The 57671-nt window shown below is 44.0% G+C and carries 39 protein-coding genes (1 of these 39 only partly in view); 27 read left to right on the top strand and 12 right to left on the bottom strand.

Features of this window, described 5'->3' with window-relative positions; genetic code table 11:
• The 4 genes from DSL64_RS13675 to DSL64_RS13660 form a co-directional block, all read left to right on the top strand.
• Positions 1-2588, top strand: partial view of a SusC/RagA family TonB-linked outer membrane protein gene (locus DSL64_RS13675; protein WP_115831463.1) — the 3' portion only. 547 nt of this gene lie to the left of the window's left edge; 2588 of the gene's 3135 nt are visible here — the last part of the coding sequence; the start codon falls outside the window, past its left edge; its stop codon occupies positions 2586-2588.
• A gap of 12 nt (positions 2589-2600) precedes the next feature.
• On the top strand, positions 2601-3971 hold the full coding sequence (locus DSL64_RS13670; RefSeq protein ID WP_115831462.1) for a RagB/SusD family nutrient uptake outer membrane protein: 1371 nt from the start codon (positions 2601-2603) through the stop codon (positions 3969-3971).
• Between the two features lie 100 nt (positions 3972-4071).
• On the top strand, positions 4072-6822 hold the full coding sequence (locus DSL64_RS13665; protein WP_115831461.1) for a M14 family metallopeptidase: 2751 nt from the start codon (positions 4072-4074) through the stop codon (positions 6820-6822).
• A 211-nt stretch (positions 6823-7033) separates the two neighbouring features.
• Entirely contained in the window at positions 7034-8161 is a 1128-nt protein-coding gene (locus DSL64_RS13660; protein ID WP_158547922.1) for an NHL repeat-containing protein, read from the top strand.
• Between the two features lie 69 nt (positions 8162-8230).
• On the opposite strand, the gene DSL64_RS13655 is transcribed toward DSL64_RS13660, so the two are convergent.
• The 8 genes from DSL64_RS13655 to DSL64_RS13620 all read right to left on the bottom strand — a co-directional run bounded on the left by DSL64_RS13655 (position 8231) and on the right by DSL64_RS13620 (position 14121).
• Positions 8231-9073: a hypothetical protein gene (locus DSL64_RS13655; RefSeq protein WP_229217081.1), complete on the bottom strand. Its 843-nt coding sequence runs from the start codon at positions 9071-9073 to the stop codon at positions 8231-8233.
• Between the two features lie 158 nt (positions 9074-9231).
• The gene (locus tag DSL64_RS29280; RefSeq protein WP_310587846.1) at positions 9232-9510 is read right to left on the bottom strand and encodes a RidA family protein; all 279 of its coding nucleotides are present in this window, start codon (positions 9508-9510) and stop codon (positions 9232-9234) included.
• A 235-nt stretch (positions 9511-9745) separates the two neighbouring features.
• Complete coding sequence (locus DSL64_RS13645; RefSeq protein ID WP_115831459.1) at positions 9746-10309, bottom strand: Crp/Fnr family transcriptional regulator; 564 nt, start codon at positions 10307-10309, stop codon at positions 9746-9748.
• Positions 10310-10315: 6 nt separating this feature from the next.
• On the bottom strand, positions 10316-10696 hold the full coding sequence (gene ybiA, locus DSL64_RS13640) for a riboflavin biosynthesis intermediates N-glycosidase (RefSeq protein ID WP_229217079.1): 381 nt from the start codon (positions 10694-10696) through the stop codon (positions 10316-10318).
• 383 nt (positions 10697-11079) lie between these two features.
• Positions 11080-11886, bottom strand: a complete 807-nt coding sequence (locus DSL64_RS13635; RefSeq protein ID WP_115831458.1) for a hypothetical protein — start codon at positions 11884-11886, stop codon at positions 11080-11082.
• 52 nt (positions 11887-11938) lie between these two features.
• The gene (locus DSL64_RS13630) at positions 11939-13024 is read right to left on the bottom strand and encodes a threonine aldolase family protein (protein ID WP_229217078.1); all 1086 of its coding nucleotides are present in this window, start codon (positions 13022-13024) and stop codon (positions 11939-11941) included.
• A 156-nt stretch (positions 13025-13180) separates the two neighbouring features.
• A complete protein-coding gene (locus DSL64_RS13625; protein ID WP_229217077.1) occupies positions 13181-13525 on the bottom strand; it encodes a DUF6970 domain-containing protein in 345 nt (114 codons plus the stop codon).
• A 131-nt stretch (positions 13526-13656) separates the two neighbouring features.
• Positions 13657-14121 (bottom strand): hypothetical protein, encoded by a 465-nt coding sequence (locus DSL64_RS13620; protein ID WP_147300363.1) that lies wholly within the window; start codon positions 14119-14121, stop codon positions 13657-13659.
• A 233-nt stretch (positions 14122-14354) separates the two neighbouring features.
• Between DSL64_RS13620 and DSL64_RS13615 the strand changes: the two genes are divergently transcribed.
• From DSL64_RS13615 to DSL64_RS13540, 16 genes are all read left to right on the top strand, one after another.
• Entirely contained in the window at positions 14355-14930 is a 576-nt protein-coding gene (locus DSL64_RS13615) for an RNA polymerase sigma-70 factor (RefSeq protein WP_115831456.1), read from the top strand.
• Between the two features lie 146 nt (positions 14931-15076).
• The gene (locus DSL64_RS13610) at positions 15077-16147 is read left to right on the top strand and encodes a FecR family protein (protein ID WP_115831455.1); all 1071 of its coding nucleotides are present in this window, start codon (positions 15077-15079) and stop codon (positions 16145-16147) included.
• Positions 16148-16316: 169 nt separating this feature from the next.
• Positions 16317-19805, top strand: a complete 3489-nt coding sequence (locus tag DSL64_RS13605; RefSeq protein WP_158547921.1) for a TonB-dependent receptor — start codon at positions 16317-16319, stop codon at positions 19803-19805.
• 30 nt (positions 19806-19835) lie between these two features.
• The gene (locus DSL64_RS13600; RefSeq protein ID WP_115831453.1) at positions 19836-21674 is read left to right on the top strand and encodes a RagB/SusD family nutrient uptake outer membrane protein; all 1839 of its coding nucleotides are present in this window, start codon (positions 19836-19838) and stop codon (positions 21672-21674) included.
• A gap of 89 nt (positions 21675-21763) precedes the next feature.
• The gene (locus DSL64_RS13595) at positions 21764-23704 is read left to right on the top strand and encodes a glycoside hydrolase family 97 protein (protein WP_115831452.1); all 1941 of its coding nucleotides are present in this window, start codon (positions 21764-21766) and stop codon (positions 23702-23704) included.
• A gap of 60 nt (positions 23705-23764) precedes the next feature.
• A complete protein-coding gene (locus DSL64_RS13590; protein WP_115831451.1) occupies positions 23765-24961 on the top strand; it encodes a glycoside hydrolase family 88 protein in 1197 nt (398 codons plus the stop codon).
• A 53-nt stretch (positions 24962-25014) separates the two neighbouring features.
• Positions 25015-27810, top strand: coding sequence for an endo-acting ulvan lysase-like protein (locus DSL64_RS13585; RefSeq protein WP_115831450.1), 2796 nt, complete (start codon positions 25015-25017; stop codon positions 27808-27810).
• Positions 27811-28340: 530 nt separating this feature from the next.
• Positions 28341-29018 carry an RNA polymerase sigma factor gene (locus DSL64_RS13580; protein WP_115831449.1) on the top strand — a complete coding sequence of 226 codons (678 nt, stop codon included), beginning with the start codon at positions 28341-28343 and terminating at the stop codon, positions 29016-29018.
• Between the two features lie 127 nt (positions 29019-29145).
• Positions 29146-30198: a FecR family protein gene (locus DSL64_RS13575; protein WP_115831448.1), complete on the top strand. Its 1053-nt coding sequence runs from the start codon at positions 29146-29148 to the stop codon at positions 30196-30198.
• A 4-nt stretch (positions 30199-30202) separates the two neighbouring features.
• A complete protein-coding gene (locus DSL64_RS13570) occupies positions 30203-33604 on the top strand; it encodes a TonB-dependent receptor (RefSeq protein ID WP_158547920.1) in 3402 nt (1133 codons plus the stop codon).
• A gap of 80 nt (positions 33605-33684) precedes the next feature.
• Positions 33685-35313: a RagB/SusD family nutrient uptake outer membrane protein gene (locus DSL64_RS13565; RefSeq protein ID WP_115831446.1), complete on the top strand. Its 1629-nt coding sequence runs from the start codon at positions 33685-33687 to the stop codon at positions 35311-35313.
• Positions 35314-35390: 77 nt separating this feature from the next.
• Positions 35391-35891, top strand: a complete 501-nt coding sequence (locus DSL64_RS13560; protein WP_115831445.1) for a TlpA family protein disulfide reductase — start codon at positions 35391-35393, stop codon at positions 35889-35891.
• Positions 35888-37462 carry a DUF6029 family protein gene (locus DSL64_RS13555; RefSeq protein WP_115831444.1) on the top strand — a complete coding sequence of 525 codons (1575 nt, stop codon included), beginning with the start codon at positions 35888-35890 and terminating at the stop codon, positions 37460-37462. The genes DSL64_RS13560 and DSL64_RS13555 overlap by 4 nt, the downstream gene beginning before the upstream one ends.
• 20 nt (positions 37463-37482) lie before the next feature.
• Positions 37483-38340, top strand: coding sequence for an Omp28-related outer membrane protein (locus DSL64_RS13550; RefSeq protein ID WP_158547919.1), 858 nt, complete (start codon positions 37483-37485; stop codon positions 38338-38340).
• 171 nt (positions 38341-38511) lie between these two features.
• Positions 38512-40707 carry a TonB-dependent siderophore receptor gene (locus DSL64_RS13545; protein WP_115831442.1) on the top strand — a complete coding sequence of 732 codons (2196 nt, stop codon included), beginning with the start codon at positions 38512-38514 and terminating at the stop codon, positions 40705-40707.
• A gap of 29 nt (positions 40708-40736) precedes the next feature.
• Positions 40737-41876 carry a PepSY-associated TM helix domain-containing protein gene (locus DSL64_RS13540; RefSeq protein WP_115831441.1) on the top strand — a complete coding sequence of 380 codons (1140 nt, stop codon included), beginning with the start codon at positions 40737-40739 and terminating at the stop codon, positions 41874-41876.
• Here DSL64_RS13540 and DSL64_RS13535 read toward each other — a convergent pair whose 3' ends face one another.
• Positions 41877-42791, bottom strand: coding sequence for a DMT family transporter (locus DSL64_RS13535; RefSeq protein ID WP_115831440.1), 915 nt, complete (start codon positions 42789-42791; stop codon positions 41877-41879).
• A gap of 218 nt (positions 42792-43009) precedes the next feature.
• On the opposite strand from DSL64_RS13535, the gene DSL64_RS13530 reads away from it, so the two are divergent.
• The 3 genes from DSL64_RS13530 (at position 43010) to DSL64_RS13520 (ending at position 47712) form a co-directional block, all read left to right on the top strand.
• A complete protein-coding gene (locus tag DSL64_RS13530; RefSeq protein ID WP_115831439.1) occupies positions 43010-43396 on the top strand; it encodes a VOC family protein in 387 nt (128 codons plus the stop codon).
• 288 nt (positions 43397-43684) lie between these two features.
• The gene (locus DSL64_RS13525; RefSeq protein WP_115831438.1) at positions 43685-44254 is read left to right on the top strand and encodes an ExbD/TolR family protein; all 570 of its coding nucleotides are present in this window, start codon (positions 43685-43687) and stop codon (positions 44252-44254) included.
• 323 nt (positions 44255-44577) lie between these two features.
• Positions 44578-47712, top strand: a complete 3135-nt coding sequence (locus tag DSL64_RS13520; RefSeq protein ID WP_115831437.1) for a T9SS type A sorting domain-containing protein — start codon at positions 44578-44580, stop codon at positions 47710-47712.
• A 78-nt stretch (positions 47713-47790) separates the two neighbouring features.
• Here the strand turns inward: DSL64_RS13520 and DSL64_RS13515 are convergent, their stop codons facing one another.
• Entirely contained in the window at positions 47791-48801 is a 1011-nt protein-coding gene (locus DSL64_RS13515) for a bestrophin family protein (RefSeq protein WP_115831436.1), read from the bottom strand.
• 356 nt (positions 48802-49157) lie between these two features.
• Here DSL64_RS13515 and DSL64_RS13510 point away from each other — a divergent pair, with 356 nt between their 5' ends.
• A complete protein-coding gene (locus DSL64_RS13510; RefSeq protein WP_115831435.1) occupies positions 49158-51101 on the top strand; it encodes a tetratricopeptide repeat-containing sensor histidine kinase in 1944 nt (647 codons plus the stop codon).
• 186 nt (positions 51102-51287) lie between these two features.
• On the opposite strand, the gene DSL64_RS13505 is transcribed toward DSL64_RS13510, so the two are convergent.
• Positions 51288-52199: a metallophosphoesterase family protein gene (locus tag DSL64_RS13505; protein WP_115831434.1), complete on the bottom strand. Its 912-nt coding sequence runs from the start codon at positions 52197-52199 to the stop codon at positions 51288-51290.
• A gap of 190 nt (positions 52200-52389) precedes the next feature.
• Between DSL64_RS13505 and DSL64_RS13500 the strand changes: the two genes are divergently transcribed.
• On the top strand, positions 52390-53322 hold the full coding sequence (locus tag DSL64_RS13500) for an NAD(P)-dependent oxidoreductase (RefSeq protein WP_158547918.1): 933 nt from the start codon (positions 52390-52392) through the stop codon (positions 53320-53322).
• An 18-nt stretch (positions 53323-53340) separates the two neighbouring features.
• On the opposite strand, the gene DSL64_RS13495 is transcribed toward DSL64_RS13500, so the two are convergent.
• Positions 53341-54930 (bottom strand): MutS-related protein, encoded by a 1590-nt coding sequence (locus tag DSL64_RS13495; protein WP_115831432.1) that lies wholly within the window; start codon positions 54928-54930, stop codon positions 53341-53343.
• Between the two features lie 233 nt (positions 54931-55163).
• Here DSL64_RS13495 and DSL64_RS13490 point away from each other — a divergent pair, with 233 nt between their 5' ends.
• The gene (locus DSL64_RS13490; RefSeq protein ID WP_115831431.1) at positions 55164-56234 is read left to right on the top strand and encodes a helix-turn-helix domain-containing protein; all 1071 of its coding nucleotides are present in this window, start codon (positions 55164-55166) and stop codon (positions 56232-56234) included.
• Between the two features lie 221 nt (positions 56235-56455).
• On the top strand, positions 56456-57502 hold the full coding sequence (locus DSL64_RS13485) for a tyrosine-protein phosphatase (RefSeq protein WP_158547917.1): 1047 nt from the start codon (positions 56456-56458) through the stop codon (positions 57500-57502).
• The last annotated feature ends 169 nt before the right edge of the window (positions 57503-57671 follow it).

Genomic DNA, 57671 nt, shown 5'->3' with positions numbered 1-57671 from the left:
CAATTGGAGGAAGCGTGAGCCCTTTGTACGTAGTGGATGGCGTGTTTCTGAATACAACTTTACCTGTTACGGGTGGAGGGGGAAACCTGTTGTCGAATCCTTTGGCTGATATTAATCCCGCTGATATTGAAAGTATTACGCTTTTGAAAGATGCAAATGCAACGGCTATCTACGGATCTCAGGGATCTAACGGTGTGGTTGTGGTTACTACCAAGCGCGGAAAAAGAAATACGGCTTCCAAGATCAATCTGTCAGTGAAACAAGGCTGGGCCAATCCGGTAAATAAATTCAAAAGTGCGACAGGACCGCAGACAGGTGAACTGCTCAACGAGACCTGGGTCAATACCGCACAGGCCAATAACGAGAGTCTTGCAGCCTACCTCACACGCGAAAAACCGACGAACTGGGATATTGTTTACCCTTTCAAAACAGGGGAAGGCTCTCCTGATTTTGGCAGAGATAATATTGCCAACTTGCCCACCTATGATCGTATCAGCGATATTTTTCAGACAGCTGCCACATCTGATTATCAGCTGTCAGTATCCGGAGGAAATGCGACAAGCAATCACTATATCGGCTTGGGTTATGCAAAGCAGGAGTCGACAGTGAAACCGAATACTTTTCAGCGTTTCTCTGCGAGGCTGAATTACGACAACAACGTTACTGCCAAGCTAAAACTGGGTACGAGCTACAATGTAGTCCGTACCGAGCGCGCAAAGGTCCGCAATAACGACAATGATCCGGGTGGAATTATCAACTCCGCGATTTTTCCGCGCTCGTTCCTGCCTATCTATGATGACAATGGCAACTATCTGAATCATGCTACATTCAACAACCACAACAGGCTCATTGAGCATTTGGATAACAGCTATGTGACATGGAGAAATACGGTCAACCTATATGGGGAATATACCTTTTTACCTGAGCTGAAATTCCGTAGCAGCGCCAGTTTTGACTTCACCAACAATGGTTCACGTAGTTTTTCTGATTTTTCTATCAGTACCAATGGTGCAGCGAGCACATCAAACAGTCTGATACAGGTTTACACCGCCGAGCAGCTGCTGACTTATGTAAAAACTTTCAAAGGTAAACACGATGTAAATGTACTGCTGGGAAACACGGTGAATGTGCAGCAATCCCAGGGGATAAATGCAACAGGAAGCAACTTCATATTCGATGTTTTACGTGAGGTATCTTCCGGCGCGGTTACAACGGGTAGTTCTTCTCGTAGCGAAAACCGGTTGGTTTCCTTTTTTGGTAAAGCAGCCTATACCTATAACGACAGGTTTACTGCCGATTTCAGCATTCGCGGGGATGGCTCATCCCGTTTCGGACAAAATGTTCGCTGGGGTTACTTTCCTGCCGGTGGTTTAAGCTGGAACCTGGGAGAAGAGAAGTTTATTCAGAATCTGAATGTGTTTGATGCTGTCAAGTTACGTGGGAGCTTCGGTTATTCGGGAAATCAGAACGGTATCGGAAACTATGATGCACTCGCCATCTGGAATGCCAACTCACAGGGTTACCTGGATCAGCCGGGTATATCGCCGGGCCGCCTTGCTAATCCTGATCTGACCTGGGAGACCACCCAACAGACCAATCTGGGACTTGATTTCTCCGTGTTCAGGAACCGTCTGAATATTTCACTTGACGTCTACAGAAAGTATACAACCAACGGACTTCAGAGTGTAACCGTGCCATCTCGCAGCGGTTATAGCGCAGCAATACGTAATTATAGCGAGATCAGTAACAAGGGAATTGAGCTTTCAGTGGAGTCCCGCAATGTCAATACCACCGATTTAAGATGGACCACAGAATTCAATATATCAGCCAATAGAAACCGGATCGAAAAGATTCCTCAGGAACAGACCTTTGGCGCAACCAACCGCGGTACCTCTATTCTCAGAGAGGGTTATCCGGTGAACTCATTTTTTCTTTACAAGCAGTTGGAAGTGGACCGTGAGACGGGTAACGCTGTCTATGACGATGTGGACCAAAATGGCATGATCACCTATGCTGACCGTCAGATACTTGGTAGTGCTAATCCCAGTTTCACAGGAGGACTCACCAATACAGTCACTTACAAAGGATTCGATCTGAATGTGTTCTTCTACTTTACACAAGGCAATAAGCTGCTGAATATGCATGACTTCTTTTTGGTACATGGCGGTATCCAGAATGGAATCGGTTTTGATGCTAACCAGCTCGCGCGCTGGCAAAAGCCGGGTGATGTGACAGATATCCCTAAGATGACCAGGTACACGCTGAATCCTACTGTGAACAACTCACCTGCAAACAACTACACCGGGCAGGTAGCCAATCTGAGCAGCCGCTACCTGGAAGACGGATCATTTTTGCGGTTGAGAAATGTGGCGCTGGGATATACATTGCCGCGAAGCATCGTATCTGCTTTGAAACTTACCAGAGTGAAAGCGACATTATCTGCCACCAACCTGTGGACGCTGACAAGTTATAAAGGGCTGGATCCCGAAGTAAGTGCACAAAGCACCGATCAGAACACAGCAGGTTACGACTGGGCAACTGTTCCGCAATCCCGCACTTTTGAAGTCATCCTTAACATTACTTTTTAATTGAATACTTTAATGAAAGCCAAACTGAACATTCCTTTTATACGTCCTCTGCTGTTTGCATCGGTGATCTGGCTTGGTTCCTGTGAGTCGTTTCTGGATCTGAAACCTACCAATTCATTGCTGGCAACCAACGCAGTTTATGATGCAGCTACGGCCCGTGCGCTTGTCAACTCAGCTTATACTAATCTAAAAGGTTACAGTAACTCAACAGCAATTACATTGGGCGTGCTGCCGGCTGATAACGTTTTTTTTGCCGGTAGTCAAAGTCAGAATATAGAGCTGGATAACAATGCTTTTACAGTTACCAATTCTGCGATCGTAGGTGCATTCCGCTCGAACTATACGCTGATCAACATTACAAACTGGGCAATATCAGAAATTCCCAAGGTACGTGATGAAGCGTTTGCTGCCGGCGAACAAAGTAAGCTGCTGGGCGAGGCATACTTTATTCGTGCATTTTCTTACTTCACACTCGCGCGCAGCTGGGGAGGTGTCCAGTTGCAACTAGCACCGACTACCGATCTGACTTCACTGGGAAGCATTAAACGCAGTACTTTGGAGGATACCTACAAGCAGGTATTGAGCGATCTTGCCAAAGCAGAGGAGCTATTGCCGGCAGATGACAATACGACGCGGAATAAAATCCAGCGTGCCACCGTGCGGGCAGTCAGAGCGAAGGTGTATTTGTATACAAAACAGTATCAGCAGGCCGAAGCAGAAGCTACAGCCGTAATCAGCAATCCTAAGTATGAACTCGTAAAACCCTACAGCGCATTTTCTCAGTCGCCGTATCTTACCAAAGAATCTGTATTTGAGTTGTCGGCAACTACTAACAATACGGGAACTTCAGGTAGCTCGTGGTTTCCCGCTTCAGGAACACCACGTGGATCGTATGAATTCAGACCGACCAATGAGCTGATCAATCTGTTGAACAATGCAGCCAAAGGAGGTAGCAGAAAAGTGCTGATCGCCACGCGCGGAACCGATATCTATGGCAATTTGTACCGCACGGTATCTCCCAATCTGGATCCGGCCTATGTGCTTCGTATTGCTGAACTCTACCTGATCCGTGCTGAGGCAAGAGCGGGCAAAGCTTCCCCTGATCTGGCGGGAGCTATCGCCGATCTGAATGCTGTGCGGGGACGTGCTGATGCAGAACTGTTTGCTGTGGGAAATGCCAATAAGGAGGCAGTACTGCAGGCTATCTGGGATGAGAGACGACTTGAATTTGCTTTCGAAAGCGATCGTTGGTTTGATCTGGTACGGTCCGGGCAGGCTGAAAAAGTACTGGGTGTAGAGAAAAATTTCTGGTTGTTTCCTATCCCACAGGCAGACGTGCTGGCAGATCCCGATCTGGGTGGAGAAAACAATCCCGGATACTGATAATCCACTTTTCGGTATAAGTGCCAGATAAGGCTTAGTTCCCGGATTCCTATTGCGAAAACGACAGGTAAAAGATTAACAACAATTCATATAAATAACCATGTTTAAAAAAGGTATAGTTTTCATTTTCGCCCTTCTTACAGTGCAGGTTGCAGCCAGCGCACAGGACGAGTATTATTTCCGTGATCAGGGCAAGCTCAATGCTGAAATACCAACTCCGGAATCTTTTTTCGGTTTCAGAATTGGTACCGAACTGGTGCGCTACGACAAAGTGGTAGAGTATTTCAAACTACTGGATCAAAAATCTGATCGTGTTTCGTTGCAGGTGTTTGGCAAGTCATGGGAAAACAGAGAGCAGATCAAACTATTTGTGACCTCACCTGAAAACCAGAAGAATCTGGAAGATATCCGAAAAGAACATTTGAAGCTGGTAGATCCTAATGCTTCTGTTGATATTAAATCTCAGAAAGTAATTGTAGAACTTGCCTACAACGTACATGGTGGTGAGATCGCCGGAACGGACGCTTCGGTACTGGTAGCCTATTATCTGGTAGCCTCCCAGGATCCGGATATTGAGCGCCGTTTGAATGAGGCAGTTGTCCTGATCGAACCTTCTCAGAATCCTGACGGTCGTGAAAGAGCTGCCAACTATATTAACGGGTTTCATTCCTGGCCGCCGGTATCCGATCCTGCGGATGCAGAACATGGAAGCGGTTTTACACCTCACCGCGGCAATCACTTCTGGAACGATCTGAACCGCGACTGGCTTCCTTTGACGCAGATTGAGAGCCGCAACCGCGTCGCGTTTTATCACAAATGGTATCCTAATGTTTACCTGGATTACCACGAAATGGGAGGGGGGAGTACCTATTATTTTGAGCCGTCTCCGCTAACTTCATGGAGCAATATTTTGCCTCCGGGGACTTACGATGTGCTCAACAATATCCTTGCCAAATACTTCTCTGCATCATTGAATAAGATCGGTTCATTGTTTTATACGAAAGAAAATTTCACCAACCTTTCGCCTATCTATGGTTCTACCTATCCCGATTATCAGGGAGGTGCAGGTACAACCCTGGAGATCGGATCCACATCAGGCGTGCAGTTGGAAACACCGGCAGGCATAAGGACTTTCTCCAAAAACCTGCGTGACAATTTCCTGACAAGTATTGCTGCTGTTCGTGCTGCTACCGATGAGCGTAGTGTTTTTCTGAATCATCAGAAAGAGTTTTTCAAAAGTGCATTAACGCAGGCTGAAAAATTGGGTACCAAATACATTGTCTTCGGAAGCAAGGAAGACAAGAGTATCAATAATGTTCTGATCGACAATCTGCTGCAACACCAGATTCAGGTATATGAACTCACCTCCTCTTTTTCACAGGATGGTAAGAAATTTGAACCGGGCAGTGCCTACGTAATTCCTTTGAAGCAGCCACAGTTCAGAGTGCTTCAATCAATCTTTGAAGAAAACGAAACAAACCGTTTTACTGACAGCACTACTTTTTATGATATCTCTGCATGGAGTACGATTCATGGTTATGGCGTGCCGTTTGCAAAAGTGAAATCTGTATTGAAGGAAGGCAAACAAATCAAAGAGGTGCCTGCGCTTTCGGGGTCGGTATCAGCTCGTTCAGAGCTTGCGTATGCGTTTGATTATTACGATTATCTTTCTCCCAAAGCTTTGTATTATTTACAACAGCGCGGTGTGAAGGCGCGTGTAGCGCAGCGTCCGTTCACAACCAAAACCAGCGCGGGCAATAAAAGCTTCGCTGCCGGAGCCATTGTTGTTCCTGTGGCTTATCAGGAGATTTCTTCTGATGAATTGTTTAAGGTCCTCACCGAAGCTGCAAAACTGGCAAACATTACTGTACACGCCATCAGCGATGGATTCAGCGTGGCTGGGATTGATCTGGGAAGTAACAATATCCGTGTTTTGAAAAAGCCTTCTGTGGCTGTGATTGCAGCAGGAAACTGGACGAGTGTAGGCGAGTTGTCTGCATTACTTGGTAACACACATGGAATCCCATTGACCAAAATCAGTTCCACGTCGCTGGAGAGAGTAGATTTTTCAAGATATACTGCCATCATTTTAGGAAGCGGTCAGCTTGCACCTGAAGTAAGCAAACGTCTGACAGACTGGGTTGACAATGGTGGAACGCTTGTCGCTTTGAGTGGTGCGGCTCAATGGGCTTCTTCATTGACACCTGCTGCTGGTGGTGGGGAAAGTCGCGGAAATCAGAACGGTGCGCCTGTGAGCCCAACCGCTGCTGAACCACAAGGACCCGCAGCCCGCGCTAACCAGGCTTCTTCTGCAAATGCTGCAGGTCGAAATAGCGGACAGCGTGGTGCAGCAGAAAGTACTACAACAACACGTAATGTTGTTGGCAGGGCTTCACAGGCAGAAACACCGGCTGCACCGGTTGCTACACAACGTGGCGGTCAGAGCGGTAGCCGTCTGAATGGTGTGATTGTACGTGGAGAGCTCAACCTTGCGCATCCGTTGAGCTATGGTTTTACATCCAAAGAATTCTATACACTTAAAAACAGTGTAACAGGATTGACAGCATCCTCGCCTGCAAATGTATTATTGAAAACTACTGCCGCAGAACTGGTAAACGGATTTGCTACAGCCAAAGCATTATCAGAAGTGAAAGACAAGGCTGTGATTGTCAGCAATAGCCGTGGAAGAGGTTCGGTAGTGATATTTGGTGAGTCGCCAACGTTCCGTGGTTACTGGCTGGCGCCTGGCAGAATACTTACAAATGCTATCTTCTTTGGTGGTGGCAGCACAGCAGGCAGAGGTTTTGCAAGTGAGGCTGAAGCTTCTGAAGCTGAAGAGCACCAGCATTAATCAGTATAAAAAATAAAGCTGTGTCAGGTTTTTGACATGTCTTGTATCAAAAGCAACCGCTCATCGGAAATACTGATGAGCGGTTTTTTGTTTCAATGAATTGAACGAGAGGGGATTGTTGATTATGGCTGACGATCCGGAGTAAAGTTTTATGTGGTGATTATGTATATCTTTGATGACAGTTTTGCTATCAAAACCCAACTCAATATTCATGAAAGGACTTCTGAGAAAACATTACCTGGCGAAGGCGTTACTCCCGCTTTTCCTGTTGTCATTATCATTTACTGGTAGTGCGCAGGATCCGTCCACATTTTTATTGCAACCACGTAAAATTGCTGTCGACAGCAAAGACAATGTATATGTGTTGCATCAAGGAGGAATTACTAAAATTGCGCCGGATGGGAAAATGACATTGGTCTCCGATATCTTTTTTGGAGACATTGTAATTGATAGCAAAGATCAGCTGTACTTTTCGGGAGGCTCATCGATCTGGAAAATGAATCAGGCTACAGGTGTCATCGAATTTTATTCGGGAGATAAAAACTATGGCGGTGGCGCAGATGGGAAATTACTGGAGGCCAAGTTTAATAAAATTCAGAGTTTATACATTGATCAAAATGATGTAATCTACGCGGCAGACGCTGCCCTGTTTTTTTTGAAAGAGATTGATCCCAAAGCTGGCAAAACATGGATTGAACCCAACGTGCCTGGCAGATACCGAAAGATTGAAAATTGGTATTGCATCAGAAAAATCAGTCAGGGCAACGTAAGTACATTGAAAACATCAGATGGGAAACTGCTGCTACTTAACAATGTTACAGGAATTGCGGTTGACCGTGACGGGAATGTGATCCATGCGGGTGGTGGGTATAGCAGAGCTGTCAGAAAGCTGAATATGGCTGATTTTACATGGAGTACCCTCGGCGGTAAGCCTTATAAACGCGAGTGGTGCCCGGTATATGTGCCGGGAGATACTGCCAAAGCAGAGCTGTTTGATCCGGGACCGCTGTTACTGGATAATAAGGGTGCTGTTGTATACCTGGATAATCGGAGTCACCGTATTTCCAAAATTGCCGACGGGAAAGTAATAACCCTGGCAGGAAGTGGTCTTATTGACCCATGTGGACAGAACATAGGCGGAAGAGCCAGAGAGGGTTATAAAGATGGAAAGTCAACGCTGGCCTTGTTTAACTTCCCCAAAGGAATGGCCTATGATAGCAAAGGTAATTTGCTGATCGCGGACACAAATAACAGTTGCGTGCGCAAACTATCTGCGGATGGCATAGTAACAACCATTACCTATTTCGACAGATCCAAAGCTTTGATCAATAACTATTGAAACGTGGTTATCCGTAGCTCCCCGGAATAAGAATTGAACAGGAAACTACGGATAGTGAATTCACAGAAATTATTCCGGCGCTTCGGTAGTGGTCTTTTGCACGATCGGCCACACGCCCGGTGTAGGCACACTCACGCCTTTGGTTAAGCCCCTTGTTGTATTGTCAGGACCGAAGTAGTAAAGTGGCCAGCCTTTGTAAGTCATTTGCTTTTTGCCAAAAACATCGATGGTTGAGAACAGGCTTTTATCCAGAACAGACGGTACATCCTTCCAATCCGTAGACCATATAGGCCAGGTCGCGTCGTTGCTGAAATCGGATTTGGTGTAGTTGTTTTTATTCTTTTTATCCCTGTTAAAAGCATAAAGCGTACGACCGTTTGCATCAACAAAATACTGCGTATCACCAGTACCCTCTTTGTAATCTGCGGTGTAGTTTTTCCCATCATTCCCAACGAGCTGCGTATTAGCCAGCATAATGGAATAGGATTTTTTCGCTACATACCACACGTTTCCGACATTTTCCCCTTTTACATCTCCCGCAGCCACATCTGAAGCATAGTAGTAAAGAGGCCATCCTTTGTAAGTCACCTGAGATTTTCCATCTGCGCGTATAATTGTGGCAAAGTCGCCTGCAACCAAACCTGTGTCCAGGCGGGCGGTTGTTGCCGTTGTAAAAATAGGCCAGATATCCAGACAGCCTCCTGTACAAGCTGAGGTACCTTTCACATCTTTGGTGAAAAAATAGAGCGTTCTTCCTTTCTGATCGGTAAGTACATTCCCCAGAGAAGTCGATTTCTGAGTAATGTCGTATGATGGTTCATTCTCAACGGATGTGCTTTCGCTGCACGATGAGAATACAAGCGCCGCACATGCGATGGCGACAAGGGTACTCATGAAATTTTTAGCTTTCATTTCAGTTTTGTTAGGATTGAAAATTAGTTTCAAGAGCGTATACGGCCATCCCAGGTTGTGGGTTGCGTGCAACAGAAAACTAATTACTGCAATCCTTTATATACTGAATCATATGAGTACAACGGCAGGTTGAAGGATTTGATTTTATACTGTTGTTATCATCTCACCACAGTAGCTTCCAGTTCTACTTTCAGTGTTTCAAACAGACTCTTTACTTCCAGCAAAGTAGTGGCCTGCTGAATCTGATGCTGCGCAACCCATTGTTGGATGATAGGGAAATTAGGCCAGAGCTCAGCGGTATCGGTTGTATAAATATTTAGCCTGACAATGTTTTTACACTCGTATCCGGCCTCGGTGATGACCTGTTCCAGGTTTTTGATGGCAAGTATGATTTGGGATTTCATGTCCTGGTTGCTGGATATTCCGTCTGCGCTGATGGCGGTTTGTCCTTAAACATACAAAGTAGCCTCGGCATGTTTTACTTCAACGGCCTGTGCGTAGCTGCGCGCATCCTGCCATGTCCATGGATTAATGATTCTCTTTTCCATTTTATCAGAATTATGATTTCGTGCCCTGTCAGGGCGTTGTTAAAAATTGACACTGCAAAGTTGCGGGCAATCGGTGAAATCAGTTCTTGATAAATGTCACGTATATTTTGTGATGTTGATCACGCTAGCGCGATAGTCGGCTGAGTGTTTCCCTGGATACGCCCAGATAGGCGGCCAGCAAACTCTTGGGAACACGCTGTACAAGCTGCGGATATTTTGCAAGCAGTTGTTCGTAGCGTTCTTTGGCGCTGGAAGTGAGCCAGGAAATGATTCGTCTTTGCACACCTATAAATCCCCAATGTGATTTTTCTAGAAAGAAACGCTCCATTTTAGGAAGACCATCACATAGTTTTCTGTAGTCGTCCAGTGACAGACACAGTACTTCGGTTTCCTCTACACATTCCAGCGACATGGTTGCGTTGGTCTGGGTATAATAGGCGTGAAAATCCGTTTCCCACCAGTCTTCCATTGCAAAGGCAACGATATGCTGTTTTCCGGAATCGTCGGTGTACACCAGTTTAAGTAGTCCCGATACTACAAAATGATGGTATTTAACAGGATAGCCTTCCTGAATCAGGTACTGGTGCTTTTTGAATTTTTTTGCTGTAAAATGGGCACGCACAAAGTCAAACTCTTCATCTGAAAGAGGAACAATCTTTTCTATATGTGCTCTTAGTTGGTGTTGCATACCTTGCTATTTATGGGGTTGTTGACCCAGAATATCACGTGCTGTCATTAATGCAAATCCTAGTAGATTAAGTCCGTCCCATTTGGAGGGGTTCTCTGTTTTGACATCGTCAGCCGCGAGCCCGATTCCCCATATTGTATCAACGGGACTTGCCTCCACCAATACTCTGTCTTTCGTATTGAGCAAAAAATCTTTCAGGTTCTTGTTTTGGCCAAACTTTTGTAGGTTGCCCTGTATCACTATATTGATACGTTCTTTATTCCAGACATCTTCATCGAAATTTTTTACTTTTCGACCCAGATCCTTCGCTTCAGCAGGCGTCCGGGCATTCAGAATCCGATCATAAGTATCAAGGTCACCAAACAACATTGCCTTTTGAGCCATCATCCAGTGTTCTGCAGTGTTGTATTTTTTTCGTCAATAACAAAAGAAGATTCATACCATTGGCTGAAACAAGTTGCGGTAACCTGGCCACTCCTGCTTTTCTGATGCCCCCAAAAGAAAAGGTATTTGATTTTTTTACCGTTTTCGATGCTTTCGATCAGCCAGGTTTTATCGTATACAGTCATTATCTTTCTAAGCTATCTTCCTTCGCGTTAACTACTTGATTACCGAAATATATGGTTATTTTATAATGCTATTGCTCTTTATTCTGCAGAAATCAATGCAATTGAAAAAGTCAGCTGGTTATACTAAAAGTCAGATAGTTTCAGCAGTTTTTATAGGAAAGTTAACTGGCTCCCTGCACGTGTGTGTATAGACACCAACCGCTAAACAGACTTCAAAACATCTATCCAGTTATTGATAAATTGTTCCTGGCTTTCGGGGCTGAGAACATCCAGTGATAAATAGGGATTGAGATCTTCGAGTTCAACCAACTGGAGTGAGCCGTCTTTACATCTACAGGCATCCACCCGCGTAATACCTCTTGTAAGTCCATTCCATTTGATGAACTGATCGGCAAAGGCTATATCCTCTTCTGTGAAATCGTATCGAGTCAGTTCCCAGCGCTTGGCTTTGTCTGGCGCATAGAGGGCATACTGAAAGTCGTTGTTCAGATAATAAAAGGATAACTCATATTCGAAATCAATGAAAGGCTGAATAAGACGGTCTGTTAAATCGGCTTTACGAAGTTCTTGCTCAGACAATATTTCCATTCCGATGGAGTCTGCGCCGTTGAGCGTTTTGACAATGTATTTTTCCGGATTTTCCAGCAGATCCAGATGCTCCAGTTTATCAATCGTTTTAATTACAGGCAGTCCCCTAGCTGTAAGTTCAGGCAAGTAGTGTTTGCCCTGCTGATCCGCCTTTCCATCAAAAGAGTTGAATGTCAGTATGTTCTTTTCTCTGACAAGGCCGACAAATTCGTTGAAATAAGTCTCGTAAGCTGCAACCGGGCCGGTATTTCTGAAGATAATTATATCGGCACAATTCAGGTAAGCATTGACCTGCTGCGGATTACCTATCAGGATATTGAAATGCTCTTTGAGTTTTGAAACAATAAAAAGATCCTCCTGGTAATAAACTCTTCCCTTTGCCTGATAATAAAGGTCGGTGAGATATAGAATGGTTTTCATGAAATGTCTTTTGAGATAATGAGCTGGTTCTGCTTTGGTATGCGAATCAGGTTTAAACCCTGTTAGATCCGGCGGAGCAGGCTTTCAAATCCTGAATGAATTTCAGAAGCACAGACTCCTGTGTTGCCCAGCTTGTTACCAGTCGTATTGCTGCATTCTGGCTATCTATCTTTTTCCAGATATAGAAGTCATAGTTTTCTCTCAGTTTTTCGATCACCGCATAAGGCAAGATAGGGAAGATCTGATTGGTTCTGGAAGGCGTAAGGAAGTCATATCCGTTTTGATGAAATGCCTCAGCCAACCGGGATGCCGTTTTGTTCAGATGTGCACCAATTGCAAAATACAAGTTATCCTTAAACAGCTCGGTAAATTGTATTCCCAACAGCCTTCCTTTTGCCAGCAGCGCACCGCGCATTTTCAGATTGTAGCTGAAATCTTTTTGTAAATCAGGATTATTAATCACAATTGCTTCACCCAACAGAGCACCATTTTTCGTGCCGCCAATGTAGAATACGTCGGTGTATTTTCCTAAGTCAGAGAATTGCATATCACTTGCATCCAGCCCTGAAGCCAGACGAGCCCCATCCATGAAAAGATACAGGTCGCGCCTCCGGCAAAAGTTCCAGAGTGCTATCAATTCTTCTTTCATGTAGTGCGTACCTACTTCAGTCGACTGAGAAATATATACCATTCGTGGAAGCCGCATGTGTACTTGCTCTACGGTTTCAAGAAAAGCATTGATCAGCTCCGGCGATAACTTACCATCCTCTGTCGCAATTGCTTCAATTCTGACGCCGGTAGCTTCGATTGCACCGGTTTCATGATGATTGATGTGCCCTGTTGCAGCAGATACTACTGACTCATATGGTTTGAGTACAGACGAAATTACAGTCAGATTTGCCTGAGTCCCACCTGAAACCAGATGTACTGCGGCCTGCTGGTTTTTAAGTTTTCGTCGGATCAGGTCAGTGGCCTGTGTGGTGAACATATCATCGCCATAACCTGACTGCTGCACATTGTTGCTTTCGGCGAGAGCTCTGAGGATATTGGGATGCGCGCCTTCGCTATAATCGTTTTTGAAACTATACACTATTGTTCTGGTCGTTTTAACGATGCGAAAATAGCGTGTTTTAAGCAATATTAAATCTGAATGAATTTCTCAGTAACAGAACCGGGCTGCAGCGAAAAATGACTTATGTTTCCGGTTTTTTGTAATGTGCTATTAATCATTGTGTTGTAAGTATATCTGTCAGCGGTTAGTCGCCAGCAATTACCTACAGGTAATCAGGCACAGTTACTTTCGCGAGTCTTCCCAGATTAACTTTTGGTTTGTTGCTTTTTTGAAGAATTCAGGGCACTTGGCATCCCCGGCACCTGTGATTCCTCCGTCGGGACTACAGATGACGTTACAATCGTCATCCATCAGTGTGCTCATACCATCACAACATGCAGGAGGTAGGTAGTAAACAGTGCGCCCTTCATATTGATACTGATATACTTTTGCCGGGGGCTTGGATACAGGATCTTTCTTTAGTCCTTCAATAACTTTTTTGACACAATCCGGCGCGTCCCTGGGAATGTCGTTATCAGAACAGCTCAACAGAAATATAAGGGCAAAACAGTACAGATAGTTTTTCATCGATGTATGATTTCGCAGCAGCAGTCATGCCTGATTTGCTACAGGTTTTTGTAATCTCTGTAAGCCAAGTTTACGATGGATTTAATCTACTGCATCAGCCCCCGGAAAAGTAAAAGCGCAGGATTTTAACATTACTTGCCCCGCAGAGCACTCAACTGCATCTGCTTCTCTTCGTGACTGGCAAAGGACTCTTCGATAAAGACACTTAGTTCCCCGACATCAAGATCCATTCTCTGATTGGGCGAGATCAGCGTATCAAAAACCACAGTCTCATGTTTTTGATTTTCATCCTGTTTGAAATAAAACCAGAGACTGATAATCGGAGTTAATTCTTCCTTGACAGCAACTTTGGGATCCTGTGTTTTTTGCTGAAAGTACTTTTCTGCCTGATGCTGCTCGTGGAAGTGGTAGAGGCATATTTCAAAGAAGGAATGTATCTGATTGGGTGTGACAATGATGTACCGTTTGGTCGATGAAGTGTCGATATACTCAGTGTCCAGATACAGTGTTTGCTTATGTTCTCTTGTGGTTTCGATCTTTTTATAATTGAAACGTTCTTCGATTGACAACAGAATTTCGCTCAGTAACTTTTTCATGTGCATGGTTTTTCGTTTGAAGGGTTTGACAAAAAAACCTTACCAAAAACAGAAATATCTGCATTCGGCATTTGCCGGCCAGGATTTGTAGTTTAAAGTGCGGGCATTTGTCTCACTGAGAAACTATTCGCAGCCGTTTTATATAAATTCTCTTTAATTGCATCATTTTTTGATAATTTTGGGTATTTTGTTGTTTATTCGTTGAATAAAAATTTTCCAATCAGAAGCTAATCATGCAGGAAGTGTTTGTCTCAGATTCAGAACTGATAGATTTGCTCAGGGAAGGCGACGAAAATGCCTTTCAGGAAATTTATCGTCGTTACTGGCACAAACTCTATATGGTAGCCGCACGTAAAGCAGAACTGGAAGAAGATGCTGAAGAAATCGTGCAGGATATTTTCGTGGATTTGTGGGAAAGAAGAGGCCAGGTTGAGATTGTGGAGCTGAATAAATTTTTGTTTAGTGCAGTGAAATACAAGGTACTCAACCATATCCGCAGTAAGATGATTCGCCAGGAATATAGCCGGGAAACGGTAAGAATTCTCGGGGAAAAACATAGCTCAACAGAGGAAGAACTCGCTCTGGCAGATTTACGACAGGCGCTAAAATATGGAATGGCACAGCTACCGTTGAAATCTCAGGAAATTTTCCGTCTCAACCGTCTTGAAGGATTGTCGGTAAAAGAGATAGCTGCCAGGCTGCACATTCCTGAGCGCACGATAGAATACCACATCACTCAGTCCATCCGGACCATGCGGGTGCATCTGAAAGATTTTATTCTTTTTGTACTTGTCTGCTTTTCAATTTGATTTTGTCTATTGAATTATATCAAGATTAATTATGGAATGATATCTTAATGATATAATTTTTCAATTATTATTTAAAACTATTTGCGGTGATTGCGGCAGTGAGGGTACTTATCTACAGTGCTTAAAAAAGACACAACTACCGCGATATGAATAAGCAAAGAAGAGGCTTTCTTGGACTGTTGGAAAGATATATCAACGGCTCGGCGAGCAGCGAAGAAAAGGAAGTGATGGATGTTTGGTATAACGCACTGGACAAAGACACTCCAAAAGAAAAAAGTACTGAGGCCAGACAGGAACTGGAGAGTAAAATATGGGAACAAATTCAGGCTAAAAAGCAGTCTGAAAGACAAGAAACAATTGTTTTGGACAGCAAATGGTGGAATATGCCGTTTCTTAAACTTGCTTCTGCAGCTTCGGTTCTTTTTGTTTTGGGCTTTCTCTATTTTTTCTCAGACAGCCGCAAATCAACAGACAAGTTCACTAACATTACCTCGGGTGAGCTGGCTCTTCTGTCCCGACTAAGTAATTCGGGGTCTTCAAAACAGGTCATCAGACTGGCAGACGGAAGCCATGTTACATTGAATGCAGGCGCTACTTTATACTACCCCAAAAACTTTGACACCGACAAGCGGGTGGTTTATCTTGAAGGGGACGGATATTTCGATATCCGGAAAAATCCTTCAAAACCATTTCTGGTATATACTGCGGGTATTGTTACCAAAGTGCTCGGCACAAGTTTCACGATCAACAGCAGTGGAAAATCAGGTAATGTCGAAGTGGCGGTGATCACAGGCAGGGTGATTGTAGAAAAGGCTGACGGCAGCTCCACTGATTTTAGTAAAACTACCGGTGTATTGCTTACACCTAATAAGAAAGTGACCTTCCTGCACGCCTCGGATCAATACATAACTGGTCTGGTGGATAAGCCTGTCTTGGTCGATCACGCAGCCGAGTTTCAAAAGCCTGACGCTTTTGTTTTTGAAGAGGCGTTGCTGAGCACAGTGGTGGATAAGCTTGAAAAAGCGTATGGCGTGGAGATTGAAATAGAAAACCGATCTATACTGAACTGTCCGATCACTGCTGATCTTTCCGACGAGTCGATGTTTGTAAAGCTCGAAATTATTAATGCACTGCTTGGTACAAAGTCTGATGTAAAGGAAACGTCGGTCGTGCTGAGCGGAGGAGAATGCCCTCCATTTAAATCATCCGTAAACTAACCGTAACAATATGAGGTAAACCCAATTTTACGCTAAAAAACCGGAGATGTTCGAGCATCTCCGGTCTGAATGCAGCCCCAAAACTTGTGCTAACAATGTCGTTCATTTTCTTCAAAATGAAGCAGGGCTTTTTTTGTCAAATCTCTCACGATCCAACAAGAACAAAACAATGAAAAAACGAATACAATTCATAGCGCCGATAGGTACTATTATGAAAGTTTCATTTATACAAATCGTGCTGGCTATCATTGCCGCCACATACACATATGGACACGTAGCCAATGCACAGGAATTACTGATGCAGAAAGTGAGTGTGTCTGTAGAACAAAAGGAAATCAGAAGTGTGCTTACCCAGCTCGAAGCCAAGGCGAATGTGAAGTTCGTATATAGTTCAAGGTCACTTCCGGTAAGCCGAAAAGTTTCCTTGTCTGTGGCCAATAAAACGGTATCGGAAGTGCTCGATGAGTTGTTTCTGCCCGACCGTATTACATATAAAATAGTCAAGGAACGTATCGTACTGACCATGGCAGCCAATGCTTCTGTGATTCCCGATCAGCAGGAAAAGAAAAATGTGGAAGTGATAGACAGAACAATTCGTGGAAAAGTTACGGATGAAAAGAAGGAAGCCCTTCCCGGTGTCAACATTGCAATAAAAGGAACAACCCGCGGCGCAATCACTGATGTGGATGGAAACTTTGCCATTGATGCGCCTGATGAGCCGGTTGTACTGGTGTTTTCTTTTGTTGGTTATATACCGCAGGAGATCAGCCCGGGCAACTCCACGCAGTTAAGCGTGTCTTTGCAGGTAGATACAAAAGCACTCAATGAAGTAATTGTGGTAGGGTATGGAGAGAGAAAAAAGGAAACGCTAACCGGCGCAATTACCCAGATCGGAGAAGAAGTATTTAAGGACCGGGCAGTAAGTAATGCCGCCTTATCGCTGCAGGGTGAAGTGCCCGGGCTCACAATCACAAGAACTTCCTCGCGTCCGGGAAATGAAGGTTTGTCCATTCGTCTTCGGGGAGAATCCTCGATCACAGGCGTTGATCCATTGATTATTATTGATGGTATTCCCGTGATAGGGACCTGGGAGCTCAACCAGATTAACCCCAACGATATCGAATCGATGAGTGTGCTCAAAGATGCATCTGCAGCCATTTACGGTGCCCGGGCTGCCGGAGGGGTTATTTTGGTAACAACCAAGAGAGGCAAAGGAGAAAAAATGCAGATCACTTACAATGCTAATGTACGGTTAAATACAATCGGTATCCGCGTGCCCTATGCCAACATGCAGACCTGGGCGCAAATGTATCAGGAAGCTTCTGTACAGGACAGGGTGGATGCTGCAGGCAATCCGGTAGAATGGTTTCCGCAGTGGGGAAAGGAAAATATTGAAAGGATGGCCAACGGGGAATCATTCGAATTTACAAATCCGACAACCCGGATCGTTTCGAAATATGAGAGTAACAATTGGTTTGATGCCTTGTACGGACGGGCAGTATCCCAGCAGCACAATGTGGGACTGAGAGGTTCGAATGCGAAGAGCTCTTACATGTTTTCATTGGGCTTTGCCAACAATAAATCGGTATTAAGACCTGCCTACGATGGTGAGAAGAAGTACAACGCCAGATTCAATTATGACTACCAGATCGCTAAAAATATTAAACTGGAAACGGGTTTGTCTTACGACAGAAGAATGGTAGAAAATCCTAAAAACGGAATCGGTAACGGTTTTTTTGACGCACCTGTGTTTCCTATTTACAATTCACAGGGACAGTATTATGACGATTACGGCCAACGCAATCCTTATGCTATGGTGAAGGAAGGAGGGCGTGTGAATAATGCTGAGGGTATTTTCAGATTGAATACAAGGCTTTCAGCGGAGATTCTGAAAGGATTGAAAATCAGCGGAACGGCAGGGATCGTGCAGCGAAATGGGTGGAAGTCATCGTACAACCGGACCTATCAGCTGTTCAACTGGTTGGGTACACAGGTTAATTCTACCCAATATCCTGATCCTGAAATTGTCGAGAACATAGCTATCACACTTTACCAGAATTATGGTGCATTTGTTGATTACAATAAAGTCATTGGCAATGATCACAACTTTGGGCTGATGGTGGGTACCACCGCTGAATTGAATGAGCTGAAGGAAGTAGAGGCAAAACGAACGAAACTGGAATTTGACGGTCTGACTGATTTGAATACAGCCTCCAACAACATTCAAACCAATAAAGGAGGAGCAAGTCACTGGGGATTGGTTTCCTATGTAGGGCGGTTCAACTACAGCTATAAAGAAAAGTATTTGATTGAGGCTCTCGGGCGCCGTGATGGTTCATCAAAATTCCATCCTGACTACCGCTGGTCTAACTTCTACGGGGTTTCGGCAGGATGGAGGCTTTCAGAAGAGAGCTTTATCAAAAACCTGGGTGTGTTTACAAATCTGAAAGTAAGGGCCAGTTATGGCGAAACCGGTGGTCAGGCCAATATTGGTAACTATGATTATGTTTCTGGCATCAATACAACTGGAACAATGCTTTTCGGGCAGACAGCCGCTCTACAGCAAACGGCTTACCTGTCGGGAATGACAAGTCTTACCAGAACCTGGGAACGCATTATCAATAAAAATGTAGGTCTGGATTTTGGAATTCTGAACAACAAAATCACCGGTAGCTTCGACCTTTTCCAAAAAAGAAATGTGGGTATGCTCATCGATATTACCTATCCGCAGATTCTGGGCGCTACTGCTCCGAAATCCAATAGCGGGGAATTGAAAGTGGATGGTTGGGAGTTTGCAGTGAACTGGCGGGATAAGGCAGGGGAGTTCAGATACAATATCGGATTTCAGCTGAGCGATAATCACAATAAGCTGGTGTCGATGGAAGGTAAGGAAACCTGGACTGCCGGAACTGTTGCACAGCGGCAGGGATATGCGCTGAATTCCATTTTTGTCTACAAAACCGATGGTTATTTCAAAGATCAGGAGGAGGTAAATGCTTACCAGGCCACCTACACCTCTGTGAAAGCAGGAAACTTGTCGGCACATGCTGCTGCTGACAAAAAGCTTCGTCCCGGAGATGTCAAAGTGGTGGATCTGGATGGGAACGGATATATTGATCCTGTAGGCGACGGCACGCCGGGGAGCGGAGATGTTTATTACTACGGCGACAGAAGTCCGCATTATACATTCGGGGTGAATTTGAGCGCCGACTGGAAAGGGTTTGATTTCTCGGCATTTTTCCAGGGTGTAGGTAAGCAATATCTGCTTCGTGAAGGAAACGCCAGAGGCCCTTTCTTCCGCAATTATCTCAATGTAAACTCATCCTATATTGGCAACACCTGGACGCCGGAAAATACAGATGCCGAGTATCCCAGATTGTCATTTGACAATGACCGTAACAACTGGAACTGGCGCTTTAATGATGTGAACGTGCAGAAATTGACCTATGTGCGCCTGAAGTCGCTTGTAGTCGGATATACTCTGCCGAAGGCATTCAGCAATAAGATTAAAACTGAAAGAATTCGCTTCTATTTCTCTGGTAATGATCTGTTTGAGTTCACCTCAGTGAAAGACGGTTTCGATCCTGAACAAGGCCCGGGCGACAGCACCTATCCGTTCATCCGAACATGGTCACTGGGTCTTGATCTGACGTTCTGATTCGTTTCAAACTTTAATTCGCTAGAAAACATGAAAACAAGAGTACATATATTATCCGCCGCCACTTCCCTGTTTTTAATACTCACATCCTGTGAAGATAAATTTTTAAATCTGGATCCGTTGGATCAGGCTACGGAAGCGATCTACTTTAAAACACCTTCTCATTTCAAGGCCGCTGCCAACGATTTCTACAATAAAATGGTCGGAATCAAAAAGATTGATGACAGCAGTTTTTTTGATATTGTAGATGGAGGCTCGGATTTATCCTCCAGTGGAAATGACCTGGGACGTGGTACGAACGGCCAGCCAGCTACTGACATATACTGGCGTAATGCTTACAAGTACATCCGCTCCAACAACTATCTGATTCAAAAGGGAGAGGAGTATGCAGGAGATAAAGCAGAAATCAAGTCCTACGTGGCCGAAGCCCATTTTTTCAGGGCCTGGCACCACTTTTTTCTGCTCAAAAGATATGGTGGAATTCCTATTTCAACTACTGTGGCCGATGTCAATGATCCTTTGCTGACGGCAGCAAGAAACAGCCGGTATGAAGTGGTGGCGCAAATATTGAAAGATCTGGCGATTGCCATTGATGGTCTGCCGGCGGAGGCAAATATTGCAGTAGCCGACAAAGGGCATTTGAGCAGGCAGGCGGCACAGTCATTCAAAGCGAGGGTATTGCTCTATGAGGCGACCTGGGAGAAGTATGTGAAGGAAACGACTGATTTTGAGTCCGGCCAGAAGAAATCAGATCAGGTTACTGCCTACCTGACCGAAGCTGCCAGTCTTGCCAAAGAAGTATTCTCTGACGGTACTTTTCAGCTTTGGAATGAGGTGGATTCTTTGAGTTACTATTACCTTTTTGTTCTGGAAGATGCCAAGTCAAATCCGAAGGGACTTACCAAGGCTAGCAACAAAGAGTTTATTTTTAAAAGTATGTACGACAAGGATTTGAACCGTGCTGCGCTGAATATTAGTCATAGTGGTGGTGGTATTGGTCCGAACCGAAAGTTGATGGATATGTACCTGTGCAGTGATGGGCTGCCTTACACACATTCACCATTGGCAAAAGGGTATAATAAGATGACCGACGAATTTGAAAACAGAGATGCCCGCCTGAAAAGTATTATCAAAAAACCAGGTGTAAAATACTGGGGCTGGGGAGCTGGTGTGAATGGAGGAGGAGCGGACTATGCCAAGGCCAACTATACCACTTTATTCAATTTTCCGGCTACGATTCCGGCCTACTATCCTGATCTGGCTATAAACTCGACCAACTCGTATGCCAACCGGAAGTGGGTGACTGAAAATCCGGGAAGGGAAACAGAGCAGGAATCTTATGATTATCCCCAGATCCGTCTGGCGGAGGTGTACCTGATTTATGCCGAAGCGATTTGCGAATTGGGTGGTGGTAAAATCTCTGATGCGGATCTGAATTTATCCATCAATCAGATCCGAAAACGAGCTTATGTAGCGCCGCTCACCAATGCGCTGATTGCACCGTATAGCGATTTGAGTTTGCTTGGCGAAATCCGCAGAGAAAGAGCTTTGGAGCTGCTGGGAGAGAATAGCCGTTACGATGATTTAAAGCGCTGGGCAATTGCCGAGCAGGAGTTGAACAAACCTCTTCTGGGCCACGTAGTGCAAACAAAAAATGGTACACCTACAGAGTATGCCACCTTTAAAAACGCAGCCGGCAAGAATATTTATGATCCTGCCAAGTACCCCAACGGCGTAGATGCTGCAACAGGTGCGCTGATTATGGATCCGGCTTCGAACCGTAAATTTTCCCGTAAAAACTACTTGTTGCCCATCCCGACAGACCAGAAACTACTGAATCCGAATCTGGTTCAGAATCCGGGTTGGTAAAATCCGATGGGAGGTTGTTCAATCCCTCAGGCTTCATCGTATCCCGAGGGATTGGACAAATGTAAAATTTTGTATATCAGTCATTCTTAATGAAAAATTATCAGTCTTTCTTACTCGTTTTTCTTATTCTTCTGGCCGTAAAATCGCAAGGCCAGCCTGTTCGGGAGCTCCTACAATCTCCTGACGGAAATTTTAAGATTCAGGTTGTTCAGAAAAAGCTTAAATCCGGTACAAAGCAGCTTTATTATCAGGTCAGCTATAAAAACAAACCCATCATACTTGAATCGGAACTTGGGGTGCTGATCGAGAATAACCTGTTTGAATCGGCTCTTGCAATCACCAATGATTCAAGTCAGTATTGGTTTGAAAATCTGAATCTGTCCGGGACCGAGCGCACTTCTCAAAATGAAATCTGGAAACCGGTTTACGGAGAGCGGAGCACAGTAAAGGATCATTACAATGAGATGGTGCTCAAATTTGAAAAGTTTGCTTCCGGTAATGCGGCAACTGCCGGCAACAGCGGTACGGCTTACGACAGACGCAGGAGTTATGAAATGCATTTGATTGTAAGGGCTTACGATTCGGGCGTGGCATTCAAATACTTTTTTCCTGAAAACAAGAATGGTCTGTTTATGCATATTACAGGTGAGCAAACCGCGTTCACCCTACCCGAAGGTAGTAAAGCTTACTATGAGCGCTGGGCGCAGGGACCTTATACGCTTTTGCCTTTGAAAAATTGGCCTGACGAAAGCGAAAGACCGTTGACGCTCACCTTGCCGGGCGGGTTGCATGTGGCTCTTCTGGAAGCGGGGATGGTGGATTATGCGCGCACGAAATTCAGGTTAAGCAAAACAAAAAAGAATACGCTTTTGGCTTCCCTGTATGGCGATGTCGATGCGATCACTCCATTCTCTACACCCTGGCGCGTTGTTATGGCAAGCGAAAAACCCGGAAGATTACTGGAGAATAACGACTTGCTGCTAAACCTGAATCCGGCAAATAAAATCGCAAACACAAGCTGGATTAAACCGGGAAAAGTGATCCGGTCGGGGCTCACAACGAAAGACGCCAAAGCCTGCGTTGACTTTGCTGCCCTTCACAATTTGCAGTATGTGCATTTGGATGCAGGTTGGTACGGTCCTGAAATGAAAGTAGCTTCGGACGCTTCAAAGGTTTCTGCTGAGCGTGATTTGGCCATGCAGGAGCTGATCGCCTATGCAAATGACAAAGGAATAGGTATCATGATTTACGTAAATCAGCGCGCCTTGCTGAACCAGATAGACACACTTTTTCCTCTCTATCAAAAATGGGGGATCAAAGGCGTTAAATTTGGTTTTGTGCAGATCGGCTCGAACCGCTGGACGCACTGGTTGCACGAGGCGGTTAAAAAAGCGGCGGATTACGAGCTGATGGTAGATATTCACGATGAATATCGTCCCACAGGATTCAGCCGTACTTATCCTAATTTGCTTACACAGGAGGGAATTCGCGGCAATGAGGAATTTCCCGATGCCACCCACAATACGATTCTTCCTTTTACGCGTGGGCTTGCCGGCGCGGGCGATTACACAATCTGCTATTTTGACAAGAGACTAAGAAACACCCATGCACATCAACTCGCGCTTGCCGTGGTGATGTACAGTCCGCTTCAATTTTTATTTTGGTATGATAAACCGGCTGCGTACGAAAACGAACCGGAAATTGAATTTTTTGAAAAAGTACCTACTGTTTGGGACACTACACTGGTTACCGATGGTGTAATAGGGCAGTATGTCACTATTGCCCGCAAGTCAGGAGAAGACTGGTTTGTAGGGTCAATTACCAATAATGATGCAAGAACGCTCACGCTGTCACTTGATTTTCTGGAAGAAGGAAAGAAGTATACTGCCTCTGTTTACCACGATGATCCTGCCCTGACGAGCAGAACCCAGGTAGCCATTAAACGGAAAACAGTCGACAACAACCAGACCCTGGAGATGCTCATGCCAGCCAGGGGAGGACAGGCAATATGGTTCACGCCGGTTAAATAACAGCGCCCGCAAAGGGCTATATCTCTCACCACAGCATCACGTCTGTGAATTACTGAAATTATGAAATATCTGTTTGCTGTCATGCTGCTCGCCGGCATGACCGGGAATGTATTTTCTCAAAAAAAGACAAAACTTGACGTAGAGAAGGAGCTGGCCTATTGTGTAGCTCAAACCAGGAAGACATTAGCCGAAAAACATCCTTTCAATCAACTGCCACGCCGTATCATAAAAGCAGATACCAGCTGGAATTATGTGGGCATTGATGATTGGACAAGTGGATTCTGGCCGGGAATGCTTTGGTATGCCTATGAGTATTCGGGCGATGAAACGTTCAGGCAAGCTGCCAGTAGCTACACCAGTGCGCTTTTGCCGGTATTGGATCAAAAAGAGCACGATCATGATCTGGGTTTTATGTTTTACTTGAGTGCAGGAAATGGGTTAAGACTAACGAAAGATCCTGTCTACAAACAGACTTTACTCCGCGCTTCAGATTCGCTTGCCCTGCTGTACAATCCTGAAGTTGGTACAATATTATCGTGGCCACGGATGATTAAAAAGATGGGATGGCCGCATAATACGATTATGGATAACATGATTAATCTGGAAATGCTGTTTTGGGCTGCAAAAAATGGAGGAGGCAAGCAGCTTTATCAAATGGCGGAGAAACACGCTGAAACAACAATGAAGTATCATTTTCGGGCTGACGGCACTTCCTACCATGTAGCCGTTTACGACGACAAGTCCGGGCGATTCATCAAAGGTGTAACACATCAGGGGTATGCAGATAATAGCATGTGGGCGCGCGGACAGGCCTGGGCAATCTACGGGTTTACTATGAGCGCCACAGAAACAGGCCGGGAGGATTTCCTGCGTACCGCTCAGAAGGCGGCAGATGTATACATCAAACGGCTGCCGGGGGATCACATTCCTTATTGGGATTTTGACGATCCGAAAATTCCGAATGCTCCAAAAGATGCCTCTGCAGCGGCCATTGTAGCTTCCGGATTACTGCAGCTGTCTACGCTGGTTCACGACAAAGTCAAAAGCAGGAATTACAGGGAGCAGGCTGAGAAAATGCTTGTTTCACTGGCATCTGCGGACTACAAAAGCGGAAATAAAAACCATGCTTTTCTGATGCATTCTACAGGGCACCATCCAAATGGAACTGAGATCGACGTTTCAATCAACTATGCCGATTACTATTATATAGAAGCGCTGTTAAGATTGAAGAAATTACAAAACGGGCAAAAGATTTAGCTCTGAATGAATCTCAAAACCGGCTATATTCTAACACAGTTGAATCTACATCAATGAGCAAATTTCAGGTATATTTAAACTGGTGGTCATCAGTAAGGTACGTAGCTCGTATTCTCGTACTGAATCTGCTTTGTCTGCAGGCATCGGCTCAGATCAGACTACCCGATAAGTACCCCGCAAAGCGCCCCTATATACAAACAACGGCTGATCCGACAACTCTCGAACGATACCGCAGCAATGTGGATCACTACGTCCGGCAGCATCAGAAAGATGCAGAATGGATGGTTTCTCGGCTGCAGATGTATTGGAAAACAAAGTCTACCGACGTCTTTATCAAGGGCGGCGTTTACGATCATGCAGAGGGAAAAGCGCCGGTGGCTACTGTGCGTTTTCCAGGCGCCAGGGATCACACTACGATTTACGGAAATGTAAAACTGGAGGATCTGCAGCCCTATGAAGATGATCCCAGGGGGGTAAGAATGATCAACAAATCAAAACCGGATCAACCTGTGGAGTGGGCTGATGTATCGAAAACAGGCCGGAATATCGAATCTGTCAATACAAATATTATGCGGATGGCTGCTGAAGCGGGAATGTTGTATTCCCAGACCAAAAATCTGGAATATGTCCGCTTTGCATTTGATTTGTTTGATACCTATATGATGGGTATGTATTATCGCAGCGAGCCTATAGACCTATCGCACGGACATCACCAGACCATCGTTGGTTTATCGACGTTTGAAGTTATTCAGGAAGTGGCAATGCTTGGCCATCTTACTTCTCTGTATGATAATCTACATGGTTATATCTCTGAAAATGCACCGAACAAGCATAAATTGTATACCGAAACATTTAAAAAATGGGCGGATTTACAATCGAAAAACGGAGTTGCTTTTAATAACTGGAATCTGATGCAGGCCAAAAATGTGCTGATGATTGCCAACATTTTAGAGCTTAATCATACTTATCCGGACAAAAAAGGAAAACAGTATTACATCAATCAGGTGATGAACGAGGATTCTGAGAGACAATGGTCGATCAGAAAAGTGATGCAGGAAGGCTACGACCCGGGTACAGGAATCTGGAATGAGAGTGCGGGTTACTCCTCTGGTGTTTTGCATGATTTTACGGGATATATAAACTGGTTTGATCGTAATTTCAATTTTGATCTTTTGCCGCAGTTACCCGTACTGGAAAAAGCAACTTTGGCAGAGGCTGAATATATTTTCCCGAACGGTTATGTTACTGCTTTCGGGGATACGTATTACCATCAGCTCCAGACCAGGTCTGCGGTGCAGCTGATTGAAAATGCGAGAAAAAATGGCAAAACCCGGCAGGAAGATAAATACACCAGGTTCATTAAAACCATCGAACAACATCAAGCCCTGTCAAGAGAGCAGAAAATACCTGTTGATAGTACCTTGAAAGCCTCCGTGAAAGCAGGTAGAATTGAGGACTACGTCAGCCCGGTATTTTCAGCGCCCAACGTAAGTTATTTTGCACAGCGTAATGGTATGGATCCTCAAAGTGGCATGATGGTCGCAATGACCGGTTCTAAGGGAAACCATATGCATGCGAATGGTATCTCCATGGAGATTTATGGGAAAGGGTTGGTTTTGGGTCCTGATGGCGGGATCGGAACAAGTTATTTTCAGCAGGATTATGCAGAGTACTATTCGCAGTTCCCGGCCCATAACACAGTTGCCGTGGATGGTATCTCAGCATATCCGGTCATGAAAAGCAATCACGGTTTTGAGGTATTGTCCTGTTATCCTGCATCGGGTCAGAAAAAACAATATTTCCCGAAGGTAACCTTCGGAGAGCTTTATTTTCTGGAGCCGGAAACACAGTCTGACCAGAAAAGGCTCACAAGCATTATTCGTACCAGCGATTCAACAGGTTACTATCTGGATGTTTTCAGATCTAAACGCAGGGACGGGAAAGATAAAATGCACGATTACTTTTACCACAATCTGGGAGGGCAGCTGGTTTTGTCCGACATTTCCGGCAAACCGCTTGATGTGAAGCCAACGGAGAAACTATCCTTCGCAGGTGGACATTTGTTTGCCTACGATTATTTCTGGGATAAAAGATCTGTTACTACAAATCAGGATTATAATGCCACATTCAAAGTGCAGATCCCGGGAAGGGATGTTGTAACCATGAATCTTTGGATGAAAGGCTCGTCTGAGCGGGAGATTTTTGCGGTGAAGGCTCCTGCATCAAAGGCATTTCGCAGCAATCAGATGATTCCTGACAGCATTGCCCGATTGCCGCTTTCCACCCTTGTTGTCAGACAATATGGTGAAGCATGGAATAAGCCTTTTGTGGCCGTATATGAGCCCGAAACTGGTAGATCGAAACGTTCCGTAACCTCAATCAACACATTTAATCCGGCGAATGTATCGGCTGATTTTGTTGGTCTGGAAGTAAAAAGTAGAGGCGGGATTCAGGATTTTATTTTTTCCTCTTCAGCAGCGGAGCCTGTCAGTTATAACAGGATTGATGTAAAGGCGTCTTTTGCGATTGCCAGGCTGACTGACAAGTATAACATCAACTACCTGTTTCTTGGAAAAGGTGATTATATCAATTGTGGACAGTTCAGGATCAGGGCAGGCGCGCCTGTAACGGCTGTGTTTTATGTTGAGAACAATAATTTTTATTATTTGTCAGATCAGCCCACTGTACTGACGCTACCCGACTATGCTGCTAAAGCGGAGAAATTCTTTTTACGATTTACCCGGGAAGGAAATGAAACGGTGGTGGAGGGAAAAAGAGTTGCAGGCACGCAAAATGTGGAATACAATATGCCCGCGATGGCCCAGACTCAGCTCTTTCTTACAAATTAGGCACGCGTTTTCCTGGATGGGAACGGAAGATGATAGCGTGGATTTTTGTATAAATATTTCTTTTTCAGAAGGTTGTGTTTAATGTTTTTGTCTATACGCAAAGTTGTCGACTAAAATCCGTTTCTTTGCGGCTACAATTGCGCACACATTCTTCACAGGATGATCGTGTTAATTGTGATAGATAGGTATTACTTTAAAGGCATCTACCATGTAGATGCCTTTTCTTTTAGCTTATGGAGGGTAAAGTAATATATGTAAGAAGGTGAGTCAGATGAGTAATCCTACTGCAAGGTACGGCATGAAAACTATCATTACAGCATCACAAGGGCAAAATCATGGTATACCATGAGTGTCTATCAGTAGGTATACTTACCTTTTTGAAATGGTGACATAGGGATAAAATTCTTCAAAAGTTTAACTATACTATTTTTATAGATTAAATAGAATACTAACTTTGGGCAAGTTTATGAGTGGTATTAAGATTAACTCTTCCACCTACCCGTTTTTTACAGTGCTGTCAGTGTTTACCCATGAATGTGAGCTGCGATGATATAAGTTTTACCCATCTTCCTGAATCGGAATCTTTTGCAGGCAGGGCTACACCGCCTTCCTCTTTGACAGATGAACAGATCTGGGCAGAATTCAGGCAGGGAAGTCAGCCTGCTTTTGAGCATATTTACACCAAGTATTTTCCTGTGCTCTATAATTACGGAAGACAGTTTACTGCTGATTCCGAACTTGTAAAGGACATTATTCAGGATCTTTTCATCTACCTGCAACAGAAGAGATCAACATTGAGTGCTGTTTCATCGATTAAGTTTTATTTGTATAAATCGTTTCGCAACAGAATAATCCGTCATCTGAACAGGAATATTTTTGTCACCAACGATTTTACCGTTGAAGGTGGCTTCGATATTGCGTTGAACCATCAGAATCCCGAAGCGGAGATGGACGAAGATTTACTTCAGAGAATGCAACAGGCTCTGCAGACATTGAGTGCGCGTCAGAAGGAAATCATCATGTACTATTACTACGAAGGTTTCAACTATGCACAAATCACCACCATCATGGGTTTTGGTAAGATTGAATACGCGCGTATTCTGATGAGCAGAACGATTCTCAAACTCAGAAAAATGCTGGGAGTTTCGGCTTTCGTTGTCGAGCTTATTCTGGCCGCTGGTATATCCGGTTCTTGTGTAACGGTTTGATTATAAGTGATTGTTGGAGAGTATATCTATTCTTTTGAAAAAAAATAATAAAATTTTTGTGTCCCCTGTATATGTCTTGCGCCGATTGGTCTCTATGAAGTAAACCACCGCAGATGATCCATAAGGAATGGGATACGAAAATTTTACAACAGAAGAGTTTATAGGCGACCAGGATTTTGTTCGTTGGGTGAAAAATCCAACTGCAGAGCTTGATTTATTCTGGGCTGACTGGCTAACACGCAATCCTGAGCAAAAGCAGAAGGTTGCTACTGCCAGAAATATTATACTTTCGGTTCAGTATAAAAACCACTATCAGCCCAATGCCGGCGATATGCAGGCAGTTTGGAGCAAAATCCAGGCGGCTGATTCCGATAGCCAGCTTGCATCTGACACAAGCCGTCAGTTGTGGCCGGTGCTGTTCAGATCAGCGGCAGCATTAGTGCTCATCTCGGTTGCTGCATTGACTAGCTGGCGTTATTTGAATTCAACTAAAATTCCGACCGGGCAAGTAGCTGCAAAACTGATTGAAGTGAAGACTGCCAGAGGTAAAAAGGATCTGTTGGTATTGCCCGACGGAAGCCGGATAACACTCAATGCCGATAGCCGCATCACCTACCAAAGTGATTTTGGTAGCACCCATAGAGATCTTACTTTAGAAGGAGAGGCTTTTTTCGAAGTTCAGCCTGATAAAACCAAACCCTTTCATATTCAGACGGGAAACCTGACAACGACAGTCGTAGGGACTTCCTTTAACATCAATGCGCACAAAGCTGATCCTCAGATTAAAGTCGCTGTAAGTACCGGGATTGTGGAAGTAGCTGCCGACAGGCAAACGCCTCAGGAAAGTATGGTAAGGCTCCGTCCTTCTCAAATGACGATTTTCAGTAAAGCGGAAAAAGAACTGACAGTCAGGTCATTTGATCCTGATCTGGAACTGGCCTGGACTAACGACAGAATAGCACTAAAAAATGCGGATTTCGCACAGATCAAGTCGGTGCTGGAACGCAGGTATGATGTAACCTTTGTTGTCGATAAAGGCCTGGAAGTCAAGGAAGAATTCAATGCCACTTTTGAGAATGTCTCCATTGATAAGATTCTGGATGCACTCAATTATACATCTGAGTTTCACTACAAGCTGGTGAAAGATAAAGTTTTTGTAACCCGGAAAAATGCCAAGTAATCCAATGAAACACTTTTTACACGGAAAATTTTCCGGAATGCTCAATTATTTGCTTTGCGTTGTCATGTTGCAATGCTTTGCCGTATCATTTGCCGTTGCCGGATCTGACCAGGCCCAGCACCTGAGTCTTGAGGAAATCTATATTCAGGTTTCACTTAAAAATATCAGATTAGAGGATGCGCTGATCAAAATTGGTAATCAAACCCAGTTCTCGTTTGCCTATAATGGAGAAACTCTGGATAAAAACAAGATTGTTAACCTGGAATTCAAGAGTGTTTCAGTCGCGACGCTGCTCAGAACACTTTCCAAAGAGGCGGGTCTGCAATTTCAACGGGTTGATTCACAGATTTATATCAGGAAGAAAAGACTATTGGATGCCGCAGTTTCTGAACAGTTTACACAATCAGCTACAGTTGACGTGCATGGTACGATCAGAGACGAACGAGGTGAGGGGCTTCCGGGAGTCAATGTGGTTGTGAAAGGTACCTCTGTCGGAACGGTTTCTGATGCGAATGGCAAATTTCAGTTGCAAATCACTGATCAGAATACAGTACTCGTCATCAGTTCCATTGGTTATCTTACACAGGAGGTTGCTTTGGGAGGACAGCGTTCGGTGACTATTGACCTGAGGCCCGACGTGAAATCGCTGGAAGAGCTGGTTGTGGTTGGGTATGGAGAGCAGAAGCGTAAAGAGCTTACAGGAGCCGTGGTGTCAGTACCTAAGTCGGTGCTGGAAAATAATGTAATGCCAACGCTGGACGGTCTTTTGGGTGGTTCAGTGGCTGGTTTGAGCGCAACGCAAACTTCAGGGCAACCCGGATCAGGCTCGTCGATCCGTATCCGCGGAGGAACATCGGTGAATGCTAAAAACGATCCTTTGTATGTAATCGACGGCTTTATCTTCTATAATGATGCAAGCGCTAACAAGACAGGGCTGGGAGCAATTGAAAGCAGTATAGACCCATTGTCATCAATTAATCCGGCAGATATTGAATCTATCGAAGTACTAAAAGATGTATCAGCTACAGCCATATACGGATCAAGAGGAGCCAATGGAGTAATTATTGTAACCACCAAAAAAGGTAAGCGCGGAGAAACGAATATTAACTACCGTTACACGCTCGGAGTTGGGCAGTCTGCCAGGAAACTGGATCTGATGAATGCCAGTCAATGGGCCAGATTACAGAAGGATTACTTCAATAACAAAGGACGGTATACCGATGAGCAGATCAGCCAGCTCGGCCAGGGTTACAACTGGCAGGATGCGGTGTTGCAGACCGGCCTGAGCCAGAACCATGAGCTATCGATCAGCGGAGGGGATGATAAAACGCGGTATCTGATTTCTGGGAATTTAGTAGATCAGAAAGGGATTGTGATTAATTCAGGTTTTAAGAGAAGTAATGCACGTATCAATCTGGAACGAGATCTGAAACCAAATCTTACGGTCGGATTGTCTACTATTTTTGGAAAAAATACCCAGAGCAGTCTCACAACAACAGAGCCGGTGAATTACAATTCTTCCCCGTTTTCTGCCGGGATTACCAACTCGCTCACATACGCTCTGTTTATACCACCTGTGGTTCCGATACATGCAAGCGGTGGAGGTTACAATTACAGCAACCCTTATGAGTATGCCTATTTTGCACTCGGCACCAAAACTACCAATCCTGTGTCGGATCTGAAAAACAGTGTGGCACAGACGATCAGTAACACTTTGATGGCGAATTTCTTTGCAAGATACCAGATTCTGGAAGGTCTGATAGCCAAAGTGAGTGTGGGAACAAGTGTGAATAACGCGACGCAGAACTTCTTTGCGCCTTCGTATACATCATTGGGTCTGGCTGAAAAGGGAGTAGGAGCAGTAGGTAACAAACGCAATGAAGTGTTGCAGACTGAATACACACTGGGTTATACCAAAAAGCTGAACGACAATCATTTTATTGATGTGCTGGCCGGCTATACATATCAGCAAACGCAACTGGGTTATGCAACCACGATCGCATCACGTTTCACCAACGAGGATCTGAAACACAATAACCTGGCCGACGGAGCCGTGCGTTACCCACCTGTTACAGGCTCTTCCAAAGCCCGGTTAAATTCATTGATTGGCCGTGTAAATTATACACTGAAGCAGAAATACAATCTGACAGCAACGATTCGGGCCGATAATTCATCCAGGTTTGCAGAGAAATACCGTTGGGGCTATTTCCCGTCGATAGGTCTGTCGTGGAATGTGGATGAAGAGGAGTTTCTGAAAAATCAGAATCAGCTGACTTCCTTAAAACTGAGAGCATCAACCGGCCTTGTGGGTAACCAGGAAATTGGTGACTATGAGTTTGCTCAGACTTATACATCCGGACAGTATAATGGAAGTGCTTCGTATTCGAAGAATAACCTGGGCAACCCTAATCTGAGATGGGAAACAACCATGCAGCACAACCTGGGTGTGGATGCTTCATTCTTCTCGAACCGGCTTGGTCTGGTAGCAGATATATACTATAAAAAAACCTCAGATCTGCTGTTGAACGTACCTGTGAACTCTTCGCAGGGGGTGATTGAGCAGCTGGTGAATGTGGGTCATGTTACTAACAAAGGTGTCGAGTTGGGTATCACTGCCACATTGATCCAGGGATCAGGATTTAACTGGGCTGTGGCGGCTAACATTGCCCGTAACATCAACACGATTACTGACATGGGAACAACCAAGCAGTTGCAGCAGGGTAACAGTTCTCAGCAGATCCTGCGTGTAAATAATCCGCTGGGCTCTTATTACGGGTTGATTTTTGAAGGCATCGTGCAAACCGGTGACAATGTAGCTGAGCTGCCGAAAGTGGGAGGATCCACACCAAGTCCGGGGGATCTCAAATTTGCAGATATCAGTGGTTCAAACGGCGAAAAAGATGGAGTGGTTGATTCCTACGACAGAACGATTATCGGTAACTCCCAGCCGGATTTTACCTATGGTTTGTCAACAACGCTTACTTACAAAAACTTTGATCTGTTCGCTTTATTTCAGGGATCGCAGGGAGCACAGCTCTTTAACGGGCTCAGACGTACATTGGAACAACCAAATGACAGCTATAACGTGCTGACTTCGGTTTTAGACAGCTGGACTGAATCGAACCCTTCCAATTATCTGCCACGCATTACAGGAACACGTCCATTTGCATACATAGACAGCCGTTATGTGGAGAATGCATCTTATCTGAAAATGAAAAACCTGACGCTGGGTTACAACATCAAACTTAAAGGAGGACAATTGAAAATGCGCGTGTTTGCCTCGGCGAATAATCTGCTTCGCATCACGTCCTATAAGGGATACGATCCTGAAGTTTCCAGCGGACTGGACATTGGTTCTTATCCATCTGCAAGAACATTTCTGGCAGGCGTGGCCATCTCTTTCTAGGAGGTGCCCACGCAGATTTAATCTGTATTATTTAAGTCTATTACATCTATATATTAACAATTAATTATTCCCAAGTGCGTATGAAAAAGTCAATTTTATCAGGAGTTTCAAAAGGGCTGATAGCTCTGGCACTCTTAATCGCAGTCGATGCGTGCAAGAAGCCTCTGGATGACGATCCAATTGTAGTAGGAGAAAGTGTTGTAAAAACAGACGAGGAAGCGTATGCACTGGTCAACGGTGCTCTGGGACCTTACCAGACACTCAGCTCATCGTTTTCATTTCTGGTTGAGTCTTCATCTGAGAACACAGTAAGTTTTGAAGGAGAAGAGAGCGAAGCAGGACCAGAGGTAAGCCGCTTTGAAGTGAAGCCTACGAACTGGTACCCTGTGAAAGTGTATAACCGTCTGTACAAATCGATTGGGATTACCAACGATGCGATCGAAAAGATCAGCGCTTCATCAGCACTTTCTGCAGATGCGAAAAAAGTGAGCGTGGCCAGAGCCAAGTTCCTTCGTGGTTTGTTCTATTCATATCTTGTACAGCTTTTCGGAGAGGTTCCTTTAGTACTGGAGACCGGTAAGGTGGTTACAACCAGAGCGTCGATAAACGATGTATACGCACAGATCGTGAAGGATTTGACTGAGGCAGAAGCCAACCTTCCGGATTATGATTCCAGTCCGATCAATCCTTCAAAAGGATCAGCCAATGCGATTCTTTCACGTGTGTACCTGGTTTGGGGAAATGTGCCGCTTACACAGGATCAGATTGCGGAAAGCGCGAATTTGTCAAGAGACACTGAGCATATTCACATTGAAACCTCCCGTCTTAACAAAGCTGTAGAGCATGCCGATAAAGTGATCAATGGCGGTAAGTATCGCTTGCTTGATAACTTCAACAACATTTTCGGAAAAGGAAATGAAAGCAAGGCACCGGAACATATTTTTACCATTCACCATGATGGAGATGGTATCGATGCACAGGGTAACCACCAGAGTCACTGCTCTTTCACATTTGCTTTTGAACTGGAAAAAGACAACCATATCGGGCCATCGAACCTTGAACGTTATGCGCAATGGGATGCGACTGATAAGCGTCGTGAGTATTCGTATACGACTGTACTGGAAAATCCATTGGAAAACAACAAGAAGTACAGCTTCCTGCCTCCGATCACTTTGCCACGTTATGGGAAATTTATTGACCGTACTTACCCTAACAGTGTGAATCTTTGTATTCAAACCAACGAAATTGACCGTATTGAAATCCGTTATGCAGAGGTTCTTTTGAACAAAGCAGAAGCGCTGGTAGCACTGGGTCGTAATGCAGAAGCGCTGCCTTTGGTTAACCAGTTAAGAACACGTGCATTCGGAAATACAACCAAAAACCTGACGGCCGTAACAGTAAACGATATCCGTAAAGAATGGGCATTAGAGTTTACCTACGAGCAGAAGGACTGGTTTAATGCAGTAAGATGGAAGACTTTGGTGAGCTCAGTGAAGTCAGTAAAAGATTTCGAATACTACGATGATTCTTACGCGGTATCGGGCAAAGTGGGCAAAGACGGCAATACAGTAAGTCCTTTCTTTGCAAAGGTACACAAGCACCTGCATGCGAAGTACAACAACGTAAGAGGTAAACACTACCGTTTCCCTATCCCGACTGGTGAAAAAGGAGAAGATCTTGGGGTAACTCCTCAGAATCCTGGGTATTAATATAATGAAGCCACCCTTTCCGTATCTGAAAGGGTGGCTTTGCCATTCTTTTATCATCAGTATTGAAAGAAATTTTCATGAAACCTGCTATGACGGTCGTATTTACGATCCTGTTTCTTATCATAAATTTCAAGGTTGAAGCACAGAGGGTTTTACCTCAACTAACTGTGAATACGCTCTCCGGGTCAGCTGTGAATACACGTGATTTGTTGAAAGACCAACAACCGGTCGTGATTAGTTTCTGGTCAACCATCTGTAAACCTTGTCTGGAAGAATTGAATGCGATCAGGGATCATTTTGAAGAATGGAAACCAGAAACGCCTTTTAAACTGGTGGCTGTGGCTGTGGACGATAATCGTTTCAGTGCCAAGGTAAGAGCGTTCAGTTCGGCGGGTCGTTGGCCTGCGACCATACTGCTGGACCAGAATCAGGATTTCAAAAGGGCACTTAATGTCAACGCGATTCCGCAACTGTTTCTGTTTGATCAGGCTGGTAATTTGGTATACACACATACAGGCTATGTGCCGGGAAGTGAGCTGCAGCTGCAGAAGGCACTGAAAGATTTGCACAGTAAATGAGAGCTGTTTTATTGAGCTTGCTACTTGTGATCCGGACTATATCCGTGTGCCTGGCTCAGTCAACAGGTAATCTTTCTGGTGGATTTGAATCTAATTCTGTCTATTATATCAATGATAAGGCACCGGATGCAGCAAGTCCTGATGATCGTTTCGGCTCTAACAACTTTCTCAAACTGGATTATACAAAGGGAAAGTTCAGCGCAGGTGTAGTTTACGAAGCATATCTGCCGGTTTTGCAGGGACTTCCTTCCGAGCTGAGCGGTCAGAAGATTACATTTAAATATGCCTCTTTTCAGGATGAGAAGCTGACAGTTACGGTAGGAGATTTTTATGAACAGTTTGGAAGCGGTTTGGCTTTGCGAGCCTATGAAGAACGGCTTCTGGGTTTGAACAACTCCATTGAAGGAGTGAAAGTAGCTTATCGGTTGAATGATTTTATGCAGCTGAAAGCAGTTTATGGAAGGCCGAGAAAATACCTTCAGAGAGCAGAAAGTCAGCTGAGAGGTTTGAATTATAAACTGGAAGTGTCCCGGCTGTTTGGTTGGAGCAAAAGCGCTGTTTCTGTTGAGGCCAGCTATGTTAATCGGTATGAGCGTTATACAGGTACTTCTGAATCGGTCAATCCAAACGTGAATCTGTTTTCCTTTCAGGGACAATTACAGAGAGGCGCTTTTTCTCTGAAAGGTGAATACGTTTATAAGACCGCAGATCCCGCGATTTATAATGATAACATGCAAAAGGATGGAAGTGCTTTGCTTTTAGAGGCAGGTTGTAACAAAGATCATACAGGAGTGCTGCTTACCGTTCGGCGTTTGGAATATATGGATTTCAGGTCTTCGCGTTCTACAGTAGGACTAACAGAAGTAGCGAATTATACACCAGCACTTACGCGTCAGTATACCTATGCTATTGCTAACCTGAATCCCTATGCGGCGCAAAGTAACGGAGAGGCCGGGGGACAACTTGACTTCTTTCATTTTTTTCCTGAAGGTTCCCTGGCAGGTGGTGAGAGCGGACTCAATTTCTCTGCAAACGGTTCAGCTTATTATAATCTGATGGGAACGGCTGAGACGGGGTTTTCATTTACACAAACCGGTAAGACTTTATTTTACAGGGATCTGAATTTTGACTTAAATAAACAATGGAACTCTAGGCTTAAAACCACTTTGGTTTTTTCAAGCCAGACTTTCAATCCTGAAAGTATAGGTGAAAAAGGGGGAAGCTATCATGCGCAGATTGCTGTGGCTGACATCGTCTACCGTTTTAATCAGAAACGATCGTTGAGAATTGAAGCAGGGCATTTATACAAAAAACAACAAGATAGAAACTGGGCGTCGCTGAACCTGACCTACGAACTGGCTCCTTCATGGAGCTTTTTTACCAGTGATTTATATAACTATGGAGGCAATGGCGTCCACTATTACAATGCAGGAGCCAGTTACTCGCGATCAGCTACACGGGTAGCACTTCAGTACGGGAGAAACCGGGCAGGTTATCAATGCGCTGGCGGTGTGTGCCGGCTTATGCCTGCTTACACAGGTGCAAATCTGTCACTGACCTGCTCTTTTTAACACATCAACATTTGAAAATCATGAAAAAGAAATTGAAATACCTCTGGTGCCTGTCCATATTGATTACGCTGCTGCAGAGCTGCACTTCGGGTGGATCAAAGCTGGATTCGGTAACGCCATCTGGCGAAAATGACGGGATTGTAGCTGGCTTGCCGGGAAAAGATTTTGTGAAGAATGTGCTGATATGGGAATTTACCACAACCGACTGCAAATTTTGTCCTTACATCAAGCGCGACATTCAGCAGGTCCAGCAGCTCAGCGATATTGGCAACCGTATATTTGCGTCGATCATACATGGAAAACTTGTAGAAAATGACCCTTTTAGATTTAGCAAACACAGCGAGCTGGAGCGGCATTTCGGAGTGACGGGTGCTTATCCCAGTACGATTGTGGATCATGACGAAAACTATCGCCAGAGAGGTGCCTATTCAACCCCCAACATTACAAGAGAGTATTTGCAAAAGGCGCTGGACAAGCCTGCCCATGCCGGGCTGAAGCTTGTTTCGGTGATCGATAAGCGTAAAGCAACTCTGCAGGTCAAACTAAGGGCCAATGTGCCGGGTAACTACAAGCTTGCAGTGAGTGTGCTGGAAAGTGGGATGGTGTATCCGCAGTACCTGCCACAGGCGCCGGATATTGACCCGACTTACGTTCACAATCATGTGCTCAGGGCCTACCTGACGGATCTGTACGGTGATGAAACAGGTGAGCTGAAAGCAGGAGATGAGCTTACCAGAACATTTGGTTATACAATCCCGGAAGAGTACAAAACCGATCAGGTCGAATTTTTGGTGTATATACTGAAGGACGGCATCGCAATCAACAGCCGGGTTGTCAAAATAGGAACAACGGTTGACTACCAGTATGTCAGCGAGTAACGACATGGCAATTGATATGATGACCATATTAAAATGACATTAATCAGAATCTCCGATGTGAAAATTGGTGATTTTTGCAATACAGTTTGGATTGCGGAGCAAGGGAATTAAAACGAATTTGTCACCCTCGGAAAGGATTTTGGATCCGGCGAAATAAAGATGAAGTAAGACATGAATAAGTTAGTACTATTAACGGCTGCGATGCTGATTTTCACGTTTAAGTCCAATGCGCAGGAAGTCAAAGATTCGCTAGAAATACGCTCGTTGGAATTACAGGAAGTAGTTATTGGCGGGGTGGTGGAAACAGCAGATATTTCAAGCGAGTTCTCTTCCCGCATGCCCATCACCAGCCTTGAAAATCCGCAGTTAAGCCATACAGTAAGTGGAAAGTTGCTTCGTAACCGCAACTATTTTGTACAGTACAATATGCTCTCCAACATTACCGGGGTTACGCCAAGCTGGGCAGGTGCGTCTCCCAATTACACCATCCGCGGCTTTAGGACCAGATCCAATTTCCGTAACGGACTTAACGGTTACGTTGCTTCAGATATAGATCCTTCTAACATAGCGCAATTGGATGTGGTGAAAGGACCTAGCGGCGCACTATTTGCGAGCTCAATGACCGTTTTCGGTGGGCTGATCAACAGAATCACGGTGAAACCACAGCATAACAAATTTGCCACTTTATTTTTTGCCGGCGGAAATAACAACTATCAAAGAGCCACAGTAGATGTGAACCTTCCATTGTCAGTGGATCGTAGTAAACTATTCAGGGTGACAGGTGCGTACACCAATAAAGAAAGCTTCCAGGATCAGGGATTGTACCGGAATCTTTTCCTTGCGCCTAGCTTTGCTTACAAGGTCAATAAGAATCTGAAAATTGAAGCAGAAGGGGAAATCCTCAGAAGGGTAGCGACCAATAATCCATTGTTCATTCCAATGAATCCTTCTGCAAACGGAGAAGCTGTGCAGGTCGGTAACACAACGGATCTGAAGCTGGATTACAATAAATCGTTTACTGATAATAGTGTGCTTTTCAAAACGACGGCCATCAACTTTTACGGAAAGATCAGCTACCGTCTGTCTGACCGCTGGTCTGCGGAAACGAACCTGATCAGCAATAACAGCCAATCACACGGAGATTACCAGACGATGGTTTTAACAAATAATAATTCCAGTGTGATACGCAGGGTGGTGAATTATGGGCCCGAATCAATCATCAGTCAGCAAATACAACAGAATTTGCGTGGCGATTTTTATGTGGGAAGGGTTCGTAACAGACTATTGGCTGGACTTGATTATTACAGATATAGCTATGGCACTACAGCCAACGGGCTGGATGGTTCACGTGCCAATGGAGCGGAAGGAGCAGTGAGACCGGTGTTTGATACTGTAGCTGTTCATGGCAATAATCCGGCTTACGGACTGTTTAACGCGCAGCAAATAACCAGCAGGCTCGCCGGCAGAATTCCTGCCATTACACTTGCTGTCCAGAATTCGTATTCAGCTTATGTTTCTGATGTCATCAATCCTACAGAAGCGCTTTCGATTATGATCAGCGCGCGGATTGACAGGCTTGTGAACCAGGGAACTTATAATAAAACTACAAACGCAACAACCGGTGATTACAACCAAACAGCGTTTTCTCCTAAACTGGGTGTAACCTATCAGGTATTGCCGCAAAAACTGGCCTTGTTTGCCAGCTACATGAACGGCTTTCAGAATGTAGCACCGACAAGTCAGGTGGACGGAACGATCTCGAATTTCCGGCCTCAGCTGGGCAATCAGCTGGAAGCTGGTGTAAAGGTAGAATTAGCAAAAAAACTGTTGGAGGCCACACTAAGCTACTACCATATTCAGGTAAGTAATGTGGTAAGATCTAATCCTGAAAACGTCAGTATTTTTATTCAGGATGGGCGTCAACGCAGCCGGGGTCTTGAAGCGGACTTGCAAAGTGCTCCCTTGCAAGGCCTCTTTTTACATGCCGGATTTGCTTATAACGATAGTAAGCTGACTGTTGCGGATGCGAATACGCAAGGGCTTCGGCCAGTGAATTCAGGACCTGCACTTTCTGGAAACTGGTATATCAATTATATGCTTAAAGGATTTGCTCTGAAAGGGCTTTCTGCAGGGTTAGGAGGGAATCATTATGGCAAAGATGTGATCATTAATTCCAGGTCAGCAGGTCAGTTTTATACAAACGCGTACAGTCTGATCAATGCGCAGATCAGCTATGACCAAACGGGTTATGCGCTTGCCTTGTCTGCAGATAATCTCTTGAATACCAAATATTATTACGGTGGGAGAGGATTTGTGACGCCTGGTAATCTTCGTCAGGTGATACTTTCACTCAAACTCAAACTGTGATCCTCAAACCCACGGATGAAAGCTGACTGATGGATAAAAAAACTTTCACAAAAATGGCGTTCAAGGTGCATGGTTATCTGGGCCTTGTCTTTGGGCTATTTTACCTTTTTTTCGGAATCAGCGGATCCGTACTCATATTCAGCAAAGATGTTGAGCATCGTCTCCATACGGAATTGCACCACGTAGTGCCGCAAAAGAAGAAAGCTTCTGTCGATAGCATTTTTCGAAAGCTGGCCGTGAGCTACCCGCCGGTACGTCAGATTGTACTGAATCATTTTCCGGCCACGAGTCATGACAGCTATGAGTTTATGATTTTTGAATACCAGCAAAAGACAACGGATAATTATTTGTCTTATGCGTTTGTGAATCCGTATACGGGTCAGGTGTTGAAGAAGGGGAATTTTGGAGATTTAAAGGCCCCGTTTTCGCGGTGGCTGTATTCGGCACATTATTGTTTGCAAGCCGATAAACCAGGCAGGTTGATTACTGCTATTATCGGACTTTTGTTTATAGTCAATCTGACTACAGGCGTGTGGATCTACCGCAAGCATGTTGCGGAGGTGCTTCGTTTTAAAGCCGGATTGAGCTTCAAAAACGGACGGACATTCTTTTCTTCTCTACATCGGGTGGTCGGCGTGTGGTCACTGGTGCTGAATTTTCTGATGTTTTTTAGTGGCTTCTGGATGAATAAGTCGCTGTTTATACCCTCCGAATGGGAAATCATTCCGGCTCAGAAGGAAAACTATCTGATAGGAGGCGATATTGATATCATTCTTCAGAAAGCACAGCAGATCAAAGGATTTACACCGATTGCCATCAAAGTAGGTACTGATCAGAAAAAGGATGTCGTTGTCAACGGGCGGTTTGAGGATACGGTCAATCCGTTGCTATGGGGCAAGGCGAGTGATGTGTATTTTGACAGCGATACCGGAGAGCTCAAAGAGATTATAAGAATTGAAGACAAACCGGCAGCCGATCAGTTTTATTGGGCTATGAAGCAGTTTCACATGGGGCACTACGACAATCTGTTTGTGAAAATTATTTACGCATTGGTAGGGCTAAGTCCTGCGATATTGTCACTGACCGGTTATTTACTTTGGAGAAAAAGAAAAAAGCCACTGAAGAAAAAGTATCCTGCAATGGCATTGAACACGACTGTGTTGCCGTAGTTATGTAAGGATATTTTGCGGCTCTAATATTTCCTGCGAGCTGATCTGCTGGCTTTTCTGCTCAGCGAGAATATTGATAATCACCCCACACAAAATCAGCACAATACCGGTTGCCAGCCGAAATGTAAATGCTTCATGAAAGAGCATGACACTGATGGCAACTGCCACCACCGGTTCCAGCGCACCCATGATGGAGGTAGTTGTAGAGCCGATCAGTTTAATAGCATATACCAGTGCCGTAATGGAAATCACCGACGTAGAAAAACCAAATACGGTAATGTTGAGCAGCATTTTTGTGTCTGGCAGTAAAAGAGATTCTTTTAATAAAAGTGCTTTGACCAAATAAAAGCCACCGGAAAACAGCATAGAATAAAATGCGAGTTTGAAGCCCGATGCACCTACTTTTGATTTATTGACCAAAACGATATACAAGGCATAACACACCGCGCTGGTCAGAGCTACAAGAAGTCCTGTATAATTGATGTCAAACATGCCATTTCTGGCACTTAATACAAAAATTCCACCCAAAGTGACGATCAATGAAACGGCCATGGGTTTGGATATTTTTTCCCCGAAAAATACTGCCATCGTAATGGCGACGAATAAGGGGTAAACAAATAGAATCGTCGAAGCGATTCCGGCAGAAAGGTAATCATAAGCCATAAACAGAAACTCTGAGCTTAACGCAAAGAGAACACCCAATGTCACAAGAACCAGCAACTCGGATCGCTTTATGCTTAATGGCTCTTTCTTATAAATCAGCAGAGCTAAAATAAACAGCGCGGAGATAACAAAACGGTAAGCCAGCGTCACATCCATTGAAAAATTGGCCGTCTTAATAGGTAATACAAAAAGAGGAATCAATCCGTAACTGATTGCAGATAGAATGGCGAACAAATAGCCTTTAACCTTCATTAATTAAAATTGTATAATATTGTGCATTCACTTGGTGACTTTATTTGCAACAGATAATTTTTGTCAAGCGTTCATGGAGTAAATTTTGTGAAGTAAGGAGTTCTGAATCATCGGGAAAAGGGTTTGGCTTATGATGATTTAAAGAGAATAAAAGTAGCCCTGTAATTTTTACTTCGGGAGAAGAGAAAGTGTACTTTGTTTTAAATATAACTATAGCAATGCGGTTTAAGCTAGGTAGTATCATTCTTTATGTTCGTGACGTAACCCTTCTGCGAACATTTTATACATACCATTTTGGTATGACTGTCCTGGAAGAATTCGGGGAAACCTGGGCTCTTCTTGCAGCAGGTGATGTATCGCTGGGGCTGCATCAGATGGGAGAGCAGTATCTTGCAAAGGAATCGAATTCGGTAGATGAACAGAGTAATGCCAAGTTGGTTCTGGATACTGATACGGATATAGAGGAAGTGGTAAGACAACTGATTGAAAATGGTGTATCCATGCGCGAAATTAAAACATTTGACAATTATGATTTCTGGCTATGTGACGGGATAGATCCGGAAGGAAATGTGTTCCAGATCCGGCAACGGAAAACCCGCGATTGAAAGTACTCCGGTCTGAATGGCATAGCCAGTCTGAACGGTTTATGGTAGCTGCTATTCCAAAACAACTCACCTTTCACTGTTCAACCCTCTACCGGGTTGCCGGTTTGTTGCAAACATTTCTTATTCCCAGGGTTTCACCCTGAGCCATTCAGACCGGCCTCCGGCGACCATACCATTCCAAACGATAACCTTAAATTCTGTCATTGGTATTTATTCTAAGCATAGATATTTATTTATATATAATTGATTTATATATTTAAATATCCATTCATTTAAACCTGCAGCATCATGGCAGCTATTGAAGAAACCGGCGATTTGAATGTTAAAAAAGGAAACACTTTCAAAAGCAAAAGGATGTCGACAAGAGTTGATATGACTCCCATGGTCGATTTGGGCTTTTTGCTTATTACATTTTTCATGCTCGCTACTACCATGAGCAAACCTACTGCAATGTCAGTTTTTTTTCCTTCCAAATCGGATGATGGAATAGGTCAACCTATCAAGGCATCTGGTGTGCTGACAATTTTCCTGGGAGCCAGGGATGAAATCTATTATCTGGACGGTATCGCTGCAGATGACGAAAAGGCAGCTTCTACACTAAAGACAACTAACCCGGGGTTTGATCTCAGAAACGTAATATTCGATGCTCATAAGCGGGTTCGGTCATTGGTTCGTAGCGAAGGTCAAGAGGACAACGAGTTCATCATTGTAATAAAGCCCACCGCCGTTTCCAGTTATAAGAACATGGTCGATGCCATGGACGAAATGACCATTACCAAATCCAGACGGTACGCGCTTGTTGATGAGTTAACGGCCGATGAGGAGAAGTTGCTTGGGAATAGGATTTTGGTAAAGTGAGTCTGTCGCCGAAAGTATACTTCCGATATAGTGATTCAGATGTACAAATAATTCGTAAACGGTAATTGGTTTAATCTAAACGTTTATTTACTTCGCGCAATAATTAGTTTTAAGTTGAACGGGTTTACTTTACAGCTTTACTAATTGTCAGCTCAACCTGCTCAGGTAAATGGTCGGATTTTGAATCATTTGTTTAAGCATTAATGAAAACTTTCTGTGAATATCCACTGATCTATGTAAATGGATTGGGAGGTTTCTGTTTACAGGCCGGAAATAACTGGCTTCGTTAATTCAAAAACAATTTAATTCATCCCGAATTTTTAATGAAACATTTTTTACTGGCAGTAGTAGCATTTCTTTTTGAAATCGACACCCTTGCACAATCTCTCGAAACAGATCGTCTCGCTCTCATCGACCTTTACAATTCTACGGCTGGCTCCGGCTGGACGAACAAAACAAATTGGCAGGTACCTGGTAATGTTGGGGACAGTCCCTGTGGTTGGTACGGTGTGTCGTGTTCCGGTGGCAGGGTTAGTCAAGTCTATCTCGTTGATAATAATCTGACAGGGTCTATACAGGCAACTGTGGGTAGCCTCAGCAACTTGAGAACGCTAAATCTTATTAATAACAAAATTACAGGTCCAGTACCATCGGAGATAGCAAATTTGAATTCACTGGAGTTTCTAGGCTTAAGCCGTAATCAACTAAACGGATCGATTCCTCCAGAAATGGGTAGCATGAATCAGCTGAAGTGGGTTTATTTGGATAACAACAAGCTAGCCGGTAATATACCTGTCACTCTGGGAGGGTTAATCAACCTTAAATCTTTATATCTGTCTGCAAACGAACTAACCGGTAGTATTCCAGCAACACTGGGAAATTTAAATAACCTGGAGTATCTGGAGTTGAGTTCCAATAAATTAAATGGGGCTTTGCCAATTGAAGTGGGATACCTTTCATCGCTCAAACAATTTTCTATATATAATAATAATATCTCGGGTGATATTCCGGCACAAATTACTGGTATGGTAAGTTTGGACTATTTGAATCTTGGAAAGAACCAATTTACGGGTTCAATTCCTGGAGGCCTAGGAAGTTTGCCGGTGCTGAGAGATCTTGATCTTAGAGAAAATCAACTGAGTGGATCCATACCTGCACAATTAGGGAACAGTGCATCAATCAAAAATATGTCCTTAAATTTGAATAAACTTTCTGGTGCGATACCAGCACAACTTGGAAATATCTCCTCTATGGAGAGGTTGTACCTGCATGACAACCAACTTTCAGGATCTATCCCTGGTGAATTAGGATATCTGCCCAATCTTCAGGCCTTATGGCTGGACCACAACCAGCTCACAGGCACCATTCCGTCTCAACTGGGGAATTTGACAAATATGAAAAGTTTGATTTTGAGGGAAAATCAACTGACTGGAAGCATTCCCTCCTCATTGGGGAATCTGCCAAATATCGAAATCATGTGGTTGTCACAAAATCAGCTGAGTGGTCCGCTTCCGAACCTATCTTCGTTCCCCGCAAGATCAGTGAGTATTTTTGCCAACAAATTCAATTTTGATGCTATTGAACCTAATGTTGTTAAATTGTCTTCTTATGCACCACAGGCTAAAATAGTACTGAACTATAACGGAGGGGTTCTGAACGCACCTGCAGGAGGGACCTTGTCTAACAATACGTATAATTGGTATCGTGATGGAAACCTTGTTGCGACGAATACAGGCTCAGACTCATACGTAACTACAGCAGATGGTGTGTACAGAGTGGAGGTGACGAACAGTGTTGTGACAGATTTGACGCTTAGTAGCGAAAATTACCTTATTGGCCCTGACCGTCTGGAAGAAGACCGATTAGCTCTGATCGCTTTGTACAATGCAACAAATGGATCCAATTGGACAAATAAGACGGGTTGGCTGGTGCCGGGGAATGTGGGTGACAATCCCTGCGGTTGGTATGGAGTGAGTTGTACTAATGGTCGGGTGTCCTATTTAAGTTCAAATGATAATAATTTGGTTGGGGCACTCCCCATGGAGCTAGGTTTATTAGACAAATTAAATATTCTGTCGATTAGCTATAATCCACAACTAACGGGAGAAATACCCACCTCGCTGGGGAATTTGACTAATTTGACTTTTCTCAATCTGATAGCAAATAATCTCACAGGCAATATCCCGGCAGAAATAGGAAATCTCATTGGACTAACGGGACTGAATATGTATCAAAATGCACTGTCAGGCAATATTCCATGGCAATTGGGTAATTTGGTTCTACTTCGAAGTTTATCTTTAAACTCAAACCAACTAACCGGCAGTATTCCGACACAACTAGGTAGTTTGAGCCAATTGACTAGATTAGATTTGAGTACTAATAACCTGAGCGGAAGCATTCCGTTATCACTCACCAGCTTATCTCAACTAAAAGGTCTTTCGTTAGATTACAATCAACTTACTGGTTCCATTCCTGCGGAAATTGGTAATTTATCCAATATGCAATCACTTTGGCTTAATAACAATCATTTGACTGGGAGTGTCCCGCCAAGCATTGTGAGTCCGGCCGGATTGACTAGCTTAAATCTGGCATATAACCTGCTTAGTGGAACAATTCCACCATTAACAAATATTCCTGCATCGGGTTACGTAAGGGTGGATAATAACAGGTTTAATTTTTCCGGTATTGAGTCGAATATAACGAAGCTGGATAGTTACAGTCCTCAGGCGAAAATTCCGATCAGTAATACAAGCGGTGTTTTATCTGTCGATGCTGGCGGGACTTTGGCAAATAATACTTACTACTGGTTGAAGAACGGAGTTCTGGTTCAGACAAACGCCGGAAATAATAGTTTTGCCCTGACAGGTACGGGAACTTACAGGGTTGTTGTGTTTAATAGCATTGCTTCACAGTTATCCCTTGTGAGTGAAGATTATGTGTATACTGATGCCCTACCTGTGAAACTCGTCAATTTTACAGCTGTGGCAAAAGAATTTTCAAATCTGCTGAAATGGTCTACCACCTCTGAAAGTAATAATGCCGGATTTGATATTGAGCGTAGCAGTGATGGTAAATATTTTGAAAAAATAGGTTTTATGGATGGGAAAGGAGATTCCAAAACACTTCAGTCCTATCAATTTTCAGATAATAATCCCTTGCCAATTAATTACTACCGCTTAAAACAAATAGATTATGACGGCAGGTTTGACTTTTCCCGAATCATTCAGGTTGCCTCTGATTCAGAAGGTCTTAGCGTTTTTCCTAATCCGGTTAAAGATGTGCTGACAGTTGAAAGCAGTGCATCTAACGAGGATATCAGAATCTATAATTTGAAAGGTCAGTTGCTGCTTAGTAAGCCATTTTCTGGCAAGCAGACCGTGCAAGCCAGTGGCTTGCCGCCGGGCATTTACATGATCACAGTCGGAAAGCAATCCGCCAGGTTCGTTGTAGAACAGTAATTATGTGAAAAAAATGAGCCGGACCAATTTGTGGAATCCGGCTCATTTTTTTAAGATCAAACTATTGGTTATCTACGCCTAAAACAACATCCCCTGATATGGTTGAATCTTCTGTGGTATCTGCTCATCTCCCAGCATTTCACATAAGTCGATTTCGATATTGCGAACGATGCTGGCAACCGGTACATCGTTGATCAAACCTTCGAAAGGGTTCTCACTGATGTCGCCTACGTACTCCATAAACATAAAAACCCATGAAACGATCAGGTTGAAAGGAATCAGCAGAAACATGTAGCGTTCGCCGAGTTCGACAAATTGCGGTAGCAAACCAAACGGCAGCAGCGTCATAAAAACAAAAATGAACAGCGTCGAAGTTGTGGCATACTGGCGGGGAAAAGGTGTGTTTTTAATGCGCTCACTTTTTCCCTGTTCATCATAAAACGAAGCAATCAGATTTTGTAATTCTACGTGCTGGAACGCATCCACAAGTCCATTTTTTCTTAAAAATTTAATGTCCTGTGATTGACGGTCAAGAATCTGCGTGGCCCGGTTGCTTTTGGTTTTAATCCATTCCACTTCACCTTCTGATAGATACTTCTGCACCTCATCTTCAAAAGTTTCCTGCGTTTTGTGAATGGCAACACGCTGTCTTTTACTGGCGCGGTCGCGGTGCTCCCAGGTCGTGCGCTGGCGCATGGCATATTTCAGGGCATAGAGCCATCCGATATGCCGGTATATGATGATGCGGATCATGTCATTAATCTCCTCCTGTTTTTCTGGCTCGTGTTCCAGTTCATGTCCTACAAACGACCTGACCGCTGCACTGAACGAGCGGCTGTTATTTGTGATAGCACCCCACACTTTTCTTGCCTCCCAACTGCGGTCGTAGGATTGGTTGTTTTTAAAACCAACGAAAAATGCCGTAGCAGTACCCACCAGCGAAACCGGCAACCACGGAATTGCTACCCATTTCCAATCCAGATGTTCGTAAAGCACAATGGCAAAAATTCCCGTGAAGAGCGAGAATAAAACCATTCGCCAGGAATAGAAATATACAATCAGCGGGTTCAGGTGGCGTTTTACGTACATCGTAGTTGATAGGAGATGAGTGAGTTATTTTTAATATTGTTGTTATTATTGCAGCAAGATATATTTAATTTTCGAAAAAGGATACGGCGGTTGGTGCTGCACTGTGACTATTCCAATACATGTCTTTCAGGCCTGATACATGGGCTGTTAGTAAGCAATCGGACATCATTATTTAAGACAATATCGTAAAACAACCTCAGATTTTAGATTTACTGAATAGTAAATCAGCTCTTGTAAAAAGAGCAAGAAACTAGTTTCCGCTCCTGAAATTCTTTAAACCCTGTCATTGCTTTTTCCAACCGATATGTAGTAATTTGTAGAAATATTTAATAATTCTACCCTCCATTATTGAAAATATGCGGTCGTTGAACGCACAGTTCCTTTGTTCCTGCATTGGTGTAATACTGATGATGGGTCATTTCAACTCTTATTCTTTTAGTATCCAGTCAGATACATCCAAAATTCACACCTCAGGTGACTACAGTGCTGACACGGCCAGAGTCAATGCACTCAATAAACTGGCCCGTGAAAGTTTTTCCTATGATGCCAGAAAGTTGCATATTTCAAGTCGGCAGGCAGCGGAGTTGTCCCGATTGCTTGACTATAAACAGGGGGAAGCGATTGCTTACCAGAATATGGCTTTGTCATACATGCTCATTCATGGAGATGTGGTTGCTCTTGATTATCTGAATAAGGCTCTTGCACTCTTCGAACAGCAGCAGGACACCGTTCACGTTGCGGGTGTTGTCAACTACATGGGATGCTATTATGCTACTTTAAAGGACTACAATCAGGCATTGCCGTTTTTTCTGAAATCTGAAAGGCTTATCGGCTCGCACAAACATAAGTTAATGCTCACTATCCTGTCTAACACCGGATCTTGCTATGAGGATCTGGGGATGTATGATAAAGCTGCATCGTACTACGGCAGGGTCAAAATTCTGGCTGACCAGATTAAGGATTATGCGTGGATTGTCATTTCCTTGTATCAGCAGGCTTCATTGCACTTTGCGAAAAATGAATACAATCTGGCGTTAGCTGTAGTCAAAAGGGCATTGTCTGTTGAAAAGCTGCACCCGATTCCTCCACGGGATATCCAGGCGTTGCATCTTCTGATGGGTAATATCTATTTCAACCAAAGAGCATTCAATAGGGCCAGGCAGCACTACCATGTGGCAGCGGGTTTGGCAGGGAAAATGAACAGCAGGGAAGGGATGTCGGAGGTGTACCAAAAGCTTTATATGCTCGACTCAATTGCGGGTGACTATAAAAATGCATTGAAAAATTACCGCAGTCACAAGGCGATCAACGATAGTTTGGTCAATGATAACAAAAACCGTTTGTCGGGTCTGTTTAAAATCAGGTTTGATCTCAGCGAGGAGGAGGCGAAAAATAACCATCTTCTGCTTGAAAAAAAGGGGCAGGACAATGTTATCTTCTACCAGCAACTTGTGCTGGTGATCGCTGCGCTTCTGGTGCTTGTTGCGGGTTATGCGCTGGTAAGGCTTCGGAAAGTCAACTTTAAACTTAAAGGACTCAACGATCATATCGTACAGCAAAATGAGGAACTTACGAAAGTGAACGGTATCAAAAACAGGCTGTTTTCTGTGATCGCGCATGACCTGAGAAGTCCGTTCGGACAGTTTATAAGTCTGCTCGAAATGGCTGAGGCGCGAATGGTAGATCCCGAAGAAATGGCCGCGATGATGCCTTATCTTAATCAGTCAGCGTCGCAAACGATGTCTATGATGGACAATTTGCTGGCATGGTCACGCAGTCAGATGAATGGTTTCAAAGTGAATGGTGTACAGGTGAGGCTGTATGATCTGATCCGGGAAAAGGTAGACGGGATGCAGGCAAGCATAGAAGGTAAAAATATTTTTGTTGAAGTTCTGGTTGATCCGGATCTAAAAGTTTGGGCGGATGAAGAAATGCTTCGCATTGTTGTGAGAAACCTGCTTGCCAATGCGGTTAAATTTACACCTGCGGGTGGCAATATCGTTTTTAATGCCCGCGCCGAGCATGGTGATGTTGTGCTGACGATCCGTGATTCTGGTGTGGGTATTACAGGTGACAATCTTGCAAAGCTATTTTCTTTTGAAACCGTAAGTACACGTGGCACCGAGCAGGAATCCGGTACGGGAATAGGTCTGAAAATATGTAAGGACCTTGTTGAATTGAATCAGGGGGAAATATGGGTGGAGAGCAAACCGGATGAAGGGAGCATATTTTTTGTCGGTTTGCCCCAGCAGGCCGGACGTTGCTTTCGCGGAATGTTGGCAGGTGAAGCGGCGGTTTAATAGGTTCCAGCTCTGCTAACTTGAGGGTAAGTCAGGAGCTATAATGAATTGAATTGAGCAATGAAGCCAGCTGATGTCCTAAGGTAGATGTTAAAACCTTATAAGGGTTGAATACGGATAGCACAGTTTAACAACCAATGCACAAATTCTAACGGCACCCAGGGAATCCGGATGCCGTTATTTTTATTAATATGCCACGTAGCGCTCGTCAAAACGTCCATCGGCGTACAGGTCAAGGACAGCATAGCCTGCGGGACATTCTCTCCTGATTCCATTCCACCACGCTCCGCTCACAGCGCCGTTACACAAATAGGTTACATTATTGTACAAAACCTTATCCCGCATATGAAGGTGCCCGCTCAGGCATAGTTTCACGTTTTTGTGTTTGTAGAAAAGGCCGATAATTTTAGCGGTATCAGTATGCATATCTCCGCCCAGCATTTCCCACCTGTTTACAATATTGTCTTCTATCATCAGAAGAGCCGTCAAAATCGGGATGTGCGACATCACCAGAACAGGCATCGTCGCCGGCGTTTCATTGAGCTCTTTTTCTAACCAGGCAAACTGCTGATCACCCAATTTTCCAATATACCATGTATTGTCAATATCCAGATGCGTACTGTCCAGAAGGATTATTTTCCAGCCTTTACTGACGAAGCTGTGATAAGGACTTGTCAATTGCAATTGATTCAGAGCGTACTGTTTTCCGTAAATGGGTTGGTCTTTTGTGTTTTCGTGCCACCACACATCGTGATTGCCCAAACAGTAATGCATAGGCAAACTCGATTCTTGTTTTACTATTTTATTCCAGAGTGCCCACTGCGCATCAATAGCGGATAAGTTCTCTTTGTTCATATCGAAAACGATATCGCCACCATTGAGAATCAGGTCAATTTTTGGATTCTGATCCTGAATGTTACGAAGACATTTAGCGAATTTTTCAGGTGCGCCGAGGTCATTTTTAAGATGGACATCAGTAATGTGTGCTACCCTGAGAACTGGTTTGTCAGCACCCAGGATTTTATCTCCTAAGAATGGTGTGGCCAATGCCGCGGAAATTCCTTTCAGTGCGGTTCTTCTTTGTATGGGTTCAGGCATAGTTGTAAATTTTCTGTTTAGGAATTTCAGTTTGAAATGGACTTATAGTCGCCGCAAAACTACACTTTTGGCTATTATCGGTATGTTAAGAATGATGCGGGGCGAATCTGTCGGGAACAATATTTTAGTTCAGAGTCGGCTGATGACATTGTCAGGACACAGATTTCAAAAATCTCTAAATTTAACCCACATGAAAATTCTCATATATGCCGATCTGCAAAAACAATATCTGGAGGACTTAATCAGACAACTGCCAAAGGATGCTGAGATTGTGTTGAAACAGGAATTGTCTGAATCTGAATTGAAAGAGGCACTGAAGACAACCGAGGTGCTGATCGGCAATCCAGCTGTTGAACTGATCAATCCTGTTCCCGCCTCAATTCAATTCTGGCAGCTGGAGAATGTTGGTTTTGAGCAATACAAAGATTTGAAATACAGTGGCATAGCGGCTAATGTTGGTAATATGTCCGCGGCAGCATGTGCGGAGACAATCGTCGCAGGCGTACTGGGTTTCTACAGAGGTGTACATCTGATGGTGCGTAATCAGATTGAGAACAAGTGGGTGGGAGAGAAACTGGAAAATGAGCTGTCAATTTTGGGTGAAAAACAGGTCATAATTCTTGGCTCAGGCGCGATAGCAGAGCATGTGAAAACAATGTTGACGGCATTCGGTTGCCGGGTCAAAATGACTGCGAAGAGTGATCCGGATGCAGATATTCATTCATTCGATAAACTGCTAAAACAACTTGTGTATACAGATTTGGTTGTCAATACATTGCCAGGAAATTTAGACAAATATGTCTCTGCTCCATTCTTTGAAGCTGTCAAGCAGGGGGCACTTTATGCCAGTATAGGGAGAGGGAACACTACCGACGAAACTGCACTTGTCGAAGCGCTGGAAAGTGGCAAGCTGTGTGGGGCGGTACTGGATGTTACTGAAAAAGAGCCATTGCCCGAAAACAGAAAGCTATGGAAAATGACCAATGTGATTCTTACTCAACACACAGGGGCTGCACACAGCGAGCGCGATCGGGACAAGGTTGCAAAGTTTGTGGAGAATATCGGGCAATACCTGAAAGGTGTAAAAGTGAAAGATCAGATCACGCTGACTGATGGATATTGATCAGGGCCTATGTTCAGTTTAAATTTTGTTTTTAAGGATACTGTCGGCAAGCAGGGTTGCCTCTGTTACGACTTCTGCCGGATAATTGTTAAGCGCCAGAATTCTGATTGCATTCGTTTCCCTTAACACGCCAGGCTTAATCCTGTAGTCAAAAGTGATTTTTCCACCTTCGAGTATTTCGGTGAAGTGATATACGCTGAACTCATCCTTCAGCAATTCTGCCAGTTCCAGGTCGTGAGTCGCTGCGATTGTAATGTTAGGCCCCTTGTTCAGATAAGTTAAAACAGCTTTTGCAGATGCAATTCTTTCAACGGTATTAGTGCCTTTGAACATTTCATCAAGTAAAAACAGATTTGCATGCCCTGAGGTGCTTTCTTTGAGTAAATCTCTGATGGTAAGTACCTCTTCAAAATAGTAGCTTTTCTCACTTAGTAAATCATCCGTAATACGGATTGCTGAGTGGACGCGTAAAATAGGAATGGTGAATTCTTGTGCAAAGCAGGTATTGATGGTCTGCGCCGTAATCGTGTTGATTCCGATGGTGCGGATGAAAGTAGTCTTGCCCGACATATTGGATCCGGTTAAAAGAGCTGACTGACTTTCCATGGTATTTGGAACCGATTTGAAGATCAGTGGATGGTATACAGATGAGGCCTTTATGTGCTTTGCGTCAGCACTTATTGTAGGCTTGCAAAAGTAGTCAAGGTCCTTGCGCAAAAAATAAATTGACATGGCCACGTCTATATTTCCCACGTACTCAAATATCTGCCTGATATCGTCTCTTATAAGATCTATTTGTTTGAGTATGTGAAACAACATCAATGGCTCGATCAGCAATAATGCTTTCAGCAGTTCAAGCAGATACTCGACAAGCTGCCCTGCCTCACTTTGTAATTTCTCTTCAAGTTTGAAAATAAACATTCGCGAGCCCAGAGCATCCATTTTCCTTACAGAAGCCTGAACATCTTTTTCAGCATCATTCAGTGCCTCGGTTGATAAAATGTTTTTTGCCACCCGATTTAGTCTGAGAAGCTCAGGTAATGAGCTGCTGTATTGATATATATTCACCTTATTCCAATAGTGGAAACTGAAATTAACCGAAAGAAGAACCAGCAACAGAATAATAAACTGGGGGTGAAAAAACGACAGGATTACAGAAAGCAAGGCCAGCAGCGAGAGTAGGGGAATTATCAGAAACCACCCGGGCTTTTGAATGTGCTTGCCCAGAAAGAGAGACGAGATATGATAGGCTTCCTTTTTGCTCAGCAATGCAAGCTCAGGTAGCAGTATATCGACTATTGCCGGATTTTGTTCAAAGATCCGGATGATCCTTTCGAATCGGTCTGTTCTGGTTTTATTCTTCGGGATTGTTCTTAACGTTTTGTATAAAACCTGCTGTCCCACTGCCGATGTGGTTCGGTCCAGAAACATAAATACCTCATCCAGGTCAAGATCCTGGCAGGTCTTGTCTGAAATGATCTGATGGTTGCCGTTGTTATTATTGAGCAGAAAGAAATTCTCAATTTTTCGGAAATCAAAATAATCTTTTTTGAGCTTGCCAGCCTGAGCCCTGAGCTGATGAAGGAATTTGTTTTTAGATTTAAGCATAAGTCAGATAACTTGATGACTTGAAATTTTATTTTAGGCTGTAGGAATCAACTCTTCAGATTATGTAAATAGTTAAAGTTCTTTCATTCATTGAATTTACTGGATACCACCTCCGTTTTCTTATACAGATATCAGGCTTTTGTGCATGAAGATCCGGAAGTAGATTATTAATAATATCATAACCTTGCGGAAGCACTGCAGGTGGGTTAAATGCCTTTTTTTGTATTCAAAAAGTGCAGACACTCATTACAACCATTTTATTTCAGGCAGGGCTTAATATTTTCCTGTTTTGGTCGAACCGTAAGCGGAACAGCGACGATTTTTATCTGATCGTGCTGATGTCACTTTTTCTGATTCATACCGGTTTCAAATATCTGCTTTGGCTGATATCTCCCGATTACAACACATTTGATAAAATCCACGGTTGTTTCTCTTTACTAACCGGGCCGTATATGCTGTTCTACCTGAATACGATTTCAGGTAAACCTACACTTCAGGTTCTGAAAAAGTACCACTTTCTGCCATTTATGCTGGGGTTCGTTTTGAACGTGATCACCCTGGTCGATGTGCTTGCTTTGGAAGATTTTGCCTATCTGGAACACTTCCATCAGATCATGACAGCGCTCGTGCTGATGTCAATGACCGGGTATGGGAGCTATATATTGGCAAGACTAAAACTACTTGGAGGTCAGACCGATGAAGCAACGGGATACAAACTGAAAATTGTCAGGATGATCTCCATTTTTCTGCTAATGCCTGGTTTTATATTTGTGGTCGGGATACTCACGCCTTTGCCGCATTTTGTCGACAGGCGTATTTGGTATGTGGCCATGATTATTATGATGACGGGTGTGCTGAACTACAGATTTAAGATATCAGGAATAACCAAAGCAAAAGAAGAGCCTGGGCCTGCCGAAACCAGGAAGTATCAGCATTCGACTTTATCCCGGGAAAGGATGCAGCAGATTGCAGATCATATCAATCAGGTAATGAAGCTTCAGAAACCGTATTTGAACACCGAGTTTTCTCTGGAAGACCTGGCAGCAATGATGAGCATTCCGAAACATCATATTACCGAGGTACTCAACTCTGCGTTGCACATCAATTTCTACAAATTTGTAAATCAATATCGCGTGGAAGAATCCAAACGCCTGATCAGAGAAATGAATACGGAATTGAATCTGATGGAGATTGGTTTGGAAAGTGGCTTTAAATCCAAATCCACGTTCAACAAATACTTCAAAGAGCTGACAGGATCCAGCCCGTCAGAATACGCAAGGACAGTCCATGAAGTGCTTACCTGACGATTTTACAACCTGTATGTTTTAAAGCTCTGGTTAACTTAACAGTAACATAATATTTGTAATTGATTGATATTTAGTTATATGTGAATCGTAGTGGGAGCTATTTGTGCGTCCCGTTTGAGGCGGTCGATTTGAAATGCCATTGTGTGCAGCTTTGCACAGCCTTCGGAAATAAAATATTCGGGGAAATGAGTTTAAAAATTTCAATCATCAATCGTACAATGAAAAATGTAATTTTTGCTTTGGCTCTCCTGGGACCTGTCACAGCATTAGCTCAGGAAAGTCACCTGTCCATGGAGAAAATGTGGGCTGAAAGAGACAGTGCCGGCACCTATACAATCTCAGCTTCAGACAAAACTCCCTGGAAGATTTTTAAAGGTGAAACTGTCGGGAAAATAGACTGGTCGAAAAGGATTGCTGTTCTAAATGGCAAGACCATAACAGTGAGCAGCACCCGACCGCAGAGAGTGTTTTTTGCTGCTGTTAATAAAAAGGACACGCTGTATTTTGCGGAAAGAAGGCTGGCTATGGATGCTGCTCCTAATTTCAGGGATTTAGGAGGTTTGAAGACAAGTGACGGACGTACTGTGAAATGGGACAGACTTTTCCGTTGCGGAGATATGGGTAAGTTTACAGATACGGACTTACAGGCTGTAGCGTCATCTCATATTACGGATGTTGTTGATTTCCGCAATATGACGGAAATTCAAAAAAGCCCCGACAAATATCCGGCAGCTTATGAGATGAATCGTATCCATGCCAACATTGGCAGTACAGACGGCAAGTCAACCGGTAATTTTATGAAAATGCTTGCCGATCCGAAAGCAACCACGGCTGACGCAGAAAATACTTTCGCAAAATTTTATCCTGATATCATGCTTGGCGCCAAAGACTACCAGCTGATGTTTGACGAGCTATTGAAAAATTCAGGCGATGAAGGCCTTTTGTTTCATTGCTCTGCCGGAAAAGACCGTACAGGAGTGGGCTCGGCGCTTATTCTCTCTGCATTGAATGTTCCTGAGGAAACGATTATAGAAGAATATTATCTGTCGAACCGCTACACGCGTAAAGCACTCACAAAGGATATGGTAACCAATGGTTTGAATCCTGAAATTGCCCAGGTGCTTTCGGGAGTTGAACCTCGTTATCTGCAGGAAGCTTTCAGAGTTGTTAAAGAAAAGTATGGCTCTGTACATCAATTGCTGGAAAAGGAGCTTGGTATAGATGAAGCTAAACGTATAGCGTTAATCGGTAAATATACCTATTGATCTTATACGTATTCTAAGCTGCATGTTTCGGGCGGCACAGTGGTTTTTAACTGTTTGATAATGTCAGATTCATGCTCACGAAACATGCAGTTCTTAATTTTGGATAAGAAAGAGTGGTATTCTTATTGTGTTGTAAATCAAATATTTATTTCTTTTCGGGGCAAGCAAG

The organism is Dyadobacter luteus (assembly GCF_003383615.1).
Classification (GTDB): domain Bacteria; phylum Bacteroidota; class Bacteroidia; order Cytophagales; family Spirosomataceae; genus Dyadobacter; species Dyadobacter luteus.
The sequence above is the reverse complement of the archived record's forward strand: the minus strand, read 5'-3'. Positions and strand labels throughout refer to the sequence as shown.

Coding starts and splice junctions, on each gene's coding strand:
- DSL64_RS13590 (WP_115831451.1), top strand. CDS start 23,765: ATGAAATATCTGTTTGCTGTCATGCTGCTCGCCGGCATGACCGGGAAT.
- DSL64_RS13575 (WP_115831448.1), top strand. CDS start 29,146: ATGGGATACGAAAATTTTACAACAGAAGAGTTTATAGGCGACCAGGAT.
- DSL64_RS13615 (WP_115831456.1), top strand. CDS start 14,355: ATGCAGGAAGTGTTTGTCTCAGATTCAGAACTGATAGATTTGCTCAGG.
- DSL64_RS13510 (WP_115831435.1), top strand. CDS start 49,158: ATGCGGTCGTTGAACGCACAGTTCCTTTGTTCCTGCATTGGTGTAATA.
- DSL64_RS13595 (WP_115831452.1), top strand. CDS start 21,764: ATGAAAAATTATCAGTCTTTCTTACTCGTTTTTCTTATTCTTCTGGCC.
- DSL64_RS13585 (WP_115831450.1), top strand. CDS start 25,015: ATGAGCAAATTTCAGGTATATTTAAACTGGTGGTCATCAGTAAGGTAC.
- DSL64_RS13660 (WP_158547922.1), top strand. CDS start 7,034: ATGAAAGGACTTCTGAGAAAACATTACCTGGCGAAGGCGTTACTCCCG.
- DSL64_RS13670 (WP_115831462.1), top strand. CDS start 2,601: ATGAAAGCCAAACTGAACATTCCTTTTATACGTCCTCTGCTGTTTGCA.
- DSL64_RS13545 (WP_115831442.1), top strand. CDS start 38,512: ATGAATAAGTTAGTACTATTAACGGCTGCGATGCTGATTTTCACGTTT.
- DSL64_RS13530 (WP_115831439.1), top strand. CDS start 43,010: ATGCGGTTTAAGCTAGGTAGTATCATTCTTTATGTTCGTGACGTAACC.
- DSL64_RS13500 (WP_158547918.1), top strand. CDS start 52,390: ATGAAAATTCTCATATATGCCGATCTGCAAAAACAATATCTGGAGGAC.
- DSL64_RS13625 (WP_229217077.1), bottom strand. CDS start 13,525: ATGAAAAACTATCTGTACTGTTTTGCCCTTATATTTCTGTTGAGCTGT.
- DSL64_RS13495 (WP_115831432.1), bottom strand. CDS start 54,930: ATGCTTAAATCTAAAAACAAATTCCTTCATCAGCTCAGGGCTCAGGCT.
- DSL64_RS13565 (WP_115831446.1), top strand. CDS start 33,685: ATGAAAAAGTCAATTTTATCAGGAGTTTCAAAAGGGCTGATAGCTCTG.
- DSL64_RS13535 (WP_115831440.1), bottom strand. CDS start 42,791: ATGAAGGTTAAAGGCTATTTGTTCGCCATTCTATCTGCAATCAGTTAC.
- DSL64_RS13645 (WP_115831459.1), bottom strand. CDS start 10,309: ATGCAACACCAACTAAGAGCACATATAGAAAAGATTGTTCCTCTTTCA.
- DSL64_RS13600 (WP_115831453.1), top strand. CDS start 19,836: ATGAAAACAAGAGTACATATATTATCCGCCGCCACTTCCCTGTTTTTA.
- DSL64_RS13610 (WP_115831455.1), top strand. CDS start 15,077: ATGAATAAGCAAAGAAGAGGCTTTCTTGGACTGTTGGAAAGATATATC.
- DSL64_RS13550 (WP_158547919.1), top strand. CDS start 37,483: ATGAAAAAGAAATTGAAATACCTCTGGTGCCTGTCCATATTGATTACG.
- DSL64_RS13620 (WP_147300363.1), bottom strand. CDS start 14,121: ATGAAAAAGTTACTGAGCGAAATTCTGTTGTCAATCGAAGAACGTTTC.
- DSL64_RS13570 (WP_158547920.1), top strand. CDS start 30,203: ATGAAACACTTTTTACACGGAAAATTTTCCGGAATGCTCAATTATTTG.
- DSL64_RS13665 (WP_115831461.1), top strand. CDS start 4,072: ATGTTTAAAAAAGGTATAGTTTTCATTTTCGCCCTTCTTACAGTGCAG.
- DSL64_RS13555 (WP_115831444.1), top strand. CDS start 35,888: ATGAGAGCTGTTTTATTGAGCTTGCTACTTGTGATCCGGACTATATCC.
- DSL64_RS13505 (WP_115831434.1), bottom strand. CDS start 52,199: ATGCCTGAACCCATACAAAGAAGAACCGCACTGAAAGGAATTTCCGCG.
- DSL64_RS13635 (WP_115831458.1), bottom strand. CDS start 11,886: ATGAAAACCATTCTATATCTCACCGACCTTTATTATCAGGCAAAGGGA.
- DSL64_RS13655 (WP_229217081.1), bottom strand. CDS start 9,073: ATGAAAGCTAAAAATTTCATGAGTACCCTTGTCGCCATCGCATGTGCG.
- DSL64_RS13560 (WP_115831445.1), top strand. CDS start 35,391: ATGAAACCTGCTATGACGGTCGTATTTACGATCCTGTTTCTTATCATA.
- DSL64_RS13520 (WP_115831437.1), top strand. CDS start 44,578: ATGAAACATTTTTTACTGGCAGTAGTAGCATTTCTTTTTGAAATCGAC.
- DSL64_RS13525 (WP_115831438.1), top strand. CDS start 43,685: ATGGCAGCTATTGAAGAAACCGGCGATTTGAATGTTAAAAAAGGAAAC.
- DSL64_RS13540 (WP_115831441.1), top strand. CDS start 40,737: ATGGATAAAAAAACTTTCACAAAAATGGCGTTCAAGGTGCATGGTTAT.
- ybiA (WP_229217079.1), bottom strand. CDS start 10,696: ATGATGGCTCAAAAGGCAATGTTGTTTGGTGACCTTGATACTTATGAT.
- DSL64_RS13485 (WP_158547917.1), top strand. CDS start 56,456: ATGAAAAATGTAATTTTTGCTTTGGCTCTCCTGGGACCTGTCACAGCA.
- DSL64_RS13605 (WP_158547921.1), top strand. CDS start 16,317: ATGAAAAAACGAATACAATTCATAGCGCCGATAGGTACTATTATGAAA.
- DSL64_RS13515 (WP_115831436.1), bottom strand. CDS start 48,801: ATGTACGTAAAACGCCACCTGAACCCGCTGATTGTATATTTCTATTCC.
- DSL64_RS13580 (WP_115831449.1), top strand. CDS start 28,341: ATGAATGTGAGCTGCGATGATATAAGTTTTACCCATCTTCCTGAATCG.